The following is a 57,671-nucleotide window of genomic DNA, read 5'->3' on the forward strand; positions in this document are numbered from 1 at the left end:
ATTCATGGCAGAGGGATCTCCACCACCAACATATATTGAGTCAATTAAAATATTATCATCTTTTCTTAAATCAATTTCTTTTTTAAGATGTTTAAAATATGGAATTATATTAAAATCCATATTAGAAAATGACAGTGTCCCTCTGTGATTATGCTTATGTATCCTAAAAGGAACATGAATATATAATCCTGTTTTTTTCATTTCAACTCCATAAAATTATTTCTTATCTTTAACACTCTCATCTTTTAAATATGTCACATCACCATTTACTTCAACAATTGAAATGGTTGTGGGATTTTCAGAATCTAACGCACCTGATAGGATTAATGTTGAACCATTATCAAGCGTGTATATTCTTACTAATTTACTAGTTTTATCTTCTTGATACATATATCCATCAAAATCATTCCATGTGATTTCTGAAATGTTTTTATCAGATACTATCTTGTTTATATCAGCATCAGTAATACGTTTTTTACATGCAACCAATAAAAAAGATAGTATCATTAAAAATATGATTGTCTTAAATTTTTTATTTATAAAAAGCACTCTATTCATCACCCTCATCATATTTAAGAACTGATAAAAATGCCTCTTGAGGTACTTGAACAGTACCAAATTGACGCATACGTTTCTTACCTTCTTTTTGCTTTTCAAGAAGCTTTCTCTTTCTTGAGATATCACCACCATAACATTTAGCGATAACATCTTTTCTATATGCACCAACAGTTTCTCTAGCAATAACTTTTTGCCCAATAACTGCTTGAATAGGAATGGAGAACTGATGCTTAGGTATTTCTTCTTTAAGCTTTTCAGCTATCTTTCTTCCTCTTTCATAAGCCTTATCTTCATGAACAATGATTGATAAAGCATCTACTAATTCTCCATTTAATAGCATATCAAGTTTTACTAAATCAGCTTTTCTATATTCTAAAAATTCATAATCTAAAGAAGCATAACCTCTTGTCTTTGATTTTAACGCATCAAAAAAGTCGTAAATTACTTCATTTAGAGGAAGTTGATATGTTATTGTTACTCTATTTTTATCTAAATAGGTCATATCCACAAAAACACCTCTACGTGATTGGCATAGTTCCATAATTGCTCCAATATAGGTTTCAGGAGTCATTATACTAGCCTTCACGATAGGTTCTTCAACATGTTCAATTTGTGTTGCACTTGGGAAATCTGTAGGATTTTGAATTTCTCTCAATTCGCCACTATTCATAAATACTTTGTAAATTACAGATGGAGCAGTCGCTATGATATCCAAATCAAACTCTCTATCAAGTCTCTCTTGAATAATCTCCATATGTAAAAGACCTAAAAATCCAGTTCTAAACCCATATCCCAAAGCAGCAGATGTTTCAGCTTCAAAATCTAAAGCCGCATCATTTACCTTTAATTTTTCTAACGCATCTCTAATACTATTGTATGATTCACCTTCAGCAGGATATAGCCCAGAATACACCATAGGCAACGCTTTTTTATATCCAGGAAGTGCTTCCTTCGCAGGATTGTCTACCCCAGTGATTGTATCACCAACTTGCGCCTGTTTAATATTTTTTACAGAAGCCACAACATATCCTACATCACCAGAGGAAATTTCTTTTGTTGGCCATTCCCCCTTCATGGAATATCCTACTTCAGTCACTTCAAACTCTGCACCTGTAGACATCATCTTGATTTCCATTCCAGGATAAACTTTACCTTCTTTAACTCTAACGTACATGACAACTCCTCTATAAGAGTCATAATATGAATCAAAGATTAATGCTTGTAATGGCGCATCGTCATCCCCTTCTGGAGCGGGAATGTCATTTACTATACTTTCAAGTACATCTTGAATATTGATACCTTCTTTAGCTGAAATGCAAGGAATATCATCTGTATCAAATCCTAAAATCTCTTCGATTTCTTCCTTAACTTCTTCAATTCTAGCTGAAGGAAGATCAATTTTATTTATTACTGGTATAATTTCCAAATCTTGTTCCATAGCTAAATATGTATTCGCTAATGTTTGTGCTTCAACTCCTTGTGTTGAGTCAACAACTAGTAAAGCACCTTCGCATGCTGCAAGAGACCTTGAAACCTCATAGTTAAAGTCCACATGCCCCGGTGTGTCAATTAAATTTAAAATATATCTTTGCCCATCTTTTGCATCATAGAAAATTTTAATAGCCTTTAGCTTGATTGTGATACCTCTCTCTTTTTCAAGATCCATACTATCAAGTAATCTATCACGCATTTCTCTATCAGTCACCGCACCCGTATACTGGATTAATCTATCGGCAATCGTAGATTTTCCATGGTCGATATGTGCAATTATGGAAAAATTTCTAATGTTTTCTTTTTTTATATCCATATTTACCTTTCTGTATTGAAGTTATATACAACTTTTCCTTCAATCTGTTCAATATTTATCGTGCCAAAAATTCTCGAATCCTTGGACTTATTCTTTAATCTATTGTCCCCTAAAACAAAAAACTCATTTTCTTTTACAAACCATTTAGATTGACTATAGCTTTCTGTTATATTTCCTTTAATATATGTCTCAATCTTTTGGACACCATTCACCAAAACTTTACCATTTACAATTTCAATTACATCTCCTGGAATCCCGATTATCCTCTTAATATATAGTCTTTCGTCATTTCCAATAAATGAAACTATATCATCTTGTTTTAAGTCTTCAGCCTTAATGTTTATCTTTTGAATGATTATCTTATCACCTTCATAAAGTGTTCTTTGCATGGATTCTCCATCAACAGTAAAAACTGAAAAGAAGAATTTATCAGTGATAAATACTATTGTAACCCCAACAAAAAAGACTAAAGCAATAATACTAAATAGTCGTTTGAGTCTTTTTCTTTTAATTTTTTTTCTTTTAAGTTTATTTCTCTCTACTCTTGAATCCACCGTTATTTTAAAACTCCCATACTATTAAAAGGATAAAATCTATATATGGCTACCCCTTTGATTTGATCTAATTTTACAGGTCCAAACACACGTGAATCAGTACTTCCTCCCGGTGTTCTGTTGTCACCCATTACAAAAAATTCATTTTTTCCTAATTTCCATTCGGAACCATTTATTGATTGTGTGGATTCTCCATAAATATAGCTTTCTTCATATAGTTCACCATTTATATATACTTTACCATCTATTACTTGAATGTATTCTCCAGGTAAACCAATAACTCTTTTAATATAGTCGTGAGTATTATCATATTTCATAACAATGATGTTTCCTCTTTCAATTGGCTTAAATCTCATACCAATCTTATTTACAATTACTCTATCATCATTTTGTAGAGTCATATTCATAGAGCTACCTTGAATCCTTGTGGGCTCAACAATAAAATTTTTAATTAATAAAGCTAAAACTACAGCTATTAATATTGATTTTGCCCATTCCAATATCGCGCTCCCTTTTGACCTTTTTTCAGGATCTTCATTAAGATTTTCTTCTTTTTTTATCTCATTTTCATTTAATTCTTTATCAATTTTGTTATCGTCTAGTTTTTCATCTAATCTATTTTCATTTCTCATAATCTAGCCCTTTCTTTGTGAACATTTCCATTATACCATCTATGTTAATTTTGATAAAGTACCTAATGAAAAAATACGATATTTTTCTTGATTTTAAATATCCTTTTTGGTATACTTATGTGTGTTATTCGATATAGTTTACTGACAGGAGGTGAAATTATGGCAAATATTAAATCAGCAATTAAAAGAATTGATGTAACTAAAAAACAAACATTAAGAAATAAATCTAAAAAAAGCGAATTAAAAACTTTAATTAGAAAATTTGATTTAGCAATTGAAGAAAACAGATTAGAAGATGCACAAGCAATGTTAAAAGTTTTAGATAAAAAACTTAAAAAGGCAGCTGCAGCTAATGTAATGCACGCAAACGCAGCTTCAAGAAGATTAAGCAAATTAACATTAAAATTAAATAACGCAAATGCGTAATTAATATATAAGTGAGCTGTTTCAAATAACTTTTTAGTTATTTGAAACAGCTCTTTCTTTATATCAATATTTAGTTGATTCAATCTCTTTTTTCCATTCCTCAAAAGAATCCTTCAATTTTTCTGCAATCTCTGGATTATCAACAATTAAATTATTCTCGTCACTTTCATCAATATTTTCAGAAATTCTAAACAATCTCTCACCTTCACCAATATCTGCATGTTCAACTTCTAAAAGAGCTTTTCTTGCATTTTCAGCATCATAGCCATTGTCTAAAAACTTCCATTCCCTATCTCTCACAGAATACTGAAACTCAGTATCAAAAAATAACTTATCATGTCCACCATTCTCACCCAACAAAGTAGGAATAAGATTTACCCCATCATTGTAGTTACTCTCTGGCACTTCTACTCCCCCTAAATATGCGAATGTTGTCAATAAATCCAATGTTGAACTTAAATTCCTTGAACTCTGGTTTTTTGGAATCACGCCATCCCATGAAAATATAAATGGTACCCTGGTTCCGCCTTCATACAATGTATATTTTGTACCAGTTAAAGGCGCATTATTTCCATAATTACAAGGAGAACCACCATTGTCTGTAGTATACACAATCAATGTATTATCTTTTTGACCCATCTCCTCAACTTTATCAATTATCTCCCCAATTTTCTTATCCATCAATTCTAATTGAGCTATATAGTACTCTCTACCATGCTCTAAATTAGGCGTAATCACACCATCATACCAATCCAGATACTCGATCTCTTCAGGATCATAATCCTCATATTTTGGCAGTCCCCTTTTTTCTAACTCCTCTTCAGGCAATTGCCAAGTAAAATTATGTACCGCATTAAAAGCCAACATACAAAAATATGGCTCTTCTTCACTATCCTCCATAAATCTCATAGCCCTATCAGCAAATTCATAAGTTAGAAAATTGTGACATTCTACAGGTTTACCATTCTCAAACATCAGATACATATTATGAACATCAGTCTTCTTACCAAACTTTTCTTTTGCATCAATTTCATGAATCAAATAGTGCAATCTACCCATTCCCATAGCAGCAAGCCCATAAAATGACTCATCAAATCCATGATTTTCTGGACATTCCCTGCCACCAGGCTTATCCGGACCATAATGCACCTTTCCAAAATATCCTGTCCTATATCCCACAGCTTTAAGCAACTCTGGAATAGTCTTCACAGTCTTAGGAGCAAATCGCGCACTTCCAAAATACTTCGCACCCCATCGTTGTTGATAACTTCCAACAATCAATCCAGCCCTAGAAGGTGAACAAACTGGAGCACTAACATAGCCCTGTTCTAACAACATACCAGACGCTCTAAGTCTATCCAAATTCGGAGTATCCACATCTCCTAATATATTCTTAAATGACAAATCCCCATATCCATGATCATCAGAAATTATAAAAACAATATTAGGCTTTGAACCTTTTAACTCTTCTATATCTTTCATGTTTTACTCACTTTCATAATTTATTTATTAAACGTATCAATGCTATTATAGCATGAGTTAGTGGGAATGGGTGATGATTTGGGAATGGGTGGTGATTGAAGTATGTTAGCATTGCTATGCCATATAATTTACTTGGTTATTTTTAAATCTTTATTTTACCTAGTAGTAAATTTCCTCAATTTACTTGGGAAAAATTAAAAATCAATATTTACAAAGTAGTAAAATATTTAGTTTTACTTGGTTATTTTGAAATACATTTTTTACCAAGTAAATATTCTTATAAATTTTACAAAATTTACTTGGGTATTTGAAAATTCTATAATAACCAAGTAAATGGAACAAAAATTATACTTTGGTATTTTAAAATATAAAAATAACCAAGTAAATTGGTCAAAATATCTACTTGGTAAATTTAAAATATTAAAATAACCAAGTAAAGTTATTAAAACATTACTCTAAGCATCAAAAAAAAGAGGCCTCCGCCTCTTTTCCTTTTTCTATTATCTTCTTCCTATCAACTTACCATCCCAAGTAAAGTTGTACCATTTACCATCAATCCACTGTCTTCCAGAAACTCTTGTACCTGTATTTGGTCTTAGATATCTCCAAGCTCCGTCAATCCATTGCCATCCATATGCTTGAGTACCTGTCGCTGGTCTGAAGTACATCCAACCTAATGGAAGTTTTTGCCAGCCTTTAGCCATTGTGCCTGAGGTTAATCTAAAGTAATATTTAAATCCATTTTCTGGATTTGTCCACCAACCTTTTTGGTATCTTGTGTCTGGACCTTCTAAGGATAGCCAAATCATACCATTTTCGTGGAAGAATTGTGCCATTGATTCACCTTTATAGTTAAAGAATTTCCATGTCTTATTTATCCATTTCCATTCAGATTTTACCTGTTTTCCGTGATCAAAGTATATCCATTTTCCATTATGTTGTTCCCAACCATGTTTAACTTCAGGAACTTGAGGTTTTTCTTCGTCTTTTTGAACCTCTGGCTTTTCTTCTTGAATCCCAGGTTTTTCCGCATCATTTTGAACATCTGGTTTTTCTTCTTCAACCCCTGGCTTTTCTAAATTTTTCCCTTCTCCTAGATTCTTTTCAGATTCTTTTCCTTCTTCTAAATTCTTTTCAGGTTCTTTTTCCTTTTCTAAATCTTCTTTTGAATCTTCTATTTCTTCTTCTGAATTTTCTTCATTTTTCAATACTTCTAGCTCTTTATTTAGTTTATTTATTTGCGCTATAAGTTCTCTAATTTCTTTTTCATGTTGATCTAATTTTTGTTGAGTCTCATTTTTACCACTATTTAACTTCTCTTTTAAGTTTTTAATCTGTTCTTCTATTCCCTTTACCTTGGCTTTTTCTCTATTAACTATTTCTTCTACTTGAGATTTTTGTTCAGATACTGCTTCTAATTTCTTTTTAAGCATATCAACTTTAATTCTAATTAAATGAAAGTCTAAATTAGGAACATTAAGGGATGATTCTAATTCCACTAACGCTTGTTTAAGCTCTATTTGGGTTTTTTCTACATCTTCAACAAGATTTTGATATTCATTTTCAAGTGGTTTATTTTCTTCTTTTAACACTTCAAGGTCTATTTGTAGACTTTCAATTTGTGAAGCTAAATTTTTACTTTCCAATTTAAGTTGATCTAATTTATATTTAGTATCAATATATTCTTGTTCTTTACTATCTAGCTTTGTATGTTTTTCTTCTAATTGTTTACTAATTTTATCTATTTCAGCACTAATATTTCCTTTTTTATTTCCAACAATTATATTTGCTATTGCTGTCAATGATGTGTTATTTGGTAAATTAATTTCTGCACCAGCAGTGAAATATTGTGGTTTAGAAAAATCAAACTTTTCTAATTTCCATGTTACATTTATAAGTAATAGCTCACCTTTTGATGATGTAACTTCTATAATTTTAGGTAATTTAGCTAAAACTTCTTCTTTTTTTGCTCCCAATTCTACGTGAACATTTTTAATTTTTTGAATTGTATAAAGTAAATCACTTTCACTTTTTTCATTTTTTACTTCAATATAAAATGTTCCAGCTTTCATATCTTTATAAAAAACTGATAATTCTTGTATTCCTAATTTTTTATTATCAAAACCAACAATTTTAATATCTTTATTGTCTAAAGTCACTTTATTAATGCTTGCATCGCCATATTCATGGAATGAAACGATTAATAAACCTCTCTCTAATTCTAAATCATCATTTAAATTATAGCTTTTTTCATATCGTCAGTGATTAACTTAAATTCTAAACCACCAATTTTTTCATCAAATTCTACATCATATTTTTTATCTATTTCGTCTAAATCACCAATTTTACTTAAATCGTATTTAGAAGGAATGTTTTTTTCAACATTCACCACTTCTTCTTGATTGTTTTCAGCGTGAACCGACGTAGTAACAGATGACATAGGACTGAAAACTAAAATAAATGCTAATAATAAACTAAGCTTTTTTTTCATTCTTTCTCCTAATATGTTTTTACACTTATTATATTACTTTTATACATCAGTAACGATGTATTTTAATTGTAGCAATATTATAAATTATAACAAAATATCAGAAAATCGGCACTATTTTTATAAAACAGGTATTAAAAAGGGTATATGTTTTGATTATTATTCATTGAATCGATTTCACAGAAAATCTATTCAATCTTTTAATATTGTATAAATAATAGTTATTTCATATGTGCAGTAGGTTTCCAAGACAAATACCCCGTAATATTTTTCCTCATCTCAGTCATAAGAAAAAGAGGCCGAAGCCTCTTTTTCTATCTTTTTCCTGTTAACTTGCTATCCCAAGTAAAGTTGTACCATTTCCCATCAATCCATTGTCTTCCGGAAACTCTTGTAACTGTTGAAGGTCTTAGATATCTCCAAACTCCATCTATCCATTGCCATCCGTAAGCTTGAGTACCTGTACCTTCTCTGAAGTACATCCAACCTAATGGAAGTTTTTGCCAGCCTGTTGCAAGTGTTCCTGATTTTCTGAAGAATCTCCAATTTCCATCTATGAATTGTCTTCCTTTAACCATTGTTCCTGAAGATAATCTAAAGAAGTATCTGTATCCATTTTCAGGATTTGTCCACCAACCTTTTTGATATCTTGTGTTTGGACCTTCTAAAGACAACCAAATCATGCCATTTTCGTGGAAGAATTGTGCCATAGATTCACCCTTATAGTTAAAGAATTTCCATGTTTTATTTACCCATTTCCATTCAGATCTTGCTTGTTTACCTTGATCGAAGTATATCCATTTTTCTCCAACTTTTTCCCAACCATGTTTAATTTGTGGTTCGTCTGGTTTTTCAGGATCTTTTCCTTCGTCTGGGTCATTTACTTTACCAGGATCTTGTTCTGGATCTTTTTCAGATTCTTGTTGTTTCTTCAATGCTTCCAATTCTTTTCTTAACTTTTCTTTTTCAGCTTGAAGTTTATTAATTTCTTTTTCTTTTTCTTCTAATTTATCTTGAGCATCTTTCTTATCAGCTTCTGCTTTTTCTTTCATTTCAGCAATTTGTTTTTCTAAAGATTTAACTTTATCATTTTGATTCTTAAGTTTTTCTTCAGTTTCTGATTTTTGTTTTGATAAATCTTCAAGTTTCTTAGTAAGTTCTGAAACCTTAGCTTTAGCTTTTTCAAGATCTTCATTAGGATTTTTACTTAATTCCTCTAATTTAGCTTTTGCTTGATTCAACTCATCTTTTACTTTTTGTAATTGTTCCTCAAGAAGTTCATTTTCTTCATTAAGTAATCTAATTTCTTCCTGCAACTCTTCAATATCAGATTTAAGTTTTTCATTTTCCGCTGTTTTATTCTTGTTTTCTAATTCTAGTTGAGCTAATTTATCGTTAGTTTCATCAAGTTCTTTTTCTTTTTGAGCTAATTCTTTTTTGTTTTCTTCTAATTCTTTATTTAATTTTTCTAATTCAGAATTTGGATCTTCTGATTTTTCACCAAATACTTTCCTATTTGAATTTGCGAATGTTTCAATCCATTCAAATAGTTTTTCTTCTTCATATTTAGCTTTAGGATTATCTGCCCAGAATGCTATCATTGAACCAATTGTTTCAACTTGGTCGCCGACATTCTTATCAAATTTATATTTATCTTGTTGCATTCTTGTTAATGCTTGATTACGAGAATACCCACTATCTGATTCATTTCCTAAAACATAGTACCAAGAATCATTTACATTTAAGATATCATGTCCTTGATGTTTGTGTGTACGTGTACTTGCAACATTGAAACCATACCAACCAGCAGTCCAGTATGCTACAATTATGTCTTTTTCGAATGGATAGCTTGTAATATTGTTGTAGTAAATACCATCATTAAATGCCATTGGTCTAACATTTTTACTTGAAATGTATTTAGCTAAATCATTAGCGTAATTTACAACTTTTTCATATTCGCCATTATTAATTAAGTTTGACCATCCTGGATTTCCGAATGCATCATTTGCAAATTCATCAAAACCAATGTTAAATATATCAATACCTTTTTGTGCAAAATAATCTACATATTTTTTAACTAATACTTTCGTAAATTCTACAGTTTCTTCATTATTAATGTTTAATGTAGTTACTGATTTTTTATTTCCTGCTTTATAGTGAGAATCTTGGATTCCAAGGTGTTCAGCAGCATCAATTATCGCATCCATGTGACCTGGTGAATTTAGTCCAGGGATTATACGAATGTTCTTTTTCTTAGCATATGCTAAAATTTCATCCATTTCGCTTTGAGTTAATGCTTTTTCTGCATCTTCAGTCAATCCTTTTCTCTTAGCATAGTTTTGATTTCCTAGTTTTATACCTTCTTTTACTTTTTCACTTTCGTATATTGCTTTATTTGTCTTAATAGTCATGTCATCCAATAGGAATCTCATGCCATCATTTCCAAATAAAATTTGTAGATGAGTATAACCTTCTTTACTCAATTTATCAATAATATTAATGATATTTTGTTTTGAATAGTATTTTCTACCAGCATCTAAACTCATTATTCTTGAGTTTTTAATTAGTTCATTTTTTTCTGGAACATTTTCATCAGCTACCTTATCATCAACAACTACAATTGCTCTAGCAGTTAATGATGTGTCATTTGGTAATTTAACTTGAGCCACAGTTCTATAATTTTGTGGTTTTGAACCATCATAATCTTCTTCAAATGACCATGTTACCTCCACAGTGAATGGTTCACCCTTTGATGGTGTAACTTTTATTGATTTTGGTAATTTAGCTAAAGCTTCTTTTTCGCTTGATCCAAATTTTACATGAACATTTTCTACAGTTTCAATGTCATAAATAATTCCTTCATCAACTTCTTTTTTATATGAAAGATTTAACACATTACTTACATTTAGATTTTCTAATTTACTTGTGTAGTATAGCTTTCCACTATTGCCTTTAAGTTCTACATCTTTAATAATTGCAACACCTTGATCATTTAACGTTGTTGTAGCGATTGGTTTTGCTTCTTTATTAGTTGTAGGATTTTCTTTATATACATTTAATGTTGCTTTAGCTTCCCCATTTGAGAATGTTAAAGTAAATTTACCATCTTCTTGCTCGAAAGCTTGAGCATTATTCATTGGAACATTAACTGTATCTTCCTTAACTGTTTCATACATACGCCAGTTATAGATACGCACACCACCCCAAGGTGATCCATTATCTTTCTTGATAATTTCTAATTTCCAATCTTGAGCTATTATTGGTTTTTCAAAAACACCATCTGTTACATGTTCTCTATTATTTTGTACATGAACTGCTTCTTTATATTGACCGTCTTTATCTTTATAGTAAATCTTAAATTCTCTCGTATTCATCTTACGGTCATCAACACTTTCACCACCTGCACCAGCATGATCGATACCCCAAGATGCAATTGTACGAGGTTTGTCTAATCTAACTTCTGCTTCTGTTTCCCTTGGATAGTACCATTTATCTGCAGTATTATTAATTGTACCAGTAAGAATGTTTTCTGGTCCTTCAGCATTATATTTTGGTGCATTAAGAATTTTTGCTAAAGGCATAATATTTACTGGTTGTGGTTTAGCTTCAGTAGTATCTGAGACTTCCATATTCCAATTAAATTTTTCTACTAACTCTTCTGAACGTACGCCATTTTCACCAACTGCCACTACCTTAATATCACTTAAAGTACCATTTGAGTCAGCATCTCTTTTAACTTTTGGTAAGAATATATAATTTGATGAGCTTGCATTTATGATTTCCCATTTACCATTTAATTTATGATAAACTTCATAAGTTTTAGCACCTTCCACCTTATCTACATGAATAAGAGCTTCTGCAGCTAATGAACTCATATATGAAACTTTATCTACATATACCTTGCTTGGTTTTGCAGGTTTATTTGTATTGTCATAAATAGATAAATGACCAAAGTTAAGTCCAGTCTTATCTTTTTCATTTCCTGTAAGTTTCACACTAATTGCATAAATAGTTTGTCCCTTTAATGAGGATAAATCTACTTCAACTTCTCCCCATACATTTTTTACTTCAACAGGGAAATATTTAACTTCTTTATAGTCTTTGCTTGTGTGAACGCCCAATTCAACTTTTGCATCTCCAGTTTGGTGCATTGCAACTTTAGCTTTTGTTGTTTCAGTCGCTTTTGCTTCCATTGAGTATAGTTGAATTGTTGTATTTTTATCTTTAGCAAGTTTTCCTTCAAATTTCAATGATGTACCACCATTGTATGCATCATCAAAATCGTAACGTGCTGTTATTTCATTTCCTTCTTCGTTATTAATAATCCAACGCCATGTTGGCATAACATCTTGTACAGAACGTCCATTCCATTCTTCATCTAATGATTTTCTACCATTAATAAACCAGTGACGTCCATGTCCTGTGTTAAAGTCTGTACTAAATGGTAATGATAAAATCGGTGTCTTATCTGCTACAAATCTTGCAATACCAGACCAAGCTTGTTTATCATCTGCATTTGCAGGATTATTTGTATGGCCAACCCAGAATTTTTGTTCTTCATTGTGATAATCTTCACCATCTTTTGACATCCCGATAATTGTATCTGGCACGAAAAGACCTAGTGAAGCTACTGTCTTTTTATCTCCACCTATAAATTCACCTTTTCTTTGGTGAGTTCTATATGCTCCACCTTTTTGAAGTTCAAGACCCATATATGCATCAAATCTATCTAGGCCATTTTTTTCAAATTGTTTACCAGGACCTGCAGCATCTCCCCAACTAAAATCTGCAAAGAACATATCACTTGGGAAGTTTCCTTGTCCATCTGTTTGAAATAATTCTGGATTTCTAGATAGTCTTCCTCCTCCATCGTACCAAATCATTTCAATTGGATAGTTAATAGATTTAGCATATTTCTTTAAATGCAACAAGAAATCTCTAAATGATTGTGATGTACTTGATTCTTGATTGATAAAGTATCCATCAAAACCGTAATATTTCGCAATTTCAACTAATTTTTCAGCAACTGGATATGTGCCGTCTTGTCTTTTTTGTAAAACTTTTCTCGCCATATCCCCATTACTTCCCCAGTTAAAGAATATAGTTCCATACATTGGTACACCATTTCTATGAGCTGCGTCAGTAACTTCTGGATTCGGAATCAAACCATCCCAAAATACCATTTTGTCTAATAGTTGCCAATGGTCAAAAGCATACACTTTATAGCCTTGACCACCTCCACCAACTGCAGAATGTAGTGGTGAACCAGAGCTTAGATATGCTAATGACATAACTTTTGCATCTGGATTAGCTAATGGGTTTAACACTGTACCCATATGTCTTTCTTTTAAAGGTACAACTGATTTATGAATTTCATCATAAATATCATCTTGTGGAGTCCAATTAATAATTTTATCTAAATCGATTTTCTTATCTCTTGGACGAATAGATACAGCTTGCTTTGAAACCTCCGCCTCAGTTGGAATGCTCTTTTTCACATTCACCACTTCTTCTTGACTATTTTCAGCATGAACCGATGTATTATTAAACGGCATTGAGCTGAAAACTAAAATAAATGCCAATAAAAAACTTATAATTTTTTTCATTGTTCCTCCTTATATATTTTTACAATTATTATATTACTTTTATTCACCGATGACAACGTATTACATTGATGTGAAATTGATTATTTATAACAAAACGTTAGATTTGTAACACTTATAGAGTGTTAATATACATGAAAAAGATTGTATTTCTTGATTATTATGCATTGAAACGGTTTCATAGAAAATGTTTTCAACTATTAACTTTTGCATAAAAAAATTGTTCTTCTCAAATTTAGAAAAACAAATTCAAGAAGAACAATATATTCTCATTTATTTTATTAACTTTTTAGAAAAATATTCTACTAAAAAATATATTATTGTCGCGTGCACCATTCCCGCTACAATGTCTAAAACTACATGTTGTTTAACCAAAACAGTTGTTAATGCTATTAGTGCTAAATAACTTATCATAAGAATTTTGCTTGATCTTCTATATTTTAATTTTGAAAAATAGAAAATACTTAACAACATATGCGCAACATGTAAAGATGGTGCTCCGGAATAGGAATTATCAACACTATAGGTTATTTTGACCAAATTTGAGAAAATATCATCTCCTAATAAATTTGTATCATATCTTGGTACAAATGTTTGAAAATTTATATAGATGACATAGGCTATAGTCTGTGATGCAAATAGAGCTATGACAAATTTCTTATATTCCTTCTCATTTTCTATTAAAAGTAATACACCAATCAAAACTATCATAACAGCAAATGTGTGATATACAATAATAAGTTCTTTTATCATGGGTATCATATCATCAAAAGCAATCTTGATATTTCTAACATTTCCAAAAGGTCGATTGAAAAGTTCAAATGTAAATATTGAATACAGTGTAAATAGCAAAATCCAGATAACTTTTTTATTTTTAAAAGCGTTAAATATTTTTTGAATGTTTATCTTACTAAAGATTTTGTTGTTTCCCATGTATTCATCTTTCTATCTTTTAATGTAAATATTTTATATAAAACAAATGTGCCAACATTAAATAATAAAACTAATGTCATGGCATGTAAAATACGGGAATCAAACAGAGGCATTCCCCCAGGCATAGCAATCATGTACCCGTAATTTATACGTGAATATATTGGCTTTAGAATAAAATTAACGCATATTAATAATAGATTAAAAATATTTGTGAAAACTAAAACATTTCTTAAATCTTTTTTGTTTAATGACACATTTTCTACAAATAATAAATCTGCAACCACCCATCCTAGTATCAAATGAACGATAAAGAATTGGAAATTTGTATAATGTGGGAAGTTATATGCGTATAAATCTGGCATGGTAAGTGCAAATAGACTTCCGAAAAATCCCCAAAATATTGTCATTACTTTGAAGAACTTAATTTTTGTAAATACTGCAAAAATCAAGAAAAATACCGCGATTCTACAATGATACAAAGGTAGACTCATATCAAATGAAAATCTACCAGATCCAAATTGCCATAAATACAAAACGATCTGGTCGACAAGTATGATTGATGCAAATATCTTTAGTAACTTTTTGTTTGTTGACGCAATATTTAGATTGAATTTTTTATTGATTATTAAATATGCAACAGTTAAAAATGCAATTAATATCACTATATGAAGCATACCGTATTTATCAAATACGAATCCATCTTCTTTCCCTCTAAAAAAATATTTCATAAATTCCATAATTTTCTCTTTTCCTATCTAATTTAAATCGTATATTATTAAAAATTTTAATATACTTATATTAATGATTTTAGAAAAAAGTGCAATATTTAATCCTATTTAAATGTTAAAAATTTATTAAGAAAATATTAAAACTAGATAAAATACACGAATTTCGTCTATTTATCTAGTTCTAAAAATATTATTTATTTTTTATATTTTAAGTTTCTAAATTCATCTATGAAATTAGGCCAATCGGTTTGTATACAATTCGCTCCCAGTTCAAGCATTTTACCCCATACAGCTTCTTCATTTCCTAAAATGGCCTCATCGTCTGATAAATTTAGAAATAAATTAAATCCCTTACCTAAAGTCTCCGAATTTATCATACGTAATTGAAAATCAAATAATTTAGAATTTGAAGAAAGATTATATAAATCACTATCTTTCCCAGTGATTATCATCTCTGCCCCAACTAAATTATAGTAATCAAATTGTAAAACTCTCTCAAAATCATCTTCGGAATAAATTATTGGGAAATAATATAAAGGTCGCTTAAAATTTTTTAATTTTTCCAAATACAAAATATTTGCACTTGATTTGAAAAGTAAATTCTCTGTCTTTCCACAATTATCAATTATATCGATAAACGCTTCATCATCCCAATAGTTCCAAGATCTATCTATATTGACTAAAGCATTATCAGGAATCCATTCCAAGTATTCTTCAAGTGTATTAATTTTCTTTCCACTAAGAGTCCCAATAGTATTATAAAATTCTAAATTATCTATTTCATGTGAAGAAAGTTCAGAGAAATTTTTATCTATATTAAAAAGTTGTTTCTCATTTCCATCATGAAAAATATAATATTTTCCATCACTTGACCTACAAACATCTATTTCAACAATATCCACGCCGGCTTTGAGCGCTAGTTTAGAAGATTCTATAGTATTTTGAATGATATTAGCTCCATAAAAACCTCTATGACAAGCTATCAAAAGACTGTTATTTTTCAGCTTTTCTTCCAATAATCTGTTTTTCATCACATCTCCATTTTTTGAATAACTTCATTCTCATCAATTTTACTTATTTTATTTTTCTTCTTTCTATCAAATCCTCTACCATAAACTAAGTACATTACTATAGTACTGATAATCATCAATACAACAGAATACACCAAGTTTATCGCTCTGGCATCAACACTAGCCATAGGATCGGCATTTTTCCTAATCATTATCCCCAAAGTTTCAGCAGTTGGATGATATAGAAATGCTGATAAATCATAATCTACCAATAATCCATTAAAATTCAATGCAAACAATGCTAGCGCTGTAGGTAATATTACAGGCACAATTACTTTTACTAAAGTCCTAAAACTGGATGCACCTAGGTTTCGTGAAGCATTTTCCAAATTCGGATCTAATGAAAGCAATGAACTTTTGATATATCTCAATGTTGATGGCATTGTGTTTATGATATACGCAATTAACAGGATAACAAGCGAACCGACAAGCACATTGTTAAATAGCCATGGCCATCCTTGGCTATATCCAAGTATTAAACCTAAAGCAATAAATAAGCTTGGCACCAACCATGGTATATAAAAGGCATATTCTAAGATTAATGCAATTCTTGTTTTATATTTTGTCACAATCCACGCAACAACTATCATTAAAAATACTGTTGTAAAGGAAGCCAAACCAGAATAAATCACTGAAGTAATGAATGTTTTTAACACGGAAGCATCCCCCAACACCTTGGCATAATTTTCAAAAGTAAACTTACTTAAATCAATCACACCTTTTGCAATCTGAGTATATGGCATAAATGAAAATAGCACAACCATAAATATTGGCAGTGAATAAATCACAAATAGTAACCAAGCCAAGATATGGACTATTGTGTTTACAAGCGGATTGTGAATTTTTACCTTCTCAATTTTTGTTTTAGTTTTTGAAATGGATAAATAACTACCTCTTCTTTCATTTCTCGTCATTATCATTAATAATATCATTTGAGAAATACCTAAAAGTAAAGCCAATACCGCCGCAATATCTCTTGAAGATACACGTTTCGCAAAATCAAGTATCAAAGGTGAGATTGTCCTAAATCCTTCACCACCAACCATTAGTGGAGCAGCCATAGCACCTAAACCTGTTTGAAACGCCATAACTGTTAATGTTGTAAGTGTTGGTTTAAATTGAGGAAGTACCACTTTTGTAAGAATGGTCCACTGATCAGCACCCAGATTTTCAGCCGCTTGTATTGTTTGAAAATCTATTGATTTAACAGCATTTCTAAAAAACAGCATATGATTTGATGTACATGCAAATGTCATAACAAAAATAACCGCCGGGGCGCCAATAAACCAGCCTTTATTGAAATTTGGTATTATGCCATTAAGCATATTTGTCACAATTCCATTTTGTCCATAAACTAGTAAATATCCGTTATTTAGTAAAATACCTCCAAACACCAAGGTAGACATAAAAGCTATTCTTAATATTTTCGCTCCCCAAACTTTATAATATTCGGTTATTAAAACGATAAATATTCCTACAATATTTACAGTAAAACTTAGCACTATACCAATCATAAAGGAATTAGTAATCCCTGTAAGAGCACGTTTTGATTTACTTACTTTTTCTATTGCTCTAGTAGATATGCTACCATCTTTTACGAATGTTTCACGCAGTACAGACAAATTCGGCCAGATTAAAAATGAAAAAATTAACCAAGCAAAAAATATTAAAATTAATATTAATCCAAAGTTTAATTTCTTTCCTTTTCTAAATTTACTCCACATTGTATAACCTCCCCTTTTCATCATATTGAAGAATATTTTTAGGAGATATTGCGACATTTACCTTATCACCTATTTCAAAATAGTTTTTACCCCCTTCTTTCTCTAATGATTTGAATTCAAGATTATTAAATTTAAGTGTATAAATGGATGTAGTACCTGAATAGGTCCTATCTATAACTTCAACAGGAATCTCGATTTGCCCTTCTTTTAATTCATTATAGAAGTTTTTAATTTTTTCTATTCTGATATAGGATTTTGCATTTTCATTTAGATTGCAATTTCCTAATCTGTTAATTTCTCTTATAAAATCACTACTCAAAAGATTTGCATCCCCAATAAAATTACATACAAATTCTGTTTTAGGTTTTTCATAAATATCTCTTGGAGTACCTATTTGCTCAATATATCCATTATTGAAAACCGCTATTTTATCCGATAAACTAAGTGCTTCCTCTTGGTCATGAGTTACATAAACTGAGGTCATTCCAGCATCTCGTTGTATTTTTTTAAGCTCATTTCTTAATTGTTTTCTTAGTTTCGCATCTAAATTTGATAAAGGCTCATCAAGCAGCATAGTTTCTGGTTCTTTTGCTAGAGCTCTAGCAATAGCAACTCTTTGTTGTTGCCCTCCTGAAAGTTCTGAAACATTTCTATTTAATTGCTCATCATTCAAATTTACTAGTCTCGCCAAATAATCAATTCTTTCCTTAATCTTTTCTTTACTAGCTTTAGCAACTTTCAAACCGAATACAATATTTTCATAAGATGTCATTGTTTGAAATAACGCATAAGATTGAAATACCATTCCTAAGTCTCTTTTTTCTACAGCTTTATATGTTATATCTTCTCCAGCTAAAATTATTTGACCTTTTGAAGGCGTCTTAAAACCAGCAATTGATTTTAATACTGTAGACTTCCCACATCCCGAAGGTCCTAAAAGGGTGAAAAACTCTCCCTTTTCTACCTTAAAACTTATATCATCAACTGCAATAAAATCTCCATATTTTACTTGTACATTTTTTAGTTCTAACATAATTCCCCTCTTTGAAAAAGGCTGAGCAAATGCCCAGCCTATGATTTTACACAATTTATACTCAAGACAGCTCTTCTATAAATTGTTTATTTATATTTTAGTCAATTATTTCTAATTCAACCTTTTCAATCCAGCTGGATAAGTTCTTTGTTACCCATTCCCAATCTAAATCCATTGGAGTTGTTTGTTCCATAATTTCAACCATTCTCTTATCCGCTTTTTCTTGAGCTTTTTTATTTACTGGCCATGATCCAAACTCTTCAGCCCATCCACCTTGAACTTCTGCAGAACCAAACCAATTAATAAAATCTTTTGCTAATTGATAATCTTTGTCATCCCCTTTATTTATAATTCCGATTTGTTCTTTCATTGATACTACACCATATTCTGGATTTACTGGTGTAGACTTGTGACCAAATTGTTTTTCAGCTCCTGGGATACCTGATGAAAATGTGAATGTCACAGGGATCTTACCATTTGAGAAGTTTTCATTTTCGTCTTCAGCTTCAGGTGTAACACGACCATTTTTATACCATGAATCTACTACATCCCACGCTTCTTCTTTAACGCCTAATTCAGCAGCATCATCCTTAAATGCATACAATACAGAGATAAGCGCTTTTTGATTTGTACCACCAGTTAAATTACTTGGTAATTTATATTTTCCTTTGAATTTTTCATTTGTTGCAAGATCTACCCAATCTTTTGGACCTTCTTTAATATATTTTTCATTAATTAACATCATAATTCTTTGTTCAACCAATGGATAATAATATCCCTTACCGGAAATATTCTTTTCATCCACTTCTTTAGCCCAATCCGGTTCAAATTCAACTAATAAATTTTCGTTTTTAATAGTTCCAAACATCGCATCATCAAGACCGAAAACTATATCAGCTTGTGGATTTCCTTTTTCAGCTAAAACTCTATTAAGTGTATCTCCTCCACCAGCACCAACAATTTGTAGTTCAAATCCTTTTTCTTTAGCCTTTGATACTAACCATTCTTCTCTACCATCAGCATTTGAGTTTGTATAAATAGTTAACTTTTTACCATTAGAATTTCCATCTTTATTTGATTCATCCTTTGAATCACCCTCAGAAACTGATTCTCCTTTTGATTCATCTTTTGTATCATTTGTATTGCTACAAGCAACAAAAGAAAATACCATTACTAATGCAAGTAGCATTGCTATTATCTTTTTCATATAATCCTCCAATTTTCGTGTTAAATAATATAGCATATAAATTATTTACAACTTGAGTGTACATGTTAAATATTAAAACCATATTAAATCGATGTAAAAAATTGTTAAATCTGGTAAAAAATATATTATCAAAAATGATAAAAATAAGGTGTCAAAACTTGTAACCATCACATATATCTGCATTGTCTTAAAATAAATTTCAAAAAACGCATTAACTTTCCTAACTAGTTTTTCATTATCATTAGTGATATGATTAACATAGTAAATATGAGTATATTACTCAAACTAACGGGTATTGTTAATAATTTATTTTTAGGTGGATGCTATGAACAAATTAAAAAAATATATAATTTCATTTTCTACTTTACTAATACTTCTTTTTACATCACATATAGCTTTAGCTAATAATATTGAATCAATTAATTCTAAAGCAAAAATACATAAAGACGGATCTGTTACCATTACGGAACATCGTATTTTCCATGCCGAAAAAGGGACTGAACATTATCTAACTTTCGGAAATTTAGGACCTTCAGAACTTTTAGATTTTAAGGTTTATGAGAAAGGTGAAGAATTACAAAACATAGGGTCATGGGATACCAAAGCAAGTTTAGAGGAAAAGGCTGGGAAATACGGTGTCAATAAAACTTCTGGTGGTATTGAATTATGTTTCGGCATAGGCAGTTATGGCAAAAAAGATTTTACTATTGAATACACATTTTCAAATTTCATTAGAGAATTGCAAGACGGAAAACAGGCTGCTTATTGGTACTTCATTCAGCCTAATATGAATCCAGTTTCAGAAATTGAAATCATTGTAACAAATGATTTCGGATTTAATTTCAAAACTTCAGGGACAAAAATTTGGGGCTTCGGATATAAAGGACTAACAGAAATACTAGATAATCAACTCTCATTAACAGCAAATAAAGGATTTAACACAAGCGATTATATTGTAATGTTAAGCATTTTCCCCGAAAAGACTTTCAACACAACAGCAAAGTCTAAGCATACTTCAAAAAGCATATTAAATTTAGCCATGACGGGAGCTACTTCAAATGAAACAGTACAAGAAAATCCTACAAATAATAGAAAGAGTAATTTTTTCTCAAATGATGCTGAAAGAAATAAACTAATACTGTTTGGGTTAATATGGTTAGGTGCTGCAATTCTCATTTATCCTTTAGTTTATGCTAATGAAAAGCGTAAAAAGAAAGAAGAATATGAGGAAACACATAGATATATTACATATACACGCGAAGGTACATATTATAGAGAAATTCCATATGATGGAAAGATAACAGATATTGGAGAATTTTTCACTGCTCCCCTATCACAATATATTATGGTTTTAATATTGAAATGGATACAAGACGGATATCTTAAAGAGACAAAAACTAAGAAGGGTTTAATCTTTAAAAAAGAAAAATTTGCCCTTGCTATTAATGAAAACATTCATTTTGAATCTGATTCACAAGCAGAAAAAGAACTTTGGGAAATGATTGTGTCAGCCTCAGGTGAAGACAAAATATTATCCGAAAGAGAATTTTTAGATTATGTTTATAAATATGAGAATGGTATAAATTGGTGGCATGGTCATATAAACAATGAAGGAATAAAGAATTTAGAAAAAGAAAACTACATAAAAGCAGAATATAAAAAGTTTTTCATATTCTTTACGACTAAAAGATATAAAGCAACCAAAAAAGGTCAACAACTTATCGACAATATTATGGGATTTAGAAACTACCTACTAGACTTTTCCCTTCTTTCTGAAAGAGAAGTTGGCGATGTTAAACTCTGGGAAAAATACATGATCTGGGCTAGTATGATGGGAATAAGTAAAGAAGCATACAAACAATTAAGTTTAGTAAACGCTAAAATTGTTGAAAAATTCAACTATAATTTTGACACAATATCTTCAGCAGATAGCTTTGCATCAAGCATAGAAAGATCTCAAAGAATTATAGATAATCGATACGAATCTTCAAGCTCCTCTGGTGATGGCGGTTCATCCTACATCGGTGGCGGAAGTGGTGCCGCAGGAGAAAGCTCTGGCGGTGGAACAAGATAATATTATAATTTGTGTATAAGGACTTTTAGCACCATATTTTGATTTCTAAAATTTGGTGCTAATTTTTTTAGATGATTTTAGCACCATATCTATTTTTTTAAAAAATGGTGCTAGATTTTTATAAGAATTTTTAGCACCAAATATGATATTTCTCAGTTTGGTGCTATTTTAGCCAAATTATTTTAGCACCATATCTGATACTTCTTCTTTTGGTGCTATTTTTATCCATAACTTTTAGCACCATATTTGAAATTTTTCATTTAGGTGCTAGTTCTTATGAATCTCCTTAAAAATTCTAAGAGTTTTGGAACTAAATTTCAATTTTTAATATTTAGTTCCAATTTTCTCAAGGCATTTTGGTACTAAATTTCCATTTTTAAAATTTAGTTCCATTTTCATCCAAATTTTTTGGTACTAAAATCGATTTTTTCAAATTTAGTACCATTCCCACAAAAACTTCCAATACCCATTCTAAAAATTAAATCATTTTCCTATTGTCTATCTGAATGTATTGACAGTGCCCCTATTAAATTGGCGTCATTTCTATATTTACATGTGACAACTTCCGGTTTGCTAAATGGGATGAATGGTATTTTGCCCCAAAGCTTGTCTACATGTTTTCTAATTATTTCGGTGACTTCTTTTCTTTCGCTTATTCCGCCACCTATTGCAATTTTTTCTACATCGAGAATGCTTTGTATGGTATAAATGCCTGTTGCTGCCAAACTTCCAAATCTATCTAAAGCTTTTATTGCTTCTTCTTCATTGTTATCGTAGGCTTCAAAGAATTCAATGCCATTTACATCTGCTATAACTTTTCCTGATTTTAGCATTTCATCTTTGTATATGTTTATTAGACCTGTTGTTGAAAAGGAGCTTGCCATAAAAGGGCTCAACTGTCCTGTTTTGTCAGCACCAAGGATTGAGATTTCTTCCATATTGGCTAATTTTTCGAAATTGGAAACTATATGTGAAAGTTCACCAGACCCGAAAGAATTTCCCATTCTCACTTTGCCATCTAGGATTACTCCACCGCCCGTACCGGTTCCGAGAACTATTACTACTCCATCTTTTACATCTGATAATGCACCACTCCACGCTTCCGCTTTAGCTGCACATTTTGCATCATTTGCAATGGTGATTGGAACATCTAAATGTTCATTTAGTTTTGCGACAATTGGAAAGTCTTTTACAAACATGTACACACCAAGTGTGTGAGCGATACCTTTATCTGTATCTATCCTACCTGGTAATGATATGGCTATTGAATCAATGATATCTTCATATTTTTTACACAGATCTACTAGGGAATCAACTACTTCTGTTTTAGATTTATAATTTGAAGGAAGTTTCCCTTTTTCTAAAAATTTGCCATTTTCATTCATAAGTGCATATTTGGTATATGTGCCACCAACGTCCAAAACTAAATACTTTTTCATTATGCTCTCCTACTTTATTAATTATTTATTTGATTTTACCGCAGTGATGAATCTTTCCGCTATTTCTGGATCTACATCAATATATGTATTTTCTGAATCTTTAAATATTGAATAGTTTATTTTATTTTTTGTTGTAATGTCTTCATAATTTTTCTTACAAGAACTATGGACATATTGAGCGTTTGTAGATTTTAACAGTTCAACCACATTGTCAGGATTTATTCCAGAACCCAAAATTATCTCAATTTTATTTTCATATTTTTGAACAAGTTCTTTAATTAAATCTGTATTTTCCAATGCACTTGCTGTTTGCCCACTAGTTAATACCCTATCTACTTTCAATTCTATTAAATCTTCAATTGATTGGAATGGATCTTTTGTATTATCAAATGCTCTGTGGAATATTGCAATCTTTCCAGCATTATGAATCTTCTCTACAAATATTTTCGTTTTTTCCTTATCTATTTCAAAATCTTCTGTTAAGAAACCAAAAACTATTCCGTCAATTTTTTCATTTAATAAAATATCCAATTCTTCTAACATTTCACTAAATTGATTATCAGTATAGCAAAAACCCGCAGCACGATTTCTAATCATACAATTCTTTTTGATATTGATATTTTCTGCAATTTTTCTCAATACACCAGGACTTGGAGTCAATCCGCCTAGACATAGTGCAGAATTGATTTCAACACTATCAAATCCTAACTTTTCGGCTAATTTTGCGGCTTCATAGTTTTCAATACATAATTCGACTTTGACTTCATTCATTGATTCCCTCCATTCACAATATAAATATTATCTATACTTCTATTATACAATAATATCACCATCTTCAACTTGATTTAATTTATATATACCATAAGCGTAGATTTTCGCACATTTCACTAAATCATCGATATCCATCCATTCGTTTGGTAAATGAGCGATTCCATTTTGGCCTGGAAATGATGGACCAAAAGGAATGACTGTCTTTATTTTATGCGCATAAGTCATACCTGTAGTTGTTGTTGGCTCGATTTCTTGACCTGTCGCTTCTATATATGCTTGATTTAGTAATTTCACATTTGTAGATTCTGGATTTTTAAGAGCAGCTTCTGTGTAATTTATAAGGGAAACTTCTAAATCTTCAGCTTTTTCTTTTATTTTTTCTATAATTTTTTCAATGTCACATTCCCCCATTGAAAGTTGAAATCTTAGACTTTCTTTTGAATCTTCTGTAAATATTCTATATCCTCTAACTATTAGTTTTCCAAAATACTTATCTTCAAAATCTATACCAAGTCTTTTACCATTATTATCAGCATTTAGAATGTATTTGTTTAAGAATGTGTATAGTTTTTCTTTATCCCCTGAAACTTTAATATTTGCTCTTGCTCTTTCCCCATATATCGCTGGGAATTTGTTATCCGGAACAAAACCAAGCACTGGTAGTTTCTCTTTAGACAAATAGTAGTCTATATCAGACATTCCGCTTTCTTCGTCTGCACCAAATACAATTCTTATTTCTCTCTTTGGTTTAATCTCTAGGTTTTTTAATGCAATAAGTCCATATAAAGCAGCAATTGCCGGCCCTTTATTATCTAACGCACCTCTTGAATACATTCTATTTTCTATAATTTTTCCAGAAAAAGGTGGACAAATCCAATCATCCCAATCACCTTCTGGCACTACATCTAAATGTCCAAAAATTCCCATGTGTTCTTCTGAATCACCATATTTTGCATACGCCATATATCCATCAACATTTTTCATCGTAAAATTTTCTCTCTCACAAATTTGTAAAATTGCATCTAATACTTTTCTACAATTCTCTCCAAAAGGTGCATTTTCTTTTGGAGATGATTTTACACTTGGGATATTAATTATCTTTACTAAATCCTCTATCATTTGGTCTTTAAGTCTATCTATTTCAGCAAATAACTTTTTTTTCATTATCCCTCCACGATTTTATTAAAACTTTCTCTATTTGTATTTTTTATAATCAATTCTACTAGTTTAATACATTCCTCTATATCTGATTTATGGACAATACTATGATTTGTATGCATATATCTTATAGGGATGGAAAGTGATAAGTTAACAACTCCTTTTAACGTCTTATGAATGTTTCCTGAATCAGTACCACCTCTATTAAAAACTGCATACTGATATTTTATCCCATTATTTTCACATAAATCTTCTATCCATCTCATCAATCCTCTATGAGCTATGCTATTTGAATCAATAAAAGATAAAACGACTCCACCGCCTAATTTCACAATATTTTCATCAAATGGTGTATCCCCTGCAACGATAGTATCAATTGCAATTCCAATATCTGGCTCAATCATATGTGTTGAAGTCCTTGCTCCTCTAAGTCCTGGCTCTTCTTGTACAGTAAATGCCCAATAAAGCTCGCAATCGGATTTAATATCTTTTTTCAAAGTTTCCAAACCAACAAAACATGAGACCCTATCATCAAAAGCTTTATTTAACAATGTTTTCCCAAATCCTAATTCAGAAAATTGAGATACAGGAGTGACCATATCTCCAATTTGAATATTCGCCCTTTTTATCTCTTCAGCATCCATTCCTAAATCTAGATACATTTTATCCTTAGGAATGGTCTTCTCTCTTTCCTTTGGATCTATCATATTATGTGATGAGGGACTGGAAATAACGCCTAAATATTGTTTGTTGTCTCTCGTTGTAAGTGTATAAAGTTGTCCAACTACTAAATGAGGCCATAAACTTCCTAGCATTCTAAGTTTTAAGAAATTATCTTCAATACTTTCGACTATAAAGCCAACCTCGTCCATATGTGTTGCGAACATCAGCTTAATCGCATTTTCATCTTTCTTTTTATCATCATATGCAATTATACTGCCGATACCATCATAAAAATAATTTGAAACTTCTTTCTCTATCAAATCAGAAACCGACTTTTCAAATGAGGAAACCCCATTAATTGAAGATAATCTATTTAGTAAATCTAAATCCATTTATCTCTCCCTTCTTATCAAATTACTAATATTCTCATCTTCAATAAGCTTCAATAGAAATGTTTCTAACTTTTCAATATCGTTTTTAGAAACAATAACACTTGATGTTCCCATATTTTTCATTGGTATACCGACGGAAAGTGTTGGTACCCCCGCTAAAGTTTTATGAATAAATGAACCATCATTTCCTAAAACCCCCACATATGGTTTAGTTTCATATCTTTCTGTAATATACCTCAATAGATTTTGGTCTGGTATCATCTTTGAATCATAATATCCAACAATAACGCCATCTCCTAATTCTATCTTTGGATTTGAATTATTTACTTCAAATCCTGTCACTACTATTGCCAAATCTGGCTCAACTACATGGTTTGCAGTTTTTGTGCCTCTAAAACCAATGGTGGATTGAGCAATCGCACCAATGTAGAAATTATTATTTAATTTCCTTTCTTTAATTTTTTCAAGTATCTTTATACTCAAATATTGTGGTATTTTTTGAGTTAAACTCCTTCCAATAATATTATTTTCCGTTTCTATTAACTCAGACTCTAGCGCAATTAAATCACCTATATTTAATTTTGTGTCGTCAAATGTTTCGACATATAAATCCTCTAACTTAATAGTTGAGATTTTTTCTTCTAATATTTTCTTATTTATTGTGATAAACCCACTAATATTCTCATTATCTCTAGTTGTGATGTTTACTCTTTGATGCAATAAAGATGCTGGAGATAAATCTTCTAAAGTTAAAAAGTTTGCATGATTATCTTTATCAACAGCGCTAACTATTAATCCTATTTCATCCATTGCACATGCAATCATTATTTTTTTTCTATTTTCTGGATTTTCAACTAATCTTTTCGCAAATATAGAATAAAGTCTATCTTCTACAATTTCATCAGAATATTTTTTATACCTTTCTTTTAAGTAAGTATTTAGTTTCTTTTCACAACTTGAAACAGAGTAAATGTCATATATTTCCCTTAACTCATCAAACATATTAACCTCCAATTATAATGAAAGCTGCTATAAAATAGCAGCTTAACATTAATAACATATTTTCTTTTCTAGTTCAGATAGCTCTTCGCTATTTTCGTGTTTTAACTTCATCCATTTTATTAAATCTTCAAATGAATCGCTTAATCCAACTCCACCTTTTTTAGGCATTTTTATAATGGAAATTTTATCCTTAAATTCAGCGATTGTTTCAGCATTATCATCTGACATCATTGTAACAACTGGAATATCAGTTGTTTTGGATATATTATCAGTTAATTCGGCACACATTTTTGCATAATCGATAAAGTTAAAGCAAGGTCCACAAACTACCATATCTGGATTAATCTTTTTAACCATTGCTGTCATTTTATCTATTACTTCTTGCTCATTATTTAAGAAATACTGATTTCCGCAATATAATGTAGCAAAAACTTTAGCATCTATCTTATCAAAATGTGGCTGTAGCATAAGAGCTGATCCTATCCCACCTTTAGCTATTTGTAATCCTACATTAGGATTACTCTTACCACCGGCACCAGCTAAACCTTGATCGAAAATTAATACTACTTTCATAATTAACTTCTCCTTTTTTACACATTAATTCTATAAATCATCAAAAGATAAATCGTCAAATGATAAATCATCGATTTCATCTTCTTTGTCTTTTTGTAGACGTTCTTCGTCAAGATATTTCTTATCCAATAATTTTAGGAATGGATAATATATCAACATATTTATCGCTAAAAGTGCAAATTGAACAATAACAGCGTTGAATGATCCGGTTACCAGATAACCAGAGAATCCAATCGGTGTTGTCCATGGTAACTGTACCCCGGTTGTGATTGGCATAAATCCGACCATAGTTGCTAACATTGCAAGTACGGTATTTACAACTGGTGTTAATATAAATGGAATAATCATAATTGGATTAAGCACTATTGGTAAACCAAAGATAATTGGTTCATTGATACCAAATATACCTGCAGGTAATGATAATCTACCTAACATCTTAATTCTATTTGATTTTCCTAAAAACGCCATCATAATTACTAAACCAAGTGTTGATCCACCACCACCAAAGTTACAGAAGAAATCACTAAATCCAGCTGTAAATATATTTGTCATTTCTAAACCAGCTTTTGCAGCTTCATAGTTTTCTAAAGTAAGCGCTTTATGTATTGGTGCAAATATTGTATTTGTTACAGCAGGTCCGTTGATTCCAAAGAACCAGAATAGTGTTGATAAGAATTGATAAATTACTTCAAATGCTGGGTTCTTACCTAAACCAACAAGTGGAGCTTGCAATACTTCATAAATAAAGTTGTGAGCATATTCGTATGATGTCTTACTAAATAGTATATTTAATACGAAGAAAAATACCATTACAAACGCCGCAGGTATCAACGCTGCAAATGAGTCCATAACTGCAGGTGGTACCCCTTCTGGCAATTTGATAACAAGTTTTCTCTTAAACGCCCAATTAAAAATTCTAACTGAAATAATTGCTATTATCATAGATAGGAACATTCCAGCTGTCCCTAAATTCCCAAATGAGAAACCTCTAAAAGCATTTTCTGCTTCATTTATAAAAGCTGGATGAGTTTGTGGAGTAATAATTAAAAATGATACAAGTGAGATTACTGCTGCACCTATATTATTTGTCATTTTTAATTCTTTAGAGTAACAATACGCTATTGATAATGAAGCTAGTAATGCCACACAGTCAAATGCTATACCATATACTCTTCCTAAAAACGCATCCCATCCTTCACCAAATATTCCAGCCATAAATTCTGGATATCCCGCGATTGGGAAATTTGCAACTAATAAGAATATTGATCCAACAATTACTATTGGAACTGTTACTAAGAATCCATCTCTAATCGCACTTAATACTTTATTTTTTGAAAGCGCATTAGCTATTGGACCTAAGATTTTATCCATTTTTTCTAACATACTATCTTCCTTTCTTTAATTCAAATAAGGCTTTTTTCAGCACTCTTTCGCCATTCATAGTACCATAATCTTCGGTATCTATTACCATAATAGGTTTACCTAAGTCCCCATATTTATCTTTTACTTTTTCATAAATATGTTTTACTTGAGGTCCCAATAAAATAACATCTGGGTTTAATTTTGTAATAATTTCATCCATTTTACCTTGTGAATAAGCCTTAACTTCAATAGGTAAACTATTTTCGTCTGCCACTTTTTGCATTCTTTGTGCCAATAAGCTTGTAGACATCCCATTATCACAAAATAGATAGAATTTTTTCATAGCCATTTCTCCCTTCTTCATATATTTAGGTTTTTTAAGGCAACCTATAATCCTTTAATACGCTTAGTTTATAGTATTTCTTTCACATAAGTAGAAAACATTTTATCTTGTAATGTTTGATTTCTTTTTTTATCTCGAATGGACATAATTACAGATATGCCAATAAGGATAAACATCGGTATTGCAATTATCTTATCAATTTTTTCTACATTTTCTATTGAAAGAATTCTTAAAATCGTCCTTAAAATCACATTAAATGAGCTAAATAGTATCCCTTGAAGTATAAAACAACCAATGAAAAATCGCTTAAATAATGTTAAAAATTGTGGTTTTGTATTATCTTCGTTTAAAATCTCAATCCTAACAGCTTTCATCATCAATGTTTGAGCTCTTTTTGATTTATAAGGAATGTACACATAATAAATAAAAGCTACAATTAAAGGAACGATGATAGATATAATATTGGTCACATTATCATGTTTTACAATATTGCCCATTTTATCTGATTTATTAGTCCAAATAAAAACTAATCTCATAAATAGATTTAATAATACTGATGAAAAATACCAATCAACAGCAAAGGCAAATACTCTTTTTACAAAATATCCCGCCCTATTTTCCGATTTTACTGTTGTTATTTTTTTCATTTTAGATCCTTGACTAATTTTAATATACTTATATTTTCTTCACATATTAATCTAAAATTATCTGCCGCCATTAGCTGATCTTCAGCATGCATCAATATCAAACTAAAATCTATTTTTTCACCATTTGTTTCCTTATATATTAATTCAGAATGTGCTTCATGCGCTTTTAGATATTCTTTTTTTCCCTCTTCGATTAGTTCTTCTGCTTTTTCAAAATCAAATTTTCTTGCATATCTCATAGCCTCAATATAACTTGATTTTGCAGCCCCTGAAGAGGATATTATCTGAAAGCAAATCATTTCAATATTTTCCATTTCTCATTTCACCCCTTTATATTTCTAAAGTAATTTAAGTTCTGCGGTACGAGTTTTCATATATTCGTCTAACCATTCTTGAGAAGCTTCATAATGAATGCTTTTATCATCTTCTCTTTTTGTCAAATACACTTTAGGTGCATGATTTTCAGATGCATATACAAATGAAAATCCTTCGATATTGGTTGAAACACCATATTCACCTTTGTTATTAATAGCAACTACAGATAAATCTCCCGCTTTTCCTCTTAATTTAATTAGTTTTTTTTCTAAATCTGAAACAGCTTTATCACACGCTTGCTGAGGAGTTAAACCTTCAGACATCAATCTAACAATTTCATAAGAGATACAACCTTTCATTAAGTCTTCACCTAATCCAGTTGCACTTGCGCCACCAATTTCAGAATCTGCATAAAATCCTGATCCAATAACTGGACTATCTCCGACTCTTCCTTTTTTCTTCATAAAAAGCCCAGATGTTGAAGTACCTACAGATATTTTATTGTTTGTATCTAAGCAAACAACTCCAACTGTATCATGTCCGATATATGGTTTTAATTCTGATTCTTCCTGTTTTATTCTATCTTCCTTCACTCTATTTTTGTAATGTATGATAGCTCTATCGGTTAGCATATTTTTTCTTTCAAAACCCGCCTTATGTGCATATCTCTCTGCTCCATCTCCCACTAAAAAACAATTTACTTTTTCATCAGAAAGTTTTCTAGCAATAGAAATAGGATTACTAAAATCCCTAATACCAGCAATCGCACCAATATTGAAATTATTTCCGTCCATAAAACCAGCATCCATTTCTACTTCCATGTCTTCATTAGGTAATCCACCATAACCAACTGATTTAAAAAATGGAAAATCTTCTACATCTTTTATAATATTTTCAACAATTTCTCCTGAATCTTCTCCCTCTTTTAAGCATTTATAATTATTTTCAATGCCTTCTAAGGACATTCTCCAGGTACCAATTACTGCCCACATTTTATCCTCCTAAATCCTAACTATACCTCTCTGATTTAAACTTAACAAACAACCATATATATTTCAAAGATATCCTTTTCCTATAGTTAGGAAATTCAGATATTACCATTCTTGAAAATGTCTGATATAATCATAATTGGAGGTTTCTATGACAAATAGACAAAACCAAATAATTCAATTGCTTATGGATAATAAATGGATTACGGGGTCTAACCTTTCTATCATTTTAGGAGTTTCAGATAGAACAATACGTTCAGACATTAAAAATATCAATAATAAATTAGGTTATACTTTAATACATTCAGACAATAGATTGGGTTATAAAATTAAAGACAAAAATATAAAATTGACTTCAAATAAGAAAATAGCGGAAACACCATATGAAAGAAAATTATACATTCTAAAAAAATTACTTCTTCATAAAGGTGAAATAGACATCTATGATGATATTATCGATGAATTATTTGTAAGTGACGCCACTTTATTAAATGATATTAGTGATATAAACAAAGATCTTTACGAATACAAAAAAATTTCAATCAGTAAGAATGGTTCAAAAATACAAATTATCGGCGATGAAAAGTGCATTCGTAGATTATATAAGGATTTGCTAATTAAAGAAACGGAAAATAATTTATTTAACATAAATCAAATTGCCTTACTTTACAAAAATTTCGACTTAATAGAGATGAAAAATATTTTGGAAAAACTTCTCGAAGAATATAACTATATAATTGATGAAGTTGCATTCCCTATTTTAATGATTCATTTGGGGGTCAGCATTGATAGGATAATTTCCAAAAACACTTTAGACATCATTGAATCAAATAATGAAATTAAAAATAGTGTAGAATATTTAATTTCAAAGAAGTTTTTTGGTGAAATCAATAAACGTTTTAGCATAGATTCAGACGAAGCAGAGGTCGCCCTATTTGCAAAAACTCTTATGAGTAAAAATAGAAACTATTCTAGAGATTTATCCAATATTACAGAATATAAGATCATAGTTAAAGACCTATTAAAATATATCTATGAAGATTATGGCATTAATTTCTTATCCGATGAAGAATTAATAAACAGCTTATGCGTCCACATAGAAGCTTTGATTGCCAGGATTAAGCTAAATGCTCCAACCACAAATCTCTTCTTGGACGAAATAAAAAAAAGATATCCATTCGTTTTTGAATTAGCCCTAATCAGTGCACATTATTTAAATGAAAAGCTTGATGTGATCATCACAGAAGAAGAAATAGGATTTTTATGCCTACATTTGGGCACGGCATACGAAAGAAATTACATGCACAAATATAGAGTGCTACTGATTTCTCCTCAAATAAACATAATTAACAATAAATTAGAAGACAATATCAATAAATTCTTTAATAACAAATTAGAAATTGTTGACAAACTAAACTATTTCGAAGAAAATGCGGTACTAAAGATTAATCCGGATATAATAATATCAAACACACAAATTTATCATTCGTTAGACATTCCTACAATATTTGTATCACCCTTCTTTTTACCCGAAGATGAATCAAATATATTGCAAACAATCAATGCCTTGGATAATAAACGATTAAAGAAAGAATACAGTAAATACCTTGACGAAATATTAAGTAGTGAAAATTTCTACACCAGAATGGACTTTGACAGCAAAGAAGATGCCATCAAATTTTTATGCGATAAACTAGTGGAAAAAGGCAATATCACCAACAATTACTATAGCAGTGTAATAAATAGAGAAAAAATGTCCACAACATCATTTTCTCAAGGATTTGCCATTCCTCACAGCATTGATACAGATGATATCATCAAATCAAGCATCTCCGTCCTTATTTTAGATAACCCCATCGATTGGGGAAATTACAGAGTGCAAATAATATTTTTACTAACCATAAAAAATATCAACAGCCCCGCACTAAAACTATTCTTCAATTGGATGGACGTCATCGCCTCCGACGTAGGCAAATTCTCAAAATACTTAACATGCAAGTCATTTGAAGAATTTATAGATATTTTTGATAATGACAATAATTAAAAGACCTAGTCGCAACACATTTTCTAAAGTTATCAAACTTTATAGAAATGTTATAGACTAGGTCTTAAGTTTTTTATGAAATGTTAAATTTGGGGATAACAACATACTTGGCTATTTTGGCGAAAATTTTTTAAATCACGTGAGAAATGATTGAATTACATGTGTGAATGGAAAAATTGGGATTACACATATAGAAAAATTCTTTTAATTACATGTCGAAATGGAGAAAGTGGAATTACACATGTATAAATTTTTTGTCATTACATGTGTAAATGAAGAAAGGTCAAATAGACATGTAAAATGGGCAAAAACATTACATGTGTAATTGAAATATCACGAAATACACATGTAAAATGTGCTGAGTGGTGAATTTCCTGATTAAATTGTAAAAACGAAAATAAACAGGAAAGATTTTTAAGGAAATTTCCTGATTAAAACGTAAATTTGAAAATAAACAGGTACAATTAATGACTGCATTTCCTGATTAAATTAGGAATTCAAAAATAGACAGGAAAAAATATCATACGTTTTTCCTGATTAAATCCCAATTCCTAAAATAATCAGGAAAATCAAACGGAAATTTTTCCTGACTAAATCCAAAATCCCAAATTAATCAGGAAAACCAGGCAAAATTCTTTCCTGACTAAATGGCAAATCCTAAATTAATCAGGAAAACCAGGCAAAATTCTTTCCTGACTAAATCAAGAATCCAAAATTAATCAGGAAAACCAAGCGAAACTTTTTCCTGACTAAATCAAATATCCCAAATTAATCAGGAAAACCCCAAAAAAAAAGAATGCTACAAAAAATAGCATCCCCAACAAACATTAATGAAATATTTATATTATAATTTTACAACATTAACAGCTTTTGCGCCTCTTTGATCTCTTTCGATATCATATGACACAGATTCACCTTCTTCTAAAGATCTAAAACCTTCAGCTTGAATGGATGATTGATGAACAAATAAATCTTTGTTATCTTCACCTGTAATAAATCCAAATCCCTTTTCATTGTTAAACCATTTTACTGTTCCCTTATTCATATCTTATCCTCCTGTTATCCCTTCTAGAATAACTGCCCTCTGGCAAATAAATTTTGTGTAATATAATTGTTAATGAAGATAAAATATTTTCTTGAAAAAATGTAAAATCTAATTAATATATTATTTACTACTGCTTAAGTATAACCTTTAATAGTAGGAATGTATAGTGTTTTCAAAAATAAAAGGTCTTAAATAGTAGAAATTCCATTAATTATACTCTTTTATAAATCATCCCTTATCTCAACCTACTCCAATTGCTCATATCTATGTCGCGAGTCAAATAAGTCTTTTTGTTCATATGTTTAATTAAAAATATGTGATAAAATTATTTTGCTGAAAGTACTTTCAATAAATTTAAAAAATTAGGAAAAAAATTAAATTATTGAAAGAGAATACTAAATATGATTTTGTGTTGATAATAAATTCACAACTTTGTATAATTAAATTACCTAGGAGGAAATTATGTGTTTAGAAAAATTAAAAGGAAAACTTATTGTTTCATGTCAGGCTCTTCCAGATGAACCACTTCATTCAAGTTTCATTATGGGAAGAATGGCAATCGCTGCAAAAGAAGGAGGTGCTAGTGGCATAAGAGCACAATCTGTTGAAGATATTTTAGAAATTCAAAAACAGGTTGACTTACCAATTATTGGGATTATAAAGAAAAACTATCCTGATAGTGAAGTATTTATAACTCCAACAAAAAACGAAGTAGAAGCATTACTTACAACAAATTGTGAAATCATAGCTTTAGATGCCACAAATAGAAAAAGACCAAATGATGAGAAAATCGAAGACTTAGTAGAACTAATACATTCTCACGGTAAATTAGCAATGGCTGACTGCTCTACTTTAGAAGAATGCCTTGAAGCAGAAAAAATTGGATTCGATATCCTATCAACCACCCTTTTTGGCTATACAAACTATAGCAAAAACTACGATGGACCTGACTTCGAATCTACAAAAAAAATAGTCGAAATGACAAACACACCCGTTATAGCGGAAGGAAAAATCAATACCCCAGAAGATCTAAAGAAAGCCTACGAATGTGGTGTCTATAGCGCTGTTGTAGGCTCAGCAATCACAAGACCACAATTAATTACAAAGAAATTTGTGGATGTTTTGGGGGAAAGATTTGAATAACAAAACAATTATGAAATTTATTAATTCTACAATTTAAAATAAAAAAATTGGAACCATATTATATCTTCTAATATTTGGTTCCCATTTTTTTCTATCTCATCCCCTATTAAAATCAATAGCGACAAAACGTTTTTCAATTAAGCTAGAGTTATCATTTCCACAAACCATACATTCTATATCTTTTAGTTCTCTAAGAGATTCGCCGCAATTTGGACAGTTTACACCATGGATATTTGTTCGTTTTGTTTCATATTCCATTTCAGCGACATTGTCAACATAGACTATGGAAATGATATATCGATCAGCGATAGTTTCGTCGGGGTTTCCAAAAATAATCTCTGTATTTTGCTGAATGTAGTGTTTTAGAGAAATGTTGATTTCAAATACTAGGCTTGTATAGCCCTTACTTCCTTCAACATCAACTAAATAAACGGAATGGATATTTACGTTTTTGAAATATTCATTCTGTTGTAATTCTTTTTGTTTGGAAATGATGTCCTTCAGTTTATAATAAATTAAATCGCTATAGTAAGAAATATTGTCCATATTGTATTCTTCTATGGTGCGGAACATAGAAATCAAGGTATGTTGTACAAATTGTTGCGCCTCTTCAATGTTGATTTCCGTGTTTATTTCTTTAAGTTTAGTTAGATTTTGATTATTTGATTGCAATTTGCTATTTTCAATTTCATTTTCAACATTAAAATCAGTGTTGATATTGAATTCTTTTTTATCTTCATTTAGAATGGCACGCATAAATTTATTCAATTTAATAATTACATAAAGTGTAATTAGAATTAAAACTGCAATTAAAATTATTAATACTTTTGTTAAATCCATACTAAACTCCTACACAAAATGCGAGAATTATTCGTTCAATGACTTCATAAAATGTCCTCTTTGAAGTCTTAATATATTTTTCACTTTCAAAACACAAATGATGTAAATAAAGCAGATCACTCATTTTATATTTTGAAATAAATCTCTCCAACTTGCCATATTCAAAAGATTTTAATCCGCAATAATTTTGCGAAGTCTGCGGATTAATTCTTTTTTGAACACAGTCCTTTACGCATATCATATTTCTAATTTGTCTTATAATCATATAATAAATCATTGCAACATCTTCATTTTTCATGGTGTGGAATGCATTCAACGCTTTAGTCGCATCTTTTGTACTCATATAATCTAATAGACCAAAAATCTTTTCTTCAAAAGTATCTATTATACTTTCTTCAATTTCATCATAACTTGGAGTGTTTGACTTAATATTGTTTGCAAGTTTGGACAATTCATTTTCAATATCATAAAGAGTTCTATTTGCATCTTTGTCTAAATATCTCAATCTATCTGCAATTAAACTGGTAGATTTATCATCTAATTTTATTTTATTGGATAAGAAATATTTTTTTATAAATCTATAAAACTGTCTTTTATCTAATCTTGAAAAATTATATATATCACCATTTTTATCTATACTCTTTACAAATTTTCCCTTAAATAATTTTTCAGATTCATATATTAAAAATAAATATGTCATCGTGTTAAAATCATCAAATGACTTTTGCATGACGTCAAGTATTTCCTCATATTTTTTTAATGAATCTCTATTTAAATCACAATTATCAATGATAACTAATCTTCTATCTGACATCAAAGGCAATGTTTCTACACAACTTTCGTATTTATCAGATGTAAGTTTTTCAAAATCTAATCTTTCAAAGTTAAAATCGAGAAATTCTTCACCAATAAAATCTTTTTTCAATGATTTTACAGCTAAATCTAAAAAGTATTTATCTTCAACCTGAATCAAATTTATATTTTTTAATTTATTGCTATCTAAATTATTTAATAAATCTATATAATCCATATTCACCTCTAATATATTTTAACACATATTTTTACAAAGAATAATTTCAAATTAACTATAGATAAGATTTGTCAGTTTAAAATATCATTTTGATAATGTGATTTAAAATCTTTTCGTATAAAATTCAAATATGGAGGGTGAAATGATTGACGAACGTATAAAAGAATTAAGAAAGCAATTAAACTTGACACAAGCTGATCTTGCTCGAATTCTTGGTATTTCACGCTCAAGTGTTAACGCATGGGAACAAGGACTAACAAATCCTTCAATTAAATATTTGATTAAACTTGCGAAAACATTTAAAACTTCCACAGATTATTTACTCGGATTAGAAGAAACTTCTACACTCGATATTAGCGACTTAGAAGTAAAAGACGCCGAAATGGTTTACAGTATGGTAAATCATTTACGTAATAAGAAATAAACCACATATGACTATTTCATTGACTAAATGAAATAGTTTTTTAATTTAAAACATTTTAGAGATAAAATTTTGTAAAATATTTTGTCAGAATGTTAATTTTTTGTAATAGTGATAAAATAAAGAATTAAGTATAATTAATGATGTAAAAATTCCTTCGGAATTTTTTTCATCGTTTTATATATATTAATATTTAAGTATTTAAACGCATTTAAGGAATGAAAATATATAATTTTTATATACCTGGGCGGGTATATTTGGAACATAAAATTTACTTAGAGTCAAAATTTCGCTTTACAATTTTCTGGCAAAAATAAATATCATTGGCACGCCCCTAGCAAATTAAGAAATTACTGAAACGCTAGGGTCAAGGAATACTTCTATTTAACGAAACATGATAATCACTTTTGTAAACTTAAATCTCCCAATTACATCTTTCACAATAAACCCCATTCCCACTCAAAACGCCAGATTCCACACTCTCATATATAATTGACCTACAGAATCATTTCCCTCAAGCTTCCCATTCCACACCCTCATATATATTTATCACAAAATATTTGACTTTATAAAAACTTTATATTATTATAATAGTGATATTAGAAATATCATTTTGATGTTATTAATGTCATCGTTGACTCAGGCTAAATGATTAACATTTAATGCATCACCCTATATAATATTGGGATAGTTGCCAAACAGTACTTACGGCAATACATATTTTATGGAGACGCAAAGCGTCATATTTTTTTCATATTGGGGACAATATGTCCTCCACCTTAATAAAACAGAGCAATTCGTGTTGCTCTGTTTCCTTATTTTATAAAATTTAAGAGGTCCGCCAATTTTCCCAAAGGAGATTGATGAACCTCTATATTTTTATATTACATTTTATTTTGTTTAATGTTAAGTCTATTGATAGCTCTTTTTAATTCTAGTTCTGCAATATCAATTTGTCTCTTATCTACAGCTTCTTTTAGTCTTCTTTCCGCTCTTTCTTTTGCCACAATAGCTCTGTTTTCATCGATATCTTCACTCCACTCACACGCATCTGACATAATGACTATTTCATTATCTTTAAATGTTAAATAGCCACCCGCAACTGCAGCAAGTAAGAATTTATCATTAATTTTTATTTTTAATGCTCTAATATCAAGTGATGCTATCATAGGATGGTGATTTTTCAAGATTGCAAAATCACCCGCTGAACTTCTAGCTATAAGCATATCAATTTCGTCATCAAAAAACACTTTGTCCGGAGTAACTATTTTTAATTTTAATTCTGACATAGTTTCCTCCTATTCCATTTCTTTAGCTTTTGCCACCGCTTCTTCGATAGTTCCTACAAATAGGAAAGCTGATTCTGGTAAATCGTCATGTTTACCATCAAGTATTTCTTCAAATCCTCTTATTGTTTCTTCAATTGGAACATATTTACCAGGAGTACCTGTGAATGGTTCGGCAACTGTAAATGGTTGTGATAAAAATCTTTGGATTTTTCTTGCTCTTGCTACCGTAATCTTATCGTCTTCTGATAATTCGTCCATTCCTAGGATTGAAATAATATCTTGTAAATCTTTATATCTTTGTAAAGTTTCTTGTACTCTTCTTGCACATTCGTAATGTTTTTTACCAACAATGTCTTCTGAAAGTATTCTTGATGAAGACTCTAGTGGGTCAACAGCAGGATAAATACCTAATTCAGAAATTTGTCTTGATAATACTGTTGTCGCATCCAAGTGCGCAAAAGTTGTTGCTGGAGCTGGGTCAGTCAAGTCATCAGCAGGCACATAAACTGCTTGAACTGATGTGATTGAACCTTGTCTTGTAGAAGTGATTCTTTCTTGTAATTGTCCCATTTCTGTAGCTAGTGTTGGCTGATATCCAACCGCAGAAGGCATACGACCTAGTAAAGCTGAAACTTCTGATCCCGCTTGTGTAAATCTAAAAATATTGTCGATAAACAACAATACGTCTTGATGTTTTTCATCTCTGAAATATTCTGCCATTGTAAGACCAGTAAGAGCTACACGCATTCTAGCTCCTGGTGATTCGTTCATTTGACCGAAAACAAGTGCTGTTTTGTCTAAAACGCCTGAATCCATCATTTCATAGTATAAGTCATTTCCTTCTCTAGTTCTTTCACCTACACCAGCAAAAACTGAAATACCACCATGTTCTTTTGCAATATTGTTGATTAATTCTTGAATTAAAACTGTTTTACCTACCCCGGCACCACCGAATAAGCCAACCTTACCACCTTTTGAATATGGAGCAATTAAGTCAATAACTTTAATACCAGTTTCAAATATTTCTGTAGATGGTGTTAAGTCTTCAAAAACTGGTGCTTTTCTATGAATTGGTGATAATTGTGAATTTTTTATTGGTCCTCTTTCATCTATTGTTTCACCTAGCACATTGAATAATCTACCAAGAGTGTCTTCCCCAACCGGAACGGAAATTGGTGCGCCAGTATCGATGGCTTCATCACCTCTTACCAATCCATCTGTAGATGACATAGCAATACATCTTACTAAGTCATCTCCAATATGTTGAGAAACTTCTGCAATGATAGTTCTGTCTTCTTTTCTTATTTCAATCGCATTCAATAGATTAGGCAAATTACCTAATGAAAATCTTATATCTAGCACAGGTCCGATAACTTGGACTACTCTACCAATATTCTCATTCGCCATGTCTATTCCTTTCTTTATTTAAGAGCTTCCGCACCACCAACAATTTCAGTGATTTCTTGTGTAATTGTTGATTGTCTTGCTCTGTTATAATCTAAATGTAATTCTTCAAGTATCTCTTCCCCATTTGAGGTCGCATTTTCCATAGCTGTTCTTCTTGAAGCTTGTTCTGCAACAGAAGATTCAAGTAAACATCCGTAAATTGTCACGTTTATAAATTGCTTAATCATTTGAGATAAAACGGCTGAAACTGATGGTTCGAAATCATAATCAAGTTTCTTGTCGCTTTTGATATATTGATAATTAATATCTTCATTAATTCCAGTATTGTCACGTCTCACAAATCCAGCCGGTAAAATGGTCTTTACTGCTGGCTCTAATGAAATGATAGAATTAAACTTTGTATATACAATGACAACTTCATCAAATACTTTTTGTTCAAATTTATTTGCAAAATATGAACCAATCGCTGCAGCATCCTCAATTACTGGATCCTCGTGAATAGATGTAAAGTCATTATTTACTTCATATCCTCTTCTTTTCATTAAATCAACAGATTTGTTTCCTGTTGTAAATACATGATTTGTAATATCTTTATTATCAAAAAATTTCAACGCTTCATTTACTACATTGATATTATATCCACCAGCAAGTCCCTTTTCAGATGACATAATTAAGATAGCTCGATTTTTTACTTCCCTTTTTTCCATCAACTTTGATTTTTCAGTTGTGCTGGATAAAATTTCTGTAATATTGTTATAAACCGTATCAAAATATGGTTTAGTACCTTCAAGTCTAACCCTAGCTTTTCTTAATTTTGCTGATGATACAAGCTCCATAGCATTGGTAATCTGCATTATGCTTCCGATACTTTGAATTCTTCTCTTAATATCTTTTGTGTTACCCGCCATAATTACCTCTTTCTAAGCGAAGGTCTTCTTAAATTCATTAATTAAATTCTTGATTTCCTCTTTCAATTCATCAGAAAATGGTTCTGAAATAATTCTTTCTCTTAGGTCAGAATAATTATTTTGAGCATATTCAATTAATCCTAGTTCAAAATCTGATATTCTTTCTAATTCAATATCATCAATCATTCTATTAGTTGTCGCATAAAGCACGATTACTTGATCACTCATATCTCTTGGAGAATTTTGTGGTTGTTTCATAATTTCCATAACTTTTCTACCATGATCTAATTTAGATTGTGTTGCTTTATCCAATTCTGAACCGAATTGTGAAAATGCTTCAAGTTCTCTAAATTGAGCAAGTTCAAGTTTAATACCACCTGATACTTTCTTCATCGCTTGAGTTTGAGCTGAACCACCTACTCTAGATACTGACAAACCAGAGTTTACCGCTGGTCTTTGTCCAGAGAAGAATAGCTCTGATTCTAAGAATATTTGTCCATCTGTAATAGAAATTACATTTGTAGGAATGTATGCTGAAATGTCTCCAGCTTGTGTTTCAATTATTGGTAATGCTGTGATTGAGCCACCACCCAATTTATCACTTAATTTTGCAGCTCTTTCCAGCAATCTTGAATGTAAATAGAATACATCCCCTGGATATGCTTCACGTCCTGGTGGTCTTCTTAATAGAAGTGACATTGCTCTATATGCCACCGCATGTTTAGTTAAATCATCATAAACGATTAAAACATCTTTTCCTTGGTGCATAAATTCTTCTGCCATAGCAACACCAGAATATGGTGCTAAATATTGCAATGGAGATAATCTACTTGCTGATTCTGAAACAACTATTGTATAGTCCATTGCTCCCTTTCTTTCGAAAAGATCAACTATACCAGCAACTGTTGATTCCTTTTGACCAATCGCTACATAAATACAAATTACATTTTTACCTTTTTGGTTCAAAATAGTATCTGTTGCAATTGTTGTTTTACCTGTTTGTCTATCACCGATGATTAACTCTCTTTGGCCCTTACCGATTGGTATAAGAGTATCAATCGCTTTAATACCTGTTTGAAGTGGTTCATCAACTGACTTTCTGTCAATAACTTGAGGAGCTGGTGCTTCTACAGGTCTAGTTTTAGTAGTATTGATGCTACCTTTACCATCGATAGCTTGTCCTAGAGAGTTAACAACTCTACCAATTAAAGCATCACCAACTGGAACTTCTACGATATTTCCAGTTCTCTTAACTTTACTACCTTCTTTTAGTTTTACTTCATCACCTAATAAAACAGCACCAATGTTGTTTTCTTCAAGGTTAAGCGCCATTCCATATACGCCACCTTCAAATTCTAATAGCTCTCCAGCCATACAATTTTCAAGTCCATGAACACGTGAAATACCATCACCAACTTCAATAATTGTACCTTCGTCAACTATTTGAGTTTTTTGATCATATTTATCAATCATAGTTTTTATGACTGAACTAATCTCTTCTGGCTTTAATTTCATCCATTCACCTTCTTTCCTTTATTGAGCTTCTCAAACTTTCAAGTCTTGTCTTAATGCTGTTATCAATTCTTTTTCCATCAATAAAAACAGAAACCCCTGCAATTAATGATTTATCAATTTCATTAATTAGCTCAACTTTTTTATTTATCTTTTTCTCTAAAACTTTTTTTAAATCTGACAACTCTTGTTCATCCAATTTATTTGCAGAATAAACTATACCTTCTGCAATATTTTTTTCAAGATTATATTGTCTTTTATATTCCCTTAAAAAATCATCAAAAATATTAAATCTTGACTTATCTATCAACACTTTAATAAGATTTAATGTTTTATTATCGACATAATTAAAAACGCTTGAAATCAACTCTTTTTTATCTTCTTTAGTGACATTTGGATTATTTAATAATGTATGAATGTCTGGAAATTCTCCCAATGTTTTTGAAATTTCCTTCAAATCATCCATATGTCTATCTAAATTTTTTGTTTCCTTTGATAATTCGAAAAATGCTTGTGAATAAACCCTACTAGCTTGATTATTCATAAGAATCCTCCAAATCCTTAATTAATGATTTCACCATTTTTTTATCGGTATCTTCACCGACTTTTTCTCTTAATACTTTTTCTGCAGCAGAAATCGCAATATCAACTATTTCATCATTCATTGATTTCATAGTCTTTTCTCTTTCTGACTCTATAGCTTTTATACTCTTATCATATTCAGCTTGAGCCAACGCTTTTGATTCTTGCACAGCTTTACTTTTTAGATCTTCACCATACATTCTCGCTTGAGAAATAATTTCTGAAGATTCTTTTTTTGCTTCAAGTATTCTTTTGTCGTATTCTTCCTGACTTCTTTCAATTGCTAATTTTGCTTCTTCTGCTGTTTTGACACCTTCTTCGATAAAGTTTTTTCTATCATCTAAAAGTTTCTTTACCGGCTTAAATAGAAAATGTCTCATTACAAGAAACAAAATCAATGTTGCTGCTAATTGAACAAACAAATCAGGTATTTGAGGGATAACTTGTGGATTAATATCTAACATCACGACTCCCTTTCTACGCTGACTATCCTATTAATGGTTTAACGAATAATAATAGAACTGCAATAACTAATGAATAAATACCTGTTGATTCTGCTACCGCACAACCAATTAAAAGAACTTGAATAACATCATTTTTTGCTTCAGGTTGTCTTCCTACTGCTTCTACAGCTTTACCAGCTGCAAATCCTTGTCCAATCCCAGGTCCTAAACCTGCTACCATTGCTATACCAGCTCCTAAAGCTGACATTCCTAATATAAAAGCTTCACTACTAATGTTTCCCATTTTTTCCTCCTAAAAATTAATCCTCTCCGATTGCTAACGAAATATTTACCATAGTTAACATAATAAAAACAAAAGTTTGTATCAATCCAGCGAACACGTCAAAGTATGCGTGAAATACTGGTGTCAAGAATGGTGTGATAAATATTGATATGCTATTAAATGCTGCATACAATAACCCTGTAACTATAACTCCACTTAGTACATTACCAAATAAACGGAATGACATTGATATCAAGCCAGAAAATTGCGAAATAATATTTATCGGCAATAATATCGCTATTGGTTCAATGTATTGTTTAAGATAAGCTTTAACTCCATTCAGTTTAATATTATAGTAATGAACTAAAAATGTTGTAATTGCTGATAAGACTAGCGGTACAGTATAATTAGATGTTGGAGGTTTTAACGCCAACAAACCTAAAAGGTTGGAAACCGCTAGAAACGCCGCAAGTGATCCTATAAATGGCGCAAATGGGAGATTCTTCTTACCCATTGTAATTTCTACCAAATGCTCAATTGATTCAACAAAAATCTCTGCAATATGTAGAATCCCTTTTGGTTTTTCTCTAAAGTCTGCTTTTTTAGCCTTCTTTCCTATAATTATTGAAATTATGCAAAGTACAAGTACAACAAGTATAGAGTTTACTATTTCAGGGCGCATAGTATATGTCTTTCCATTAAACATAAAATCTATACTAATGTCCATCTTTACCTTCCTTTCTTATAGAATTGTTTTTACCAAACAATGATATCAAATTATTTATATAAAATGTTAACTTAATTGTCAATAAACCAATAAAACAAGTAAACACATTCAAATAATCTGACTTTATCGTAACAAAAAGTACGACCGCTGACAATATATATCTTAAGGTATAAGTCATCGTCATATATTTTTTAGCCTGAGCTTCAGTTTTGTCCATAGCTTTAATAATATTTCTATACAATATGTAAAAGAAAGCTATATTAACAAATCCACCCAATAACAGACCAAAAAATAAAGGGAAAAAATTATTCCCAAAAATAACAAAAATTAATATGCTCTCAATTATGATGACGGCTAACGCTTTTAAGATAATATTTTGAACATATCTGTCATTTTCCTTCACTAACTTTTTCCTCTTCTTTCTTAGATTTATTAAACGCCATAATTAATCTATACGTACTTAAAAATCCTGATGCTATACCAAGTAAGATAAATATTACAGAAAAAATCCACTTAGTACCGACTTTCTTATCAATCCATGAACCTAATAAAGCACACAAAACTATTGGTGTTGCCAAATTTATCCCAACTTGTGTAATCAATACTAAAGCTTTCATATCTACTCCTTGTTATATATTTATATATTAACATAAAGTTTGTGTTAATTAAACATTTCTAAAACGAAACAATTATACCTTTTTTATTGAAAATGTAAACTATCCGATAAAAATTTTTCTGACAAATATCTACCTTATATGTAAAGTGTATAGGTAAACTTTGTCTAAATTGTGTCGATAGTTTTTTAGTGAAGGATTTTAGTGGGAATGGATTTTTCGAGGGAAATGTAAATTGTGTCAGAATGGATGAATGTGTGAGAATGGATTTTTGTGTTGGAAAATGGAAATTGCAGGAGAATGGATCTTTGTGCTTTTAATGGTTGTAATATTGACTGGTTTAAGCTTTATTGGTTGAAATTTAGAGGATTTACTTGGTAATTTTAGTTTTTGAAAAATACCAAGTAGTAAAATTCATCATATTACTTGGGTAATTTTAGTTTTTGAAATTTACAAAGTAAATAGTGAAATAAAATTACTTGGTAAAATCGATATATTGAATTTACCCAAGTAAATGTGAAGAAAATACTACTTGGTAAAATGAGATATTTGAGATTTGCAAAGTAAATGATAGTGAAATAATTACATAAGATAGACCACAGCCCTAGCGGATTGAAAAAATTCTAAACACTAGGGTTAAAGCCAAAATTTAAACATCATAACAACAAATTATTTCTTTCAACTATTATTTTTGTGTTGAAGTTGATTTACCATGTTGATACTCTATATTTACGGAATACGATATCAGTAATTTAGTTAGGAAAAGATCATGATTGAAACATTAAGTAAACAAATATTTGATTATTTAACTTCAGACTATGAATATCACAATATTCAAGAATTATCAAATATTCTTACAGTTGACAAAACAAATATTATAGATGAAATTTCAAAACTTAATAAAACAATAATAAAAAATGGTGCTGAGATATATATAAATAATAATGAAGATTTCAAATTTATAATATACAACGATAAGAAGTTTAGAAAATTTCTTAGAAATGATTGGTATAAGTTAGCATATATATCTCAAGAGAGTAGTGACAAATACTCAAGATATAAAATTATTCTTCGCTTATTGTTATTCTCAAACAATTATATTAAACAGCAGGAATTATCTGATATGTTATATGTTTCAAAATCCCAAATTAATAAAGATATGATTGAAATAAAAGAACATTTAGATAATTATAATCTGTCAATTATTTCTAAACCATATTATGGAATGAAGATATCCGGTAAGGAAAAAGATATAAGGATGGCTATTAAAGATGAAATAGGTGAAGATGACATTTTATTTAATAATAATCAAGAAAAGAAATTATTTAAGAAAATTGAGGCAACTATTACAAATCTTGATTTCGGAGATGATTACTATCTTTCACATATAAATCAACAAAATTTGATAATTCATTTATTTATTTTGATTATAAGGATAAGCAATAATAAAGTAATTGTTTTACCTCAAGATATTGAAGAGAAGGTAATAACATTCAAGGAAGCTAAAATCGCCGAAAAAATTATTAATGAATTACAGGAAAATTTAGATATAGAGATACCATATCAGGAATTTCTATATCTAACAATGCACCTTATAGCAAAAAACTCCGTCGTGAAACAAGATAAAATTTCCCAAGAAATATTATCGTTAACTGATGACATTATTAAAGAAATTTATAGGGTAACAAATTATGACTTTAGAGACAATATTGATTTATATTTTTCTTTGAGTACTCATTTAGCCATATTAAGTTACAGAATTAAATATGGATTTAATTTGAAAAATCCAATAATTAATGATATTAAAAATCATCCCCTATCGTTTCAAATTGCCACAATTGGCTCAAGGATAATTAACAATAAATATCATGTCAAAATATCTGAAGATGAAATTGGATATATTGCTTTACACATCATGGCAGCAATGGAAAATCCAAATAAGAGTAACAAAAAAAATATTTTAGTTATATGTGGAAGCGGCAAATCTTCTGCTATGATCATGAAATCACAATTAGAAAATCAATTTAAAAACCAAATCGATAAAATCGAAACAACTGATTTACATAATATAAAAGATATAAATCTAGAGGAATTTGATTTTATTGTATCATCCTTAAATATTATTTTAGATACAAAAATACCAATAATATATGCCGACATTATTTTTAAAGATAAAGATGTGAAAAGTATAAGTTCTGCTATAAATTATCATGCAATAAATAAAATGAATAAGATATTTAAAAATTCCATATATTTGAAACATTTAAAAGTTAAAACAAAAAACGAAATATTAAAATCCCTCTCTTTAGAAGCTAGTAAATATATAAATTTAGAAAAAGAATATATTTATACTCAATTTCAAAATAGAGAAAGATTAGGAAATACATCATTTAGTAATGGTGTTGCTATACCTCATATTTTAGAACCGGTAAATACCGATACCTTTATGATAATTTCTTCGTTAGATAAACCGATTATATGGGACGACAATAAAGTGAAAATAATAATATCTCTATTTATTGGAAAAGATAATGGGGATATGACTTTATTTTATGACAAATTAGGAACCTATCTTAATAATATTGAAGCAATAAATAATTCAGCAAATTTTCAAGAAATTGAAGAATTTCTAGAATTATTCTTAAACCTATAAAACAGGAGGACAAATTATGGACGAAATCGAAAAAGAATATGAATTAGCATTTAACATCATTGTTTTAGCCGGAGAATCTCGTTCGTTATCAAACGAGTCTATGGATGCTACTGAAAATTTTGATTTTGAATCATCAGAAAATTTAATAAAAAAAGCTCAAGAACAATTTTACGAATGTCATAAACTTCATGCAGAATTATTAACTAATGAAGCAAATGGAGATAAATATGATGTCAATATTATCATGGTACATGCTCAAGATCACCTTACTCTTGCAACTATGGCTATTGATAATGCAAAAAGACTTCTTAAGCTTTATAAAAAATTGAAAAAAATGGAAGGAGGTAAATAATATGAAGGAAGTACTTTTATTATGTAACGCAGGTATGAGTAGTTCTATGATTGCAAAGAAAATAACAGAGCTATTACAAAAAAAAGGAGAAGATATTAATGTAACTTCAACAACAGCAATGGCAAATGAAAGTTTATTTGACGAAAAACATTATGATTTATTGTTAATAAGTCCACAAGTTAGAATGTTATTCAATGATATTAAGAAAATTGCAGATCAAAATAATTCTAATATTGCTCAAGTAACTTTTGATGCCTATGCACCAACACCAATAGCATTAGAAAAGCTATCAAAAATAATACTTGAAAATATTTAATTTAACTTTTCAAATATTAATATAAAAATAATTTATTTAACATAGACAATTATAATATTTAATTAACGTTTATAGGAGATAATAATGAGTAAATTTATGTGGGGAAATTCTACTTCATCAATGCAAACGGAGGGTGCATATAATATTGGTGGAAAAGGAAAATCTGTATACGATATTATAGAAGCCACTGAAAATTCAAGTGATTGGAAAGTTGCAATTGATGAATATCACAGATATGAAGAAGATATAAAATTGATGAAAGAAATGGGCATGAATGCATATAGATTCCAAATTTCATGGTCACGAATATATCCAAAAGGATATGGACAAGTCAATGAAGAAGGTTTAGAATTTTATGACAATTTAATAGATTGTCTAATTGAAAATGAAATAGAACCAATTATTTGCCTTTATCACTTTGATATGCCATTAGAATTAAGTGAAAAATACAATGGATTTTCATCTAGAACTGTTCTCGATTATTTTGTTGAATATGGAAAAACAGTTATAGATAGATTTAATAAAAAAGTTAAATACTGGTTAACATTTAATGAACAAAACATATTTTCTTTTGACGCAGCATTTAGAATTGCTGGTAGTAAGAAAGAACATACATTAGATAACCTGTATGAAATCCAACATTATGCTATGATATCTCATGCTAAAATAGAAAACTATATAAGAGAAAATTATCCTGATTTGAAAATAGGAGGAATGCTTGCATATGCACCATATTATCCAAATTCATCAAATCCTGCTGATGTACTATTAGCAAAAGATTATGATAGTTTTTATAATTTAGTACATCTATATCTATTTACAGGTAAAGGATATCCTCAATTCTTTACAAAATACCTAGTTAATAATGATATAGAATTAGATATTACTACCGAAGATATAGAATATATAAATGCTATGAAATCTGATTTTATTTCTTTCAGTTATTATCAATCACAAACAATAAGTAATGAGAATTATGAATTTAACCCTCTTAAAGCACAAGGCTTTGTGGATAATAAATATTTAGATAGATCAGAATGGAACTGGGAAATTGATCCAGATGGACTATATATCTCAATGAGAAATATTTATGATTTCTGTCAGATACCTCTTTTTATAGTTGAAAATGGTATAGGTATAAGAGAAAAACTACCTGAAAATGAATACATTGAAGATGATACTAGAATAAAATATCATAAAGGACATATTGAAGCTATGAACAAAGCAATTAACGATGGCGTTCAATGTATTGGATATCTTGGTTGGGGACTAATTGACATTCTATCATCTACTGGAGATATGGAAAAAAGATATGGTGCTGTTTTCGTCAATAGAACAAACAATGATTTGAAAGATTTAAGAAGAATTAAAAAGAAAAGTTTTAATTATCTAAAAAAAGTCTTTGAATCTGATGGAAAGGACACTGAATATGAATAATGAGAAACAATCTTTCATTGATAAATTTTCAAATGCTGCAATGAAATTTGGTTCACAAGTGCATCTAAAATCATTAAGAGATACATTTGCGCTTATGATGCCATTATTTATTTTAGCTGGTTTAGCAGTTTTAATTAACGCTGTAATATTTCCAAAAGTATTATCAGACGAACAATTAAAAACAGCTCAATACTGGGCAACTTCAATACAAAATGCAACATTAAACCTTTCAGGTTTGATAGTTTGCGGTATTTCTGCCTATTCATTATCTATTAATAAAAACTTTAAGAGTCCTGTTACTGCAATTGTTATTGCATTAGCTTCTTTAGTGATAATGATGCCACAAACAATAAAAATGTTAGATATTAATGAAGCAGAAACAACTGTAAGCGGCGTATTATCATTTCAAAATATCGGGTCAACTGGTATGTTTGGAGGTATAATAGTTGGTCTACTTTCTGCCGAAATATTCATTAAATTATCTGGGATAAAAAAATTAAAAGTAGATTTGGGAGGTGATGTGCCTCCTGCAGTTAGTGCCTCTTTTAGTAATATGTTCCCTTTTATGATAACATTAATAATATTTTCAGTAATATCATTCTTATTATTTACTATATTTAAAACTGATCTAATCACATTAATTACACGATTAATACAAGAACCATTAAGAAGAGTAAATACTTCTCTAGTGGGAACAGTAATTATCTATAGTTTAGGTAATCTATTGTTTACATTTGGTATTCACCAATCTGTTATTAATGGTACCATTTTAGATCCACTTCTATTAGTAAATATGAATGAAAATATGGCAGCTCTAAATGCAGGCAAGGAAATACCACATATTATTAACTCTTCATTTGTTCCTACTTTTGGAATGTTAGGAGGTACAGGTTCTACAATATGTTTATTAATAGCGATATACATATTTTTCAGAAAACATGAGCAATATAAACAATTAGCAGATTTATCAATAGCACCAGGGTTATTTAATATTAACGAACCAGTAATTTTTGGTTTTCCAATAGTATTTAACCTTCCTATGATGATTCCATTCGTAGCATTACCAGCTATTGGTATAGTAATTGCTTATTTTGCAACTACACTTGGTTTTATGAATAAAGTAACCGTGATGGTTCCATGGACAACACCTCCACTTCTAAATGCATATTTGGCAACTGGAGCAGATTTTAGAGCTGTAATTGTTCAACTCGCCATTATTGTTATAGGTGTATTGCTTTATTTACCATTTATAAAGATAAGCGCAAATATTCTAAAGAGACAAGCTGAAAAAGAATTAATGAAATAAGATACCAAAATTTTGGAGCTGTTGGTGAATGAATCTCTTCCCCTACAGCTCCTTTTTCCTTTTACCTAACCACAATAAATTCCCCACAAGTATAATAATTGAAAGAGTCCACGCTATATTTTTATTTAAGTTATATAAAGTTAACATCAATCCAGTTATAATCGGAAGTGAAACCATACTGACGAATTGCATGGCAGATGTTACGCTTGCTAATCTATCTTCAGAGACATATTCAAATATTGCGGCAGTTCTTTTTGGACCTGTTTTAATTCTTACGTAAAAGCTACTTGCAGCGAAGGTATATCCTATTAATCTTGAAATATCGGAATTTATAAAAAATAGCACTGCTGAAATTATTGAAAAATATATAGAAATTTCAAATAGCTTTTTAAGAGACATTTTAGAAAATATATCATTGGCAAACATTCCAGAGACGATTGCGGTTGTGGTGAAAAGTATTGAGGATAGTAAGGTTAAATGTTCAAATGATAGTGAAAACATCGGATTTAAGACGAATGATACCATTACCATATTGTTAATTGCTGTTGACACCCCTCCCATTAAAGAATCTGTTACAATCATTTTACTTGCCATGCCTTTATTATCTTCATCTTGTTCAAAAACCATAACTATATTTCTAAATATTTCTTTAATTTTAGTTCTGAAATTTTCTTTTTCTGCAACTTTGGGGCTATCTAAATCGCGATAAATTCTATAGGACATTATTGCATAGATTGCAAATGTCGCCGCGTTTATCAATGTGATTAGTTTGTAGTTGTTGTTTGAAATTGAAAGCAACCAAACACCCAAAGCTGGTCCTATTAGAGATTTTAGTCTATACATTACTTGATTAAAAAGAGATGCCTCTCTTATATCTTCTTTAATTACAATTTTATTAAAGAATGTGTACTCAAGATTACTTAGATATAATCCAACACTATCAGATGTAATATTTATCAAAGATAAAGTCGCAAAAGCCAGAATGGAATTATTTCCAATAAGAAAATATGCAATAACAAATAAAGTAGCTTGGATCCACCCTATTGCATATATTTTTTTCTTCTTATTTTTGGTACCGTCAGCAAGGATTCCGGTATATAATTCTAAAAATATAGGCAAAAGTGCAACTACAGATGCTATACTTACTGCTAATTCTGATTTATACACATTCGCAGCATAAACAACAAAAACGATATTAAATAGATACTCTCCTATATCACTTATAAATCTTGAAATGACTTGTAATCTGTACTTTTTATTTTTTAATAATAGTTTCATTTATTCTCCTCACTATTAATATCAACTATGATTAATAATATTTAAGCCATCAGCTTATAAATATATTTTACAAAGAGAATGGTTATACTATTATTTTCTTGAATAAAAGAAAAATCAGAAAACAAATTATTTGTTCTCTGATCTAAATGTTTTTAAAATATTTTCATATGATGTTTTGTAATATTGATATTGCTCAGTATACCCTAATGTTTGTAATATTTCTAATGACTTTTCTATTGATTGTTTTCCATTTTCTATTTCGCCCTTATATATTTTATAATAGCCATTCGCAAACATATAAATAATTTTCATATATGCATCTCTTGTATCATAAATGTATTCATACGCTTTTTTATTAAAATAGGAAGCACCAAATTCATAGTCTTGGTCTATTGATAGAAATAACCCTTGAATTATAGCTGTTTGTAACATGTTATTAATTGCTGACATATCCTTAAAATAATCGATTTTTTTAAGCATTTCTCTAGCATAGTTAAGATAAACTTTAGCTTTGAAAAATTCTATAGAACTTGTAAATAGGATCATTTCGTATTCACCCCAGATCTCGATTGTAAAAAGATAGTCGTGCATTAAAGCTCTTTGTTCCTCTGTTAATTCAAAACTTTCATCGAGTTCTTTTATAGCACTTGCAATAATGATAGAATCTAGTAATTTAAATTTGCTTAATTTAGAAGTTTTACTTAATGCAATTTGTTCATTGTATAATTTCATTAAACCCTTTAAATCTTTTCTATTCTTCAATCTAATAGATTTAAAATATATCTCTCTAAATTTATCATATTCCAAATCATTTGCTAAATAATAAAATTCATTGATAGACATATGTAAATTTGATAATGCCATATTTAATTTATTTACACTTATTTCGGTCTTTCCATTTTCAAATTTTGAAAGCATTGATATTGAAAATTCGTCATTTGCTATCTCTTGAAGAGTAAGTTTTCGAGAAATTCTTAATTCCTTAAAAGTTTTACCTAAATTTTCCATAATACCTCAATATTTTTCTTATATTCAAATTATTATTAGTATATATGAAAAAATAATATTATTCAAAATGTTTTATTTAATAAAAAATCCACCTAAGCACCCCTCAACTCCCTAAGGAGCGAGGACTAGTACCTTCAGTGGATTTATATTTTTATATTCTCTTTAACTCAATTTTCACTGATTTATCATTTAATTCTAATTCTTCAGTGTCTAATTCTTTTCTTTCGAATTTTTGAGCCAATGTTTCTTTTTTGATTTCTGTTTCAAATTTACTTAGAGCATTAAATAGTTCATCATCTGATTCGAAGTAGATTTCAATTTCATCCATTACTTCATAACCGTTTGATTTTCTCATTTGTTGTACTTTTGAAACAAATTCTCTCATATAACCTTCTTGAAGTAGCTCTTCGTTTAGTTCTGTATCCAAAATTACAAAGACATTTTTATCCATTGAAACATCGAAACCTTCTTTGCTTGAAATTCTGATTTCAATATAATCTTTTATAATTTCTGTGTCTTCGCCATTTAGATTCATTGTAACTGGGCCGTTTTCAAGTTTTTCAACGAATGCTTTGGCATCAATTGATTTTAATTCTTTAGCTAAAGCACCGATTTTCTTACCTAAAATTGAACCAGCAACCTTGAAGTTAGGTTTCAATTCGTAGTTCATAAATTTAGAAATATCATCGCTAAACACAACTTCTTTCACATTTAATTCTTCCTTGATTAGATATGATAAATCTGAAATGATTTCTTCGTGTTTTTTATCTAATAGGATTTCTGAAAGTGGTTGTCTTACTTTAATCCCCGCATCTTCTCTTGAAGATCTACCCAATGTAACGATTTGTCTTGCAAGATCCATCTTTTCTTCTAATTTCTTATCAATCAGACTTTCATCTAATTTTGGCAATTCTTCTAGATGAACAGAAGTGTTTCCAACAAGTTTTTGATACATTTCTTCTGTTGTGAATGGTATCATTGGAGCAAGCAATTTAGTTATTCCAACTAAAACTTCATAAGTTGTGTTATATACTGATTTCTTGTCATCATTTATTTCTGATTTCCAGAATCTTCTTCTGTTTCTTCTAATGTACCAATTTGAAAAATCTTCAACTAAAAATTCTAAAATTTTCTTAGAAACTTGTGTATATTCGAAGATTTCCATTTGTTCATCGTAATATTTTACAAGTGAATTAAATTTAGAAATCAACCATCTGTCAATTTCTGGTCTATCTTTATAATCCACGAAGAATGTAGTTGGGTCTACATTATCAGTATTTGCATAAAGTTGGAAGAATGAGTAAATATTTCTATATGTTCTAAATAGTTTAGTTTCAACCTCTCTAACACCATCTTCATCAAATTTTGTAGGTACCCATGCTGGAGAAACATAGATGGAATAGAATCTGATTGCATCTGCTCCATGTTTGTCAAACATTTCAAATGGATCTAATGTATTTCCTCTTGATTTAGACATTTTCTTACCATCTTTATCTAAAACCAAGTCATTTACTAAAACATTTTTGTATGGTGCAACACCTTTATACATTGTTGAAATTGCCATCAATGTATAGAACCATCCACGAGTTTGATCAATACCTTCTGAAATGAAATCCGCTGGGAATAGTTTTTCAAAATTATCTTCATGTTCGAATGGATAGTGATTTTGTGCGAATGGCATAGCACCAGAATCAAACCATACGTCTAATACTTCTGGCACTCTTGTCATAATTTCCCCATTATCTTCATTTTTAATGTGAATATCATCAACAAAAGGTCTATGCAAGTCAATTGTTTCTGGATCAACTTCTTCTACTGCTAATCTTGCCAACTCTTCCCTAGAACCAATTGTCTTAAAGTTTCCTTTTGAATCCATCCAAATTGGTAATGGAGTTCCCCAATATCTTTCTCTGGAAATTGCCCAATCTTTAAGGTTTTCTAACCAATTTCCAAATCTCTTTTCACCAGTATGAGCAGGGAACCAGTTTACACCTTTATTATTCTTAATCATTTGATCTTGAACTTTTGTCACTTCCAAATACCATGAAGGTTTTGAGTAATAGATTAATGGAGTACCACATCTCCAACAGTGTGGATAGTTGTGTTCCATTTTTTGTTTAGCATAAATCTTTTCTTCTTTACCTAAATGAATGATGATATCTAAATCAGCATCCATTACAAATGTACCTTTCCATGGAGTTGCAGTAAATTTACCTTCTTCATCAACAGGGTTTAACATTGGTAAATCGTATCTTCTTCCTGTTTGATAGTCATCTTCCCCAAATGCAGGCGCGGAATGGACAATACCTGTACCGTCTTCGATACTTACATAGTCAGCAAGTGTTACGAAAAATGCTTTTTTGTCTACTTCTAAGAATGGAAGAAGTTGTTCATATTCAATATATTCAAGATCCTTCCCCTTCATTTCTTCGACAATTTCATAATCTTCACCAAGCACTTTTGTCGCTAACGCTTTTGCAACATAATAGTAATTATCATCTTGTTTAACTTTTACATAATCAATATCTGGGCCAACTGTAAGTGCTACGTTTGATGGCAATGTCCATGGAGTTGTTGTCCATGCTAAGAAATATTCATTTTCTTTATCTTTTAATTTGAACTTAGCAACAGCCGTTTGAGACTTAATTTCCTTATATCCTTGAGCAACCTCATGAGATGCTAATCCTGTACCACATCTTGGACAATATGGTAAAATCTTTGCCCCTCTGTATAGAAGTCCCTTTTTGTTGAAATCATCTAATAAATGCCACACTGTTTCAATATAATTATTATCAAGTGTGATATATGGATTATCCATATCAGCTAAAAATGCCATTCTGTCTGACATTTCTCTCCACAATCCACTATATGTAAATACTGAATCTCTACATACTTTATTAAATTTTTCAACACCATATTCTTCAATTTCTTTTTTAGAATTTAGCTTTAATTTCTTTTCTGCTTCTATTTCAACTGGCAAACCATGTGTATCCCAACCAGCTTTTCTTTCAACATAAAAACCTCTCATAGTCTTGTATCTCACAGTCATATCCTTTAATG

At 30.2% G+C, this 57,671-nt stretch carries 52 protein-coding genes (2 of these 52 running past the window's edge); 10 read left to right on the forward strand and 42 right to left on the reverse strand.

The genetic code is table 11. The features are described 5' to 3' along the window. The 5 genes in view from HMPREF9709_RS06515 to lepB (HMPREF9709_RS06535) are tightly spaced (at most 15 nt apart) and all read right to left on the reverse strand, a layout consistent with a single transcriptional unit that may run on beyond the window. Window positions 1–201 carry the start of a coproporphyrinogen-III oxidase family protein gene (locus HMPREF9709_RS06515; RefSeq protein ID WP_005398802.1) on the reverse strand. 918 nt of this gene lie to the left of the window's left edge, so 201 of the gene's 1,119 nt are visible here — the first part of the coding sequence; the start codon lies at window positions 199–201; its stop codon lies off the left edge, out of view. Between the two features lie 15 nt (window positions 202–216). After that, window positions 217–558 carry a hypothetical protein gene (locus HMPREF9709_RS06520; RefSeq protein WP_005398803.1) on the reverse strand — a complete coding sequence of 114 codons (342 nt, stop codon included), beginning with the start codon at window positions 556–558 and terminating at the stop codon, window positions 217–219. Next, the gene (gene lepA, locus HMPREF9709_RS06525) at window positions 551–2,365 is read right to left on the reverse strand and encodes a translation elongation factor 4 (RefSeq protein WP_005398804.1); all 1,815 of its coding nucleotides are present in this window, start codon (window positions 2,363–2,365) and stop codon (window positions 551–553) included. Before lepA ends, HMPREF9709_RS06520 begins: the two co-directional genes overlap by 8 nt. A 2-nt stretch (window positions 2,366–2,367) precedes the next feature. Next, entirely contained in the window at window positions 2,368–2,919 is a 552-nt protein-coding gene (gene lepB, locus HMPREF9709_RS06530) for a signal peptidase I (RefSeq protein WP_005398805.1), read from the reverse strand. A gap of 2 nt (window positions 2,920–2,921) precedes the next feature. Next, window positions 2,922–3,551 carry a signal peptidase I gene (lepB, locus tag HMPREF9709_RS06535; RefSeq protein WP_005398806.1) on the reverse strand — a complete coding sequence of 210 codons (630 nt, stop codon included), beginning with the start codon at window positions 3,549–3,551 and terminating at the stop codon, window positions 2,922–2,924. A gap of 159 nt (window positions 3,552–3,710) precedes the next feature. Here lepB (HMPREF9709_RS06535) and rpsT point away from each other — a divergent pair, with 159 nt between their 5' ends. Then, the gene (gene rpsT / locus HMPREF9709_RS06540) at window positions 3,711–3,977 is read left to right on the forward strand and encodes a 30S ribosomal protein S20 (RefSeq protein WP_005398807.1); all 267 of its coding nucleotides are present in this window, start codon (window positions 3,711–3,713) and stop codon (window positions 3,975–3,977) included. Window positions 3,978–4,040: 63 nt separating this feature from the next. Here rpsT and HMPREF9709_RS06545 read toward each other — a convergent pair whose 3' ends face one another. From HMPREF9709_RS06545 to HMPREF9709_RS06590, 10 genes are all read right to left on the reverse strand, one after another. Continuing rightward, the gene (locus HMPREF9709_RS06545) at window positions 4,041–5,459 is read right to left on the reverse strand and encodes a sulfatase family protein (RefSeq protein ID WP_005398808.1); all 1,419 of its coding nucleotides are present in this window, start codon (window positions 5,457–5,459) and stop codon (window positions 4,041–4,043) included. A 500-nt stretch (window positions 5,460–5,959) separates the two neighbouring features. After that, entirely contained in the window at window positions 5,960–7,618 is a 1,659-nt protein-coding gene (locus HMPREF9709_RS10145) for a hypothetical protein (protein ID WP_005398809.1), read from the reverse strand. A 74-nt stretch (window positions 7,619–7,692) separates the two neighbouring features. Then, window positions 7,693–7,950, reverse strand: coding sequence for a hypothetical protein (locus tag HMPREF9709_RS06555; protein ID WP_005398810.1), 258 nt, complete (start codon window positions 7,948–7,950; stop codon window positions 7,693–7,695). Between the two features lie 311 nt (window positions 7,951–8,261). Beyond that, window positions 8,262–13,553, reverse strand: coding sequence for an endo-beta-N-acetylglucosaminidase (locus HMPREF9709_RS09655; protein WP_005398811.1), 5,292 nt, complete (start codon window positions 13,551–13,553; stop codon window positions 8,262–8,264). A 270-nt stretch (window positions 13,554–13,823) separates the two neighbouring features. Then, window positions 13,824–14,483 (reverse strand): phosphatase PAP2 family protein, encoded by a 660-nt coding sequence (locus HMPREF9709_RS06565; protein WP_005398812.1) that lies wholly within the window; start codon window positions 14,481–14,483, stop codon window positions 13,824–13,826. After that, window positions 14,453–15,220 carry a YwaF family protein gene (locus tag HMPREF9709_RS06570; RefSeq protein ID WP_005398813.1) on the reverse strand — a complete coding sequence of 256 codons (768 nt, stop codon included), beginning with the start codon at window positions 15,218–15,220 and terminating at the stop codon, window positions 14,453–14,455. Before HMPREF9709_RS06570 ends, HMPREF9709_RS06565 begins: the two co-directional genes overlap by 31 nt. A gap of 185 nt (window positions 15,221–15,405) precedes the next feature. Further along, the gene (locus HMPREF9709_RS06575) at window positions 15,406–16,242 is read right to left on the reverse strand and encodes a glycerophosphodiester phosphodiesterase family protein (RefSeq protein ID WP_005398814.1); all 837 of its coding nucleotides are present in this window, start codon (window positions 16,240–16,242) and stop codon (window positions 15,406–15,408) included. Beyond that, entirely contained in the window at window positions 16,242–18,005 is a 1,764-nt protein-coding gene (locus tag HMPREF9709_RS06580) for an ABC transporter permease (RefSeq protein WP_005398815.1), read from the reverse strand. The genes HMPREF9709_RS06575 and HMPREF9709_RS06580 overlap by 1 nt, the downstream gene beginning before the upstream one ends. Then, entirely contained in the window at window positions 17,995–19,038 is a 1,044-nt protein-coding gene (locus HMPREF9709_RS06585) for an ABC transporter ATP-binding protein (RefSeq protein WP_005398816.1), read from the reverse strand. The genes HMPREF9709_RS06580 and HMPREF9709_RS06585 overlap by 11 nt, the downstream gene beginning before the upstream one ends. A gap of 97 nt (window positions 19,039–19,135) precedes the next feature. Further along, a complete protein-coding gene (locus HMPREF9709_RS06590; protein WP_005398817.1) occupies window positions 19,136–20,245 on the reverse strand; it encodes an extracellular solute-binding protein in 1,110 nt (369 codons plus the stop codon). 325 nt (window positions 20,246–20,570) lie between these two features. Here HMPREF9709_RS06590 and HMPREF9709_RS06595 point away from each other — a divergent pair, with 325 nt between their 5' ends. Beyond that, window positions 20,571–22,319, forward strand: a complete 1,749-nt coding sequence (locus HMPREF9709_RS06595) for a DUF2207 family protein (protein ID WP_005398818.1) — start codon at window positions 20,571–20,573, stop codon at window positions 22,317–22,319. Between the two features lie 491 nt (window positions 22,320–22,810). Here the strand turns inward: HMPREF9709_RS06595 and HMPREF9709_RS06600 are convergent, their stop codons facing one another. The 11 genes from HMPREF9709_RS06600 to HMPREF9709_RS06650 form a co-directional block, all read right to left on the reverse strand. Then, a complete protein-coding gene (locus tag HMPREF9709_RS06600; protein WP_005398819.1) occupies window positions 22,811–23,758 on the reverse strand; it encodes an ROK family protein in 948 nt (315 codons plus the stop codon). A 21-nt stretch (window positions 23,759–23,779) separates the two neighbouring features. Then, window positions 23,780–24,529, reverse strand: coding sequence for a copper homeostasis protein CutC (locus HMPREF9709_RS06605; RefSeq protein ID WP_005398820.1), 750 nt, complete (start codon window positions 24,527–24,529; stop codon window positions 23,780–23,782). 42 nt (window positions 24,530–24,571) lie between these two features. Beyond that, window positions 24,572–25,693 carry a Sapep family Mn(2+)-dependent dipeptidase gene (locus HMPREF9709_RS06610; RefSeq protein WP_005398821.1) on the reverse strand — a complete coding sequence of 374 codons (1,122 nt, stop codon included), beginning with the start codon at window positions 25,691–25,693 and terminating at the stop codon, window positions 24,572–24,574. Next, window positions 25,693–26,742 (reverse strand): M42 family metallopeptidase, encoded by a 1,050-nt coding sequence (locus HMPREF9709_RS06615; protein ID WP_005398822.1) that lies wholly within the window; start codon window positions 26,740–26,742, stop codon window positions 25,693–25,695. Before HMPREF9709_RS06615 ends, HMPREF9709_RS06610 begins: the two co-directional genes overlap by 1 nt. Continuing rightward, on the reverse strand, window positions 26,743–27,744 hold the full coding sequence (locus tag HMPREF9709_RS06620) for a zinc-binding metallopeptidase family protein (protein WP_005398823.1): 1,002 nt from the start codon (window positions 27,742–27,744) through the stop codon (window positions 26,743–26,745). Between the two features lie 48 nt (window positions 27,745–27,792). Then, complete coding sequence (locus HMPREF9709_RS06625; RefSeq protein WP_005398824.1) at window positions 27,793–28,317, reverse strand: GrdB-related putative oxidoreductase; 525 nt, start codon at window positions 28,315–28,317, stop codon at window positions 27,793–27,795. Between the two features lie 30 nt (window positions 28,318–28,347). Continuing rightward, window positions 28,348–29,700, reverse strand: coding sequence for a PTS sugar transporter subunit IIC (locus tag HMPREF9709_RS06630; protein ID WP_005398825.1), 1,353 nt, complete (start codon window positions 29,698–29,700; stop codon window positions 28,348–28,350). A gap of 1 nt (window position 29,701) precedes the next feature. Then, complete coding sequence (locus HMPREF9709_RS06635) at window positions 29,702–30,028, reverse strand: PTS sugar transporter subunit IIB (protein WP_211204495.1); 327 nt, start codon at window positions 30,026–30,028, stop codon at window positions 29,702–29,704. A 62-nt stretch (window positions 30,029–30,090) separates the two neighbouring features. Then, the gene (locus tag HMPREF9709_RS06640; protein WP_005398827.1) at window positions 30,091–30,669 is read right to left on the reverse strand and encodes an RDD family protein; all 579 of its coding nucleotides are present in this window, start codon (window positions 30,667–30,669) and stop codon (window positions 30,091–30,093) included. Continuing rightward, window positions 30,666–30,983 carry a PTS sugar transporter subunit IIA gene (locus HMPREF9709_RS06645; protein ID WP_040463893.1) on the reverse strand — a complete coding sequence of 106 codons (318 nt, stop codon included), beginning with the start codon at window positions 30,981–30,983 and terminating at the stop codon, window positions 30,666–30,668. The genes HMPREF9709_RS06640 and HMPREF9709_RS06645 overlap by 4 nt, the downstream gene beginning before the upstream one ends. Window positions 30,984–31,007: 24 nt before the next feature. Further along, a complete protein-coding gene (locus HMPREF9709_RS06650; RefSeq protein WP_005398829.1) occupies window positions 31,008–31,976 on the reverse strand; it encodes a glycosylasparaginase in 969 nt (322 codons plus the stop codon). A gap of 148 nt (window positions 31,977–32,124) precedes the next feature. On the opposite strand from HMPREF9709_RS06650, the gene HMPREF9709_RS06655 reads away from it, so the two are divergent. Continuing rightward, window positions 32,125–34,017, forward strand: a complete 1,893-nt coding sequence (locus tag HMPREF9709_RS06655; protein WP_005398830.1) for a BglG family transcription antiterminator — start codon at window positions 32,125–32,127, stop codon at window positions 34,015–34,017. Window positions 34,018–34,861: 844 nt separating this feature from the next. Here HMPREF9709_RS06655 and HMPREF9709_RS06660 read toward each other — a convergent pair. Continuing rightward, window positions 34,862–35,062, reverse strand: coding sequence for a cold-shock protein (locus tag HMPREF9709_RS06660; protein ID WP_005398831.1), 201 nt, complete (start codon window positions 35,060–35,062; stop codon window positions 34,862–34,864). Between the two features lie 462 nt (window positions 35,063–35,524). Between HMPREF9709_RS06660 and HMPREF9709_RS06665 the strand changes: the two genes are divergently transcribed. After that, the gene (locus HMPREF9709_RS06665) at window positions 35,525–36,205 is read left to right on the forward strand and encodes an N-acetylmannosamine-6-phosphate 2-epimerase (RefSeq protein WP_005398832.1); all 681 of its coding nucleotides are present in this window, start codon (window positions 35,525–35,527) and stop codon (window positions 36,203–36,205) included. A gap of 96 nt (window positions 36,206–36,301) precedes the next feature. On the opposite strand, the gene HMPREF9709_RS06670 is transcribed toward HMPREF9709_RS06665, so the two are convergent. Next, window positions 36,302–37,045, reverse strand: a complete 744-nt coding sequence (locus HMPREF9709_RS06670; RefSeq protein WP_005398833.1) for a hypothetical protein — start codon at window positions 37,043–37,045, stop codon at window positions 36,302–36,304. A gap of 1 nt (window position 37,046) precedes the next feature. After that, on the reverse strand, window positions 37,047–38,075 hold the full coding sequence (holA, locus tag HMPREF9709_RS06675; protein WP_005398834.1) for a DNA polymerase III subunit delta: 1,029 nt from the start codon (window positions 38,073–38,075) through the stop codon (window positions 37,047–37,049). 142 nt (window positions 38,076–38,217) lie between these two features. Between holA and HMPREF9709_RS06680 the strand changes: the two genes are divergently transcribed. After that, on the forward strand, window positions 38,218–38,499 hold the full coding sequence (locus tag HMPREF9709_RS06680; RefSeq protein WP_005398835.1) for a helix-turn-helix transcriptional regulator: 282 nt from the start codon (window positions 38,218–38,220) through the stop codon (window positions 38,497–38,499). Between the two features lie 881 nt (window positions 38,500–39,380). On the opposite strand, the gene atpC is transcribed toward HMPREF9709_RS06680, so the two are convergent. From atpC to HMPREF9709_RS06730, 10 genes are read right to left on the reverse strand one after another with little or no spacing between them, the layout of a single operon-like run. Then, window positions 39,381–39,785 carry an ATP synthase F1 subunit epsilon gene (atpC, locus tag HMPREF9709_RS06685; protein ID WP_005398836.1) on the reverse strand — a complete coding sequence of 135 codons (405 nt, stop codon included), beginning with the start codon at window positions 39,783–39,785 and terminating at the stop codon, window positions 39,381–39,383. Between the two features lie 9 nt (window positions 39,786–39,794). Beyond that, window positions 39,795–41,192, reverse strand: coding sequence for a F0F1 ATP synthase subunit beta (atpD, locus tag HMPREF9709_RS06690; protein ID WP_005398837.1), 1,398 nt, complete (start codon window positions 41,190–41,192; stop codon window positions 39,795–39,797). A gap of 14 nt (window positions 41,193–41,206) precedes the next feature. After that, on the reverse strand, window positions 41,207–42,100 hold the full coding sequence (atpG, locus tag HMPREF9709_RS06695) for an ATP synthase F1 subunit gamma (RefSeq protein ID WP_005398838.1): 894 nt from the start codon (window positions 42,098–42,100) through the stop codon (window positions 41,207–41,209). A gap of 12 nt (window positions 42,101–42,112) precedes the next feature. Continuing rightward, on the reverse strand, window positions 42,113–43,615 hold the full coding sequence (gene atpA / locus HMPREF9709_RS06700) for a F0F1 ATP synthase subunit alpha (RefSeq protein WP_005398839.1): 1,503 nt from the start codon (window positions 43,613–43,615) through the stop codon (window positions 42,113–42,115). Window positions 43,616–43,619: 4 nt separating this feature from the next. Then, window positions 43,620–44,156, reverse strand: coding sequence for an ATP synthase F1 subunit delta (gene atpH / locus HMPREF9709_RS06705; protein ID WP_005398840.1), 537 nt, complete (start codon window positions 44,154–44,156; stop codon window positions 43,620–43,622). Further along, window positions 44,149–44,658, reverse strand: a complete 510-nt coding sequence (atpF, locus tag HMPREF9709_RS06710; protein ID WP_005398841.1) for a F0F1 ATP synthase subunit B — start codon at window positions 44,656–44,658, stop codon at window positions 44,149–44,151. The genes atpH and atpF overlap by 8 nt, the downstream gene beginning before the upstream one ends. Before the next feature lie 22 nt (window positions 44,659–44,680). After that, window positions 44,681–44,941 carry an ATP synthase F0 subunit C gene (gene atpE, locus HMPREF9709_RS06715; RefSeq protein WP_005398842.1) on the reverse strand — a complete coding sequence of 87 codons (261 nt, stop codon included), beginning with the start codon at window positions 44,939–44,941 and terminating at the stop codon, window positions 44,681–44,683. Between the two features lie 16 nt (window positions 44,942–44,957). Next, a complete protein-coding gene (locus HMPREF9709_RS06720) occupies window positions 44,958–45,647 on the reverse strand; it encodes a F0F1 ATP synthase subunit A (RefSeq protein WP_005398843.1) in 690 nt (229 codons plus the stop codon). Then, window positions 45,637–46,050 carry an ATP synthase subunit I gene (locus tag HMPREF9709_RS06725; protein WP_005398844.1) on the reverse strand — a complete coding sequence of 138 codons (414 nt, stop codon included), beginning with the start codon at window positions 46,048–46,050 and terminating at the stop codon, window positions 45,637–45,639. Before HMPREF9709_RS06725 ends, HMPREF9709_RS06720 begins: the two co-directional genes overlap by 11 nt. Next, a complete protein-coding gene (locus HMPREF9709_RS06730) occupies window positions 46,037–46,264 on the reverse strand; it encodes an AtpZ/AtpI family protein (protein ID WP_005398845.1) in 228 nt (75 codons plus the stop codon). The genes HMPREF9709_RS06725 and HMPREF9709_RS06730 overlap by 14 nt, the downstream gene beginning before the upstream one ends. Window positions 46,265–47,030: 766 nt before the next feature. Between HMPREF9709_RS06730 and HMPREF9709_RS06735 the strand changes: the two genes are divergently transcribed. From HMPREF9709_RS06735 to HMPREF9709_RS06755, 5 genes are all read left to right on the forward strand, one after another. Continuing rightward, complete coding sequence (locus HMPREF9709_RS06735; protein WP_005398846.1) at window positions 47,031–48,914, forward strand: BglG family transcription antiterminator; 1,884 nt, start codon at window positions 47,031–47,033, stop codon at window positions 48,912–48,914. Between the two features lie 16 nt (window positions 48,915–48,930). Next, window positions 48,931–49,266, forward strand: coding sequence for a PTS sugar transporter subunit IIA (locus HMPREF9709_RS06740; RefSeq protein WP_005398847.1), 336 nt, complete (start codon window positions 48,931–48,933; stop codon window positions 49,264–49,266). A 1-nt stretch (window position 49,267) separates the two neighbouring features. Beyond that, window positions 49,268–49,582 carry a PTS cellobiose transporter subunit IIB gene (locus tag HMPREF9709_RS06745; RefSeq protein WP_005398848.1) on the forward strand — a complete coding sequence of 105 codons (315 nt, stop codon included), beginning with the start codon at window positions 49,268–49,270 and terminating at the stop codon, window positions 49,580–49,582. A gap of 84 nt (window positions 49,583–49,666) precedes the next feature. Beyond that, complete coding sequence (locus tag HMPREF9709_RS06750) at window positions 49,667–51,019, forward strand: glycoside hydrolase family 1 protein (RefSeq protein WP_005398849.1); 1,353 nt, start codon at window positions 49,667–49,669, stop codon at window positions 51,017–51,019. Then, entirely contained in the window at window positions 51,012–52,325 is a 1,314-nt protein-coding gene (locus HMPREF9709_RS06755) for a PTS sugar transporter subunit IIC (protein WP_005398850.1), read from the forward strand. Before HMPREF9709_RS06750 ends, HMPREF9709_RS06755 begins: the two co-directional genes overlap by 8 nt. A gap of 42 nt (window positions 52,326–52,367) precedes the next feature. On the opposite strand, the gene HMPREF9709_RS06760 is transcribed toward HMPREF9709_RS06755, so the two are convergent. The 3 genes from HMPREF9709_RS06760 to ileS form a co-directional block, all read right to left on the reverse strand. Continuing rightward, the gene (locus HMPREF9709_RS06760; RefSeq protein ID WP_005398851.1) at window positions 52,368–53,603 is read right to left on the reverse strand and encodes an MFS transporter; all 1,236 of its coding nucleotides are present in this window, start codon (window positions 53,601–53,603) and stop codon (window positions 52,368–52,370) included. Window positions 53,604–53,729: 126 nt separating this feature from the next. Beyond that, window positions 53,730–54,611 (reverse strand): helix-turn-helix domain-containing protein, encoded by an 882-nt coding sequence (locus HMPREF9709_RS06765; protein WP_005398852.1) that lies wholly within the window; start codon window positions 54,609–54,611, stop codon window positions 53,730–53,732. 151 nt (window positions 54,612–54,762) lie between these two features. Then, a protein-coding gene (ileS, locus tag HMPREF9709_RS06770) for an isoleucine--tRNA ligase (protein WP_040463898.1) crosses the window boundary here: on the reverse strand, window positions 54,763–57,671 show its 3' portion. 190 nt of this gene lie beyond the right edge of the window; the window shows 2,909 of its 3,099 coding nt (coding positions 191–3,099); its start codon lies off the right edge, out of view; its stop codon occupies window positions 54,763–54,765.

The sequence above is a fragment of the Helcococcus kunzii ATCC 51366 genome (genome assembly GCF_000245755.1).
Lineage (GTDB): Bacteria > Bacillota > Clostridia > Tissierellales > Peptoniphilaceae > Helcococcus > Helcococcus kunzii.

What these genes read in the sequence shown, in the direction of transcription:
- HMPREF9709_RS06520 (WP_005398803.1), bottom strand. Translation starts at nt 558, where the DNA reads ATGAATAGAGTGCTTTTTATAAATAAAAAATTTAAGACAATCATATTT.
- lepA (WP_005398804.1), bottom strand. Translation starts at nt 2,365, where the DNA reads ATGGATATAAAAAAAGAAAACATTAGAAATTTTTCCATAATTGCACAT.
- lepB (WP_005398806.1), bottom strand. Translation starts at nt 3,551, where the DNA reads ATGAGAAATGAAAATAGATTAGATGAAAAACTAGACGATAACAAAATT.
- rpsT (WP_005398807.1), top strand. Translation starts at nt 3,711, where the DNA reads ATGGCAAATATTAAATCAGCAATTAAAAGAATTGATGTAACTAAAAAA.
- HMPREF9709_RS06545 (WP_005398808.1), bottom strand. Translation starts at nt 5,459, where the DNA reads ATGAAAGATATAGAAGAGTTAAAAGGTTCAAAGCCTAATATTGTTTTT.
- HMPREF9709_RS06555 (WP_005398810.1), bottom strand. Translation starts at nt 7,950, where the DNA reads ATGAAAAAAAAGCTTAGTTTATTATTAGCATTTATTTTAGTTTTCAGT.
- HMPREF9709_RS09655 (WP_005398811.1), bottom strand. Translation starts at nt 13,553, where the DNA reads ATGAAAAAAATTATAAGTTTTTTATTGGCATTTATTTTAGTTTTCAGC.
- HMPREF9709_RS06565 (WP_005398812.1), bottom strand. Translation starts at nt 14,483, where the DNA reads ATGGGAAACAACAAAATCTTTAGTAAGATAAACATTCAAAAAATATTT.
- HMPREF9709_RS06570 (WP_005398813.1), bottom strand. Translation starts at nt 15,220, where the DNA reads ATGGAATTTATGAAATATTTTTTTAGAGGGAAAGAAGATGGATTCGTA.
- HMPREF9709_RS06575 (WP_005398814.1), bottom strand. Translation starts at nt 16,242, where the DNA reads ATGAAAAACAGATTATTGGAAGAAAAGCTGAAAAATAACAGTCTTTTG.
- HMPREF9709_RS06580 (WP_005398815.1), bottom strand. Translation starts at nt 18,005, where the DNA reads ATGTGGAGTAAATTTAGAAAAGGAAAGAAATTAAACTTTGGATTAATA.
- HMPREF9709_RS06585 (WP_005398816.1), bottom strand. Translation starts at nt 19,038, where the DNA reads ATGTTAGAACTAAAAAATGTACAAGTAAAATATGGAGATTTTATTGCA.
- HMPREF9709_RS06590 (WP_005398817.1), bottom strand. Translation starts at nt 20,245, where the DNA reads ATGAAAAAGATAATAGCAATGCTACTTGCATTAGTAATGGTATTTTCT.
- HMPREF9709_RS06595 (WP_005398818.1), top strand. Translation starts at nt 20,571, where the DNA reads ATGAACAAATTAAAAAAATATATAATTTCATTTTCTACTTTACTAATA.
- HMPREF9709_RS06600 (WP_005398819.1), bottom strand. Translation starts at nt 23,758, where the DNA reads ATGAAAAAGTATTTAGTTTTGGACGTTGGTGGCACATATACCAAATAT.
- HMPREF9709_RS06605 (WP_005398820.1), bottom strand. Translation starts at nt 24,529, where the DNA reads ATGAATGAAGTCAAAGTCGAATTATGTATTGAAAACTATGAAGCCGCA.
- HMPREF9709_RS06610 (WP_005398821.1), bottom strand. Translation starts at nt 25,693, where the DNA reads ATGAAAAAAAAGTTATTTGCTGAAATAGATAGACTTAAAGACCAAATG.
- HMPREF9709_RS06615 (WP_005398822.1), bottom strand. Translation starts at nt 26,742, where the DNA reads ATGGATTTAGATTTACTAAATAGATTATCTTCAATTAATGGGGTTTCC.
- HMPREF9709_RS06620 (WP_005398823.1), bottom strand. Translation starts at nt 27,744, where the DNA reads ATGTTTGATGAGTTAAGGGAAATATATGACATTTACTCTGTTTCAAGT.
- HMPREF9709_RS06625 (WP_005398824.1), bottom strand. Translation starts at nt 28,317, where the DNA reads ATGAAAGTAGTATTAATTTTCGATCAAGGTTTAGCTGGTGCCGGTGGT.
- HMPREF9709_RS06630 (WP_005398825.1), bottom strand. Translation starts at nt 29,700, where the DNA reads ATGTTAGAAAAAATGGATAAAATCTTAGGTCCAATAGCTAATGCGCTT.
- HMPREF9709_RS06635 (WP_211204495.1), bottom strand. Translation starts at nt 30,028, where the DNA reads ATGGCTATGAAAAAATTCTATCTATTTTGTGATAATGGGATGTCTACA.
- HMPREF9709_RS06640 (WP_005398827.1), bottom strand. Translation starts at nt 30,669, where the DNA reads ATGAAAAAAATAACAACAGTAAAATCGGAAAATAGGGCGGGATATTTT.
- HMPREF9709_RS06645 (WP_040463893.1), bottom strand. Translation starts at nt 30,983, where the DNA reads ATGGAAAATATTGAAATGATTTGCTTTCAGATAATATCCTCTTCAGGG.
- HMPREF9709_RS06650 (WP_005398829.1), bottom strand. Translation starts at nt 31,976, where the DNA reads ATGTGGGCAGTAATTGGTACCTGGAGAATGTCCTTAGAAGGCATTGAA.
- HMPREF9709_RS06655 (WP_005398830.1), top strand. Translation starts at nt 32,125, where the DNA reads ATGACAAATAGACAAAACCAAATAATTCAATTGCTTATGGATAATAAA.
- HMPREF9709_RS06660 (WP_005398831.1), bottom strand. Translation starts at nt 35,062, where the DNA reads ATGAATAAGGGAACAGTAAAATGGTTTAACAATGAAAAGGGATTTGGA.
- HMPREF9709_RS06665 (WP_005398832.1), top strand. Translation starts at nt 35,525, where the DNA reads ATGTGTTTAGAAAAATTAAAAGGAAAACTTATTGTTTCATGTCAGGCT.
- HMPREF9709_RS06670 (WP_005398833.1), bottom strand. Translation starts at nt 37,045, where the DNA reads ATGGATTTAACAAAAGTATTAATAATTTTAATTGCAGTTTTAATTCTA.
- holA (WP_005398834.1), bottom strand. Translation starts at nt 38,075, where the DNA reads ATGGATTATATAGATTTATTAAATAATTTAGATAGCAATAAATTAAAA.
- HMPREF9709_RS06680 (WP_005398835.1), top strand. Translation starts at nt 38,218, where the DNA reads ATGATTGACGAACGTATAAAAGAATTAAGAAAGCAATTAAACTTGACA.
- atpC (WP_005398836.1), bottom strand. Translation starts at nt 39,785, where the DNA reads ATGTCAGAATTAAAATTAAAAATAGTTACTCCGGACAAAGTGTTTTTT.
- atpD (WP_005398837.1), bottom strand. Translation starts at nt 41,192, where the DNA reads ATGGCGAATGAGAATATTGGTAGAGTAGTCCAAGTTATCGGACCTGTG.
- atpG (WP_005398838.1), bottom strand. Translation starts at nt 42,100, where the DNA reads ATGGCGGGTAACACAAAAGATATTAAGAGAAGAATTCAAAGTATCGGA.
- atpA (WP_005398839.1), bottom strand. Translation starts at nt 43,615, where the DNA reads ATGAAATTAAAGCCAGAAGAGATTAGTTCAGTCATAAAAACTATGATT.
- atpH (WP_005398840.1), bottom strand. Translation starts at nt 44,156, where the DNA reads ATGAATAATCAAGCTAGTAGGGTTTATTCACAAGCATTTTTCGAATTA.
- atpF (WP_005398841.1), bottom strand. Translation starts at nt 44,658, where the DNA reads ATGTTAGATATTAATCCACAAGTTATCCCTCAAATACCTGATTTGTTT.
- atpE (WP_005398842.1), bottom strand. Translation starts at nt 44,941, where the DNA reads ATGGGAAACATTAGTAGTGAAGCTTTTATATTAGGAATGTCAGCTTTA.
- HMPREF9709_RS06720 (WP_005398843.1), bottom strand. Translation starts at nt 45,647, where the DNA reads ATGGACATTAGTATAGATTTTATGTTTAATGGAAAGACATATACTATG.
- HMPREF9709_RS06730 (WP_005398845.1), bottom strand. Translation starts at nt 46,264, where the DNA reads ATGAAAGCTTTAGTATTGATTACACAAGTTGGGATAAATTTGGCAACA.
- HMPREF9709_RS06735 (WP_005398846.1), top strand. Translation starts at nt 47,031, where the DNA reads ATGATTGAAACATTAAGTAAACAAATATTTGATTATTTAACTTCAGAC.
- HMPREF9709_RS06740 (WP_005398847.1), top strand. Translation starts at nt 48,931, where the DNA reads ATGGACGAAATCGAAAAAGAATATGAATTAGCATTTAACATCATTGTT.
- HMPREF9709_RS06745 (WP_005398848.1), top strand. Translation starts at nt 49,268, where the DNA reads ATGAAGGAAGTACTTTTATTATGTAACGCAGGTATGAGTAGTTCTATG.
- HMPREF9709_RS06750 (WP_005398849.1), top strand. Translation starts at nt 49,667, where the DNA reads ATGAGTAAATTTATGTGGGGAAATTCTACTTCATCAATGCAAACGGAG.
- HMPREF9709_RS06755 (WP_005398850.1), top strand. Translation starts at nt 51,012, where the DNA reads ATGAATAATGAGAAACAATCTTTCATTGATAAATTTTCAAATGCTGCA.
- HMPREF9709_RS06760 (WP_005398851.1), bottom strand. Translation starts at nt 53,603, where the DNA reads ATGAAACTATTATTAAAAAATAAAAAGTACAGATTACAAGTCATTTCA.
- HMPREF9709_RS06765 (WP_005398852.1), bottom strand. Translation starts at nt 54,611, where the DNA reads ATGGAAAATTTAGGTAAAACTTTTAAGGAATTAAGAATTTCTCGAAAA.